The sequence below is a fragment of the Stutzerimonas kirkiae genome (assembly GCF_004327335.1).
Classification (GTDB): domain Bacteria; phylum Pseudomonadota; class Gammaproteobacteria; order Pseudomonadales; family Pseudomonadaceae; genus Stutzerimonas; species Stutzerimonas kirkiae.
The window spans coordinates 1-57,671 of record NZ_QJUO01000009.1; the positions used below are offsets into that span (position 1 = coordinate 1).

Annotated in this window: 22 protein-coding genes and 2 pseudogenes (1 of these 24 running past the window's edge); 17 read left to right on the top strand and 7 right to left on the bottom strand. The window is 62.1% G+C overall.

From position 1 onward, the window contains the following. From DNJ95_RS07105 to DNJ95_RS07115, 3 genes are all read right to left on the bottom strand, one after another. A partial coding sequence (locus DNJ95_RS07105; RefSeq protein ID WP_131184030.1) for an amino acid adenylation domain-containing protein occupies window positions 1-2,803 on the bottom strand: 2,803 nt, incomplete at its 3' end. A gap of 1 nt (window position 2,804) precedes the next feature. Next, window positions 2,805-21,575 (bottom strand): non-ribosomal peptide synthase/polyketide synthase, encoded by an 18,771-nt coding sequence (locus DNJ95_RS07110; RefSeq protein WP_131184031.1) that lies wholly within the window; start codon window positions 21,573-21,575, stop codon window positions 2,805-2,807. Window positions 21,576-21,796: 221 nt separating this feature from the next. After that, window positions 21,797-23,191 carry a nucleotide disphospho-sugar-binding domain-containing protein gene (locus DNJ95_RS07115; RefSeq protein WP_131184032.1) on the bottom strand — a complete coding sequence of 465 codons (1,395 nt, stop codon included), beginning with the start codon at window positions 23,189-23,191 and terminating at the stop codon, window positions 21,797-21,799. A 296-nt stretch (window positions 23,192-23,487) separates the two neighbouring features. On the opposite strand from DNJ95_RS07115, the gene DNJ95_RS07120 reads away from it, so the two are divergent. The 4 genes from DNJ95_RS07120 (at window position 23,488) to DNJ95_RS07135 (ending at window position 26,667) form a co-directional block, all read left to right on the top strand. Next, window positions 23,488-24,453, top strand: coding sequence for a siderophore-interacting protein (locus DNJ95_RS07120; RefSeq protein ID WP_131184033.1), 966 nt, complete (start codon window positions 23,488-23,490; stop codon window positions 24,451-24,453). Window positions 24,454-24,592: 139 nt separating this feature from the next. After that, window positions 24,593-25,003, top strand: coding sequence for a transcriptional regulator (locus tag DNJ95_RS07125; RefSeq protein WP_131184034.1), 411 nt, complete (start codon window positions 24,593-24,595; stop codon window positions 25,001-25,003). Between the two features lie 97 nt (window positions 25,004-25,100). Continuing rightward, entirely contained in the window at window positions 25,101-25,550 is a 450-nt protein-coding gene (locus DNJ95_RS07130; protein ID WP_338069379.1) for a transcriptional regulator, read from the top strand. A gap of 667 nt (window positions 25,551-26,217) precedes the next feature. Continuing rightward, window positions 26,218-26,667: a transcriptional regulator gene (locus DNJ95_RS07135; protein WP_131184035.1), complete on the top strand. Its 450-nt coding sequence runs from the start codon at window positions 26,218-26,220 to the stop codon at window positions 26,665-26,667. Between the two features lie 528 nt (window positions 26,668-27,195). Here the strand turns inward: DNJ95_RS07135 and DNJ95_RS07150 are convergent. Both DNJ95_RS07150 and DNJ95_RS07155 read right to left on the bottom strand, forming a co-directional pair. Beyond that, on the bottom strand, window positions 27,196-27,969 hold the full coding sequence (locus tag DNJ95_RS07150) for a thioesterase II family protein (protein WP_131184036.1): 774 nt from the start codon (window positions 27,967-27,969) through the stop codon (window positions 27,196-27,198). A 4-nt stretch (window positions 27,970-27,973) separates the two neighbouring features. Then, window positions 27,974-28,225: an MbtH family protein gene (locus tag DNJ95_RS07155; protein ID WP_131184037.1), complete on the bottom strand. Its 252-nt coding sequence runs from the start codon at window positions 28,223-28,225 to the stop codon at window positions 27,974-27,976. A gap of 175 nt (window positions 28,226-28,400) precedes the next feature. Between DNJ95_RS07155 and DNJ95_RS07160 the strand changes: the two are divergent. Continuing rightward, window positions 28,401-29,173, top strand: a pseudogene (locus tag DNJ95_RS07160) (Fic family protein); the annotation flags it as partial. Window positions 29,174-29,272: 99 nt separating this feature from the next. Here DNJ95_RS07160 and DNJ95_RS07165 read toward each other — a convergent pair. Both DNJ95_RS07165 and DNJ95_RS07170 read right to left on the bottom strand, forming a co-directional pair. After that, on the bottom strand, window positions 29,273-30,664 hold the full coding sequence (locus DNJ95_RS07165; protein WP_131184038.1) for an aspartate aminotransferase family protein: 1,392 nt from the start codon (window positions 30,662-30,664) through the stop codon (window positions 29,273-29,275). Window positions 30,665-30,897: 233 nt separating this feature from the next. Continuing rightward, window positions 30,898-43,779: a non-ribosomal peptide synthase/polyketide synthase gene (locus tag DNJ95_RS07170; RefSeq protein ID WP_131184039.1), complete on the bottom strand. Its 12,882-nt coding sequence runs from the start codon at window positions 43,777-43,779 to the stop codon at window positions 30,898-30,900. Between the two features lie 324 nt (window positions 43,780-44,103). Between DNJ95_RS07170 and DNJ95_RS07175 the strand changes: the two genes are divergently transcribed. From DNJ95_RS07175 to DNJ95_RS19435, 12 genes and pseudogenes are all read left to right on the top strand, one after another. Then, window positions 44,104-44,658: an RNA polymerase factor sigma-70 gene (locus DNJ95_RS07175; protein WP_131184040.1), complete on the top strand. Its 555-nt coding sequence runs from the start codon at window positions 44,104-44,106 to the stop codon at window positions 44,656-44,658. A 2-nt stretch (window positions 44,659-44,660) separates the two neighbouring features. Beyond that, window positions 44,661-45,377 (top strand): 4'-phosphopantetheinyl transferase family protein, encoded by a 717-nt coding sequence (locus tag DNJ95_RS07180; protein ID WP_131184041.1) that lies wholly within the window; start codon window positions 44,661-44,663, stop codon window positions 45,375-45,377. A gap of 201 nt (window positions 45,378-45,578) precedes the next feature. Beyond that, window positions 45,579-46,334, top strand: coding sequence for a TSUP family transporter (locus DNJ95_RS07185; protein ID WP_131184042.1), 756 nt, complete (start codon window positions 45,579-45,581; stop codon window positions 46,332-46,334). Between the two features lie 147 nt (window positions 46,335-46,481). Then, window positions 46,482-47,069, top strand: coding sequence for an IMPACT family protein (locus DNJ95_RS07190; protein ID WP_131184043.1), 588 nt, complete (start codon window positions 46,482-46,484; stop codon window positions 47,067-47,069). A 537-nt stretch (window positions 47,070-47,606) separates the two neighbouring features. Beyond that, window positions 47,607-50,441, top strand: coding sequence for a valine--tRNA ligase (locus tag DNJ95_RS07195; protein ID WP_131184044.1), 2,835 nt, complete (start codon window positions 47,607-47,609; stop codon window positions 50,439-50,441). A 108-nt stretch (window positions 50,442-50,549) separates the two neighbouring features. Further along, on the top strand, window positions 50,550-51,524 hold the full coding sequence (locus DNJ95_RS07200; protein WP_131184045.1) for an ABC transporter substrate-binding protein: 975 nt from the start codon (window positions 50,550-50,552) through the stop codon (window positions 51,522-51,524). 246 nt (window positions 51,525-51,770) lie between these two features. Next, window positions 51,771-52,661: an ABC transporter permease gene (locus tag DNJ95_RS07205; protein WP_131184046.1), complete on the top strand. Its 891-nt coding sequence runs from the start codon at window positions 51,771-51,773 to the stop codon at window positions 52,659-52,661. Window position 52,662: 1 nt separating this feature from the next. Then, window positions 52,663-53,457, top strand: a complete 795-nt coding sequence (locus DNJ95_RS07210; protein ID WP_131184047.1) for an ABC transporter ATP-binding protein — start codon at window positions 52,663-52,665, stop codon at window positions 53,455-53,457. A 230-nt stretch (window positions 53,458-53,687) separates the two neighbouring features. Next, window positions 53,688-55,667, top strand: coding sequence for a multicopper oxidase family protein (locus DNJ95_RS07215; protein ID WP_131184048.1), 1,980 nt, complete (start codon window positions 53,688-53,690; stop codon window positions 55,665-55,667). Window positions 55,668-55,864: 197 nt separating this feature from the next. Further along, window positions 55,865-56,170, top strand: a complete 306-nt coding sequence (locus DNJ95_RS19660; RefSeq protein WP_276330881.1) for a DUF3375 family protein — start codon at window positions 55,865-55,867, stop codon at window positions 56,168-56,170. Next, a pseudogene (locus tag DNJ95_RS19430) lies at window positions 56,065-56,511 on the top strand (DUF3375 family protein); the annotation flags it as partial. The gene DNJ95_RS19660 and the pseudogene DNJ95_RS19430, both read left to right, overlap by 106 nt. Before the next feature lie 22 nt (window positions 56,512-56,533). Beyond that, window positions 56,534-57,671 carry the 5' portion of an ATP-binding protein gene (locus DNJ95_RS19435; RefSeq protein ID WP_242671949.1) on the top strand. It continues 359 nt past the right edge of the window, so the window shows 1,138 of its 1,497 coding nt (coding positions 1-1,138); its start codon is at window positions 56,534-56,536; its stop codon lies off the right edge, out of view.

Genomic DNA, 57,671 nt, shown 5'->3' on the forward strand with positions numbered 1-57,671 from the left:
CCTCATGCTCTTGCAGGCGGGCCTCGACCTCGCCCAGTTCGATGCGGAAGCCGCGGATCTTTACCTGGTGGTCGATACGGCCGACGTATTCAATCACACCATCGGCACGGTAACGGGCCAGGTCGCCGGTACGGTAGAGTCGTCCACCACCTTGCCCTCTATCGTCGAACGGATCGGGAATAAAGCGCTCAGCGGTCAGCGCTGGCCGTTGGTGATAACCCCGAGCAAGTCCCACGCCGCCCAGGTAAAGCTCCCCGCCTACATGCTGACCAACAAGCGACAAGCTACCCGTCAAGATATGCGTCTTGAGGTTATCGATCGGTTGACCAATCGGCACACTGCTCTGGTCTTCTGGACGACACGTCCAATGTGTCACATCAATCGCAGCCTCGGTTGGACCGTACAGATTGAATAGCCCTACTTCTGGCAGTCGTGCCAAGGTTTGTTGAACAAGGTCCGCTGGCAGTGCTTCACCACTACACACTATGCGCTTGATGCTTGTACAACTCTCCACCTGCTCATTGGTCATGAAGGCTTGAAGCATCGAGGGCACGAAATGCAGTGTGGTCACCTTATGGCGATGAATAGTCTCGATCAGACGCGCTGGATCACGGTGGTCGCCAGGTTGTGCCACTGCCAATCGGGCCCCGGTTATCAGCGGCCAGAAAAACTCCCAGACCGATACATCGAAACTGAAAGGTGTTTTTTGCAGCACGGCATCGACTGCACCCAACTCATAGGCTTTTTGCATCCAGTTCAAGCGATTGACCAACCCCGCATGACTATTAGCCGCACCTTTGGGCCTTCCCGTCGAGCCTGATGTGTAGATCACATAGGCCAGGTTCTCTGGTTGCGTGAAATTGGCCGGATTGGCTTCGCTGTAGCCTTTCAGCCAATCATTCCCCTGGTCCAATTCCAGTCTTTGGACATGGCTTGGAACCGGCAATTGATTTTGCAGATGGCTCTGAGACAGCAGCAGTTGGATGCCGCTGTCCTCGATCATGTAGGCCAGCCGCTCCTGCGGATACTCCGGGTCCAGCGGCACATAGGCACCGCCTGCTTTCAGGATCGCCAGCAGCCCGATCACCATCTCCAAGCTGCGCTCCACCGCGATCCCCACCAGCACGTCCGGGCCTACGCCCAACTCTCTGAGTTTGTGGGCCAATTTGTTGGCTCGTTGGTTCAGTTGCCGGTAGCCCAACTCCTGGTTATCGAAGATCACCGCCACTGCATCCGGGGCTTTCTCGGCCTGGGCTTCGATCAGTTGATGAATGCGCTGGTCGCTCGGGTAGCTTGCCTCGGTACGGTTCCAGTCGTAGAGGATTTGCTGGTGCTCCTCCTGGCTCAGCAACGACAACTCTTCGATACGTTGAGTCGGTGTTTTAGCAATGCCTTCCAGCAAATTGAGCCAGTGCTGGGCTAGCCGCTCTATGGTTGGCTTATCGAACAATGCTGTCGCATAGTTCAGTGAAGCGCCTATACCTTCGCTATGCTCAAAAGTATCCAGTGTCAGGTCGAGCTGGGCGGTATGCTGTTCCCAAGACAGTCCTTCTACCGTCAATCCAGGCAAACGCCGGCTCTCCCCTCTTGCCTGACTTTGATGGTTGTACATCACTTGGAACAACGGGTTATGACTCAGACTACGTTCCGGGTGAAGCGCTTCGACCAGTTGCTCGAAGGGCAAGTCCTGATGGGCCTGGGCCGCCAATGATGTCTGCTGGACCTGCTTGAGCAGGTCGCTGAAGGTTGTATGCAGATCGAACTCAGCCTTGAGCACCTGGGTGTTGACGAAGAAGCCTATCAGCCCTTCTGTCTCCGCCCGGTTACGGTTGGCGATAGGTACACCAACGCGGATATCGTCCTGGCCCGAGTAACGGTGCAGCAAGGTCTGGAAGCTGGCCAACAGCAGCATGAACAGGGTCACTCCCTGTTGCTGGGCCAGTTGCTTGAGAGATTTGGCCAACGCCTCGTTCAGTTCGATGGCCAGCTTGGCGCCGGCATGGCTCCGGATCGCCGGGCGCGGTCGGTCGGTGGGTAGTTCAAGTACCGGCTGTTCTTCGCCCAGTTGCTCTTTCCAGTAGGCCAGTTGCCGCTCCTTCTCACCAGCCTCCATCCAACTACGTTGCCAGATGGCATAGTCTGCGTACTGGATTGGCAACTCCGGCAAGTGCACTTCCCTACCCTGGCTATGGCCTTCGTACAACTGGACCAGCTCATCGACCATGATGGGCATCGACCAGCCGTCGGAGACAATATGGTGCAGGGTCAGGATCAGGACATGGTCATACTCGGTCAGCCGCAACAGCTTGACACGCAAGAGCGGGCCGCGCGCCAGGTCGAAGGGACGCTGGGTTTCGGTTTCGACCATTTCCTTGAGCAGGGCCTCCTGATCGCTACCCGCTGCAACGGCAACCAACTCGGCTTCCAGTGGGAAGGCCGAGGCCGGATGAATGATCTGCAGCGCCTGTTCCCCATCCTGGCGGATGGTGGTGCGTAAGGTTTCGTGGCGAGCGCTCAGGGCCTCGAAGCTCGAACGCAGGGCTTCGATCTCCAGTTCGCCCTTGAGCCGCAATGCTGCTGGGATGTTGTAGGCGGCACTTTCCGGTTCCAGTTGCCAGAGGAACCACTGGCGTTGCTGGGCATAAGACAAGGGAACATGCTCAGTCTCATGCCGACTCGGCACTATGGGTAAGAGTTTGAAGCCCTGACCGGTTTCGGTCATTTTTTCGAGAATCTGTCGGCGCTGCCCCAATGGCAGGCCAAGGAAGCGTTTGGCGATACGTTCCGCTGTTGTCTTGTCCATCTCAAGCCTCTGCCATTTCGTTCATCAGTTTCTCGATATCGCTCAAGCCTGCCTCGCTTAGTACCAAACCGTAGTTCTTCAGGTTCATGGAGAAATCACTCAATGATGGGCTCTCAAAAATCAGTTGCAGGGGCAAGTCGATACCTAACTGTGCGTTGACCTGGGAGATAACTTGAACGGCCAGCAGGGAGTGGCCGCCCAGTTCGAAGAAGTTATCGGTCAGGCCGACTTTCTCGACCTTCAATACATCGGCCCAGATGCTTGCGACCTGCTGTTCCAGCTCACTTCGTGGAGCGACATATTTCTGTTGCAACTGGCTGGTATCCGGTTTCGGCAAAGCCTTTCGGTCCAGCTTGCCGTTAGGGGTCAGCGGCAGTGTTTCGAGGAATACCAGATGGGCCGGGACCATATAGTCCGGCAGGCTGACCTTGAGGTGTTCACGCAAGGTGCCGCGAAGTGCGGCCTGTCGCTCTGGATCGTCTGCCAGATCCGTATCTGTCACGAGATAGGCCGCCAGTTGCTTGCCGCTCGGCCCTTCGATATCGATCACTACCGCCTCGCGAATGGCTTCATGCTCTTGCAACCGGGTTTCGATCTCGCCCAGTTCGATGCGGAAGCCGCGGATCTTCACCTGATGGTCGATACGGCCGGCGTATTCGATTACACCATCGGCGCGGTAACGGGCCAGGTCGCCGGTGCGGTAGAGTCGTCCGCCACCTTGCTCGCTATTGTCGAACGGATCGGGAATAAAGCGCTCGGCGGTCAACGCTGGCCGTTGGTGATAACCCCGGGCAAGTCCCACGCCGCCCAAGTAAAGCTCCCCGCCTACATGCTGGCCGACAGGCGACAAGCTACCGGTCAAGATATGCGTCTTGAGGTTATCGATCGGTTGACCAATCGGAATACTGCTCTGGTCTTCTGGACGACAGGTCCAATGTGTCACATCGATCGCAGCCTCGGTTGGACCGTACAGATTGAATAGCCCTACTTCTGGCAGTCGTGCCAAGGTTTGTTGAACAAGGTCCGCTGGCAGTGCTTCACCACTACACACTATGCGCTTGATGCTTGTACAACTCTCCACCTGCTCATTGGTCATGAAGGCTTGAAGCATCGAGGGCACGAAATGCAGTGTGGTCACCTTATGGCGATGAATAGTCTCGATCAGACGCGCTGGGTCACGGTGGTCACCAGGTTGTGCCACTGCCAATCGGGCCCCAGTTATCAGCGGCCAGAAAAACTCCCAGACCGATACATCGAAACTGAAAGGCGTTTTTTGCAGAACGGTATCGACTGCACCCAACTCATATGCTTTTTGCATCCAGTTCAAGCGATTGACCAAACCCGCATGACTATTGGCCGCACCTTTGGGCCTTCCCGTCGAGCCTGATGTGTAGATCACGTAGGCCAGGTTCTCTGGTTGCGTAAAATTGGCCGGGGTGGCTTCGCTGTAGCCCTGCCAATCGTTACCCTGGTCCAAGTCCAGTCTTTGGACATGGCTTGGAACCGGCAACTGGTTTTGCAGATGGCCCTGAGACAGCAGCAGTTGGATGCCGCTGTCTTCGATCATGTAGGCCAGCCTCTCCCGCGGGTACTCAGGGTCCAGCGGCACATAGGCACCACCTGCCTTGAGGATCGCCAGCAGCCCCACCACCATTTCCAGGCTGCGCTCCATCGCGATACCCACCAGCACGTCCGGGCCAACACCCAGCGCTTGGAGTTTGTACGCCAGTTGATTCGCTTTTCTGTTCAGCTCCCGATAAGTCAGCTCCTGATCGCCAAATATCACGGCTACTGCATCCGGAGTCCTATCGGCCTGGATTTCGATCAACTGGTGGATGCACTGGTCGCTTGGATAGCTCGCCTCGGTACGGTTCCAGTCATGGATGATCTGTTGCTGTTCCTCTTTACTTAGCAGCGGCAGCTCTCCAAGGAGCTGCTGTGGTTGTTGCGTGAGGGCTTCGAACAGGTTGCCGAAGTGTTCGGCAATCTTTTGCACAGTCGCGGTGCTGAAGTGCTCATGATCGTAGCTGTAGTGGATCGACAGTTCGTTACCCAGGCCGATTGCCAGGGTCAGCGGGTAGTTGGTCTGTTCCTGGCTGGCTACCGCTCCGAACTTGAGTCCATCCGGCGCGCCTTGTTGCAGGGCGTCAGAGATCGGGTAGTTTTCGAACACCAGGATATTGTCGAACAGCGCTTCGCCGCCGAAACCGGCCCAGCGCTGGACCTCATACAGCGGCGTATGTTCATGTTCGCGCAAGGCAAGGTTCTGTGCCTGTACCTGTTCGAGCCATTGCGCCACGCTCTGCTCCGGTTTCGGGCTGGCGATGACCGGCAAGGTGTTGATAAACAGGCCCAGTTGCTGTTCCACGCCTTTCAGTTCGGCAGGGCGGCCTGCCACAGTGGCGCCAAAGGTCACGCCGTCCTGCCCGGTGTAGCGCTGCAGCAACAGCAACCAGGTAGCCTGGACCAGGGTGTTGACCGTTACCCGCTGCTGGCGGGCGAACTCGCTGAGTTGCCGGGTTTGTGATTGGCCCAGTACCTGATAGTGCTCACCGTAGCCTGTGCCGAGATCCGCCTTGTCCTGGCGAATGGCCTGGGCCAGGCGAGTGGGCTCCTGCAGTTCGCCGAACTGATTGCGCCAGAAAGCTTCGTCCTGTCCTTTGTCCTGTTTCTGCAACCATTCGATATAGTCGCGGTAGCGGCCTGCTTGGGGATTGGCCTGAACACCGGCATAAGCTTGCAGCACCTCGCCCAGCGACTGCGAGTTGCTCCAGCCGTCCATCAGGATGTGGTGGCTGGTGTAGACCAATTGGTGGCTGTTTTCGCCAGTACGAATTACCGCAAGACGCAACAACGGATCGTTCAGCAGGTCGAAGCCCTGCTGCCGGTCGGCTTCGGCCCAGGTGTCCAGGCTAGACTCCAGATCAGACTGGCTACGCCAGTCAAGACTGACGAAGGGTATTTCGACCTGCTTGCGGATCACTTGCAAGGGTTGTTCGAACTGGGTGATGAAGCTCGCCCGCAACGCGTCGTGACGGTTGACTACGGCCTGCCAGGCCTGCCGGAAGCGCTCGACATCCAGCCCTTCCACGTCCACGCGCATCTGGTTGATATAGTCGCCGTCACCTTGTGCGTACAACGTGTGGAACAGCATGCCCTGTTGCATTGGTGACAGCGGGTAGATGTCCTCGATGTCTTGAGCCGGGATCGGCAAGACCTCCAGTTGCGGTTGGCTCAAACCGGCCAAAGGAACGTCCGATGGTGTGAGGCCAAAGGTGTTCTTGGCCGCACAATGTGCGATCAGTGCCTCCAGCTCTTCGGCGTACTCTTGCGCCAGGCGCTGGATGGTCTCCTCCTTATACATCTCCTGGCTGAAACTCCAATCCAAACGCAGTTCGCCGCCATAGACCTGGCCATTGATCGACAGCCAGTTGCCCAAGGGGGTTTGCGCGCTTTGGCTGGCACCCGAGCTTTCAACCGCTGGTATCAGGAAGGCTGAAGTGTTTTCCCCCTCCCCAAAGCTCCCATCGAACTGGCCGAGGTAGTTGAAGGTGATCCGCGGTTCCGGTAGATCGGACAAAGCCCGCTTGGCAGTCTCGCCTCCCAGATAGCGAAGTGCGCCGAAGCCGATGCCCTTGTTCGGGACCGCCCGCAGTTGTTCCTTGATCGTCTTGATCGAGGTCGGCAGCTCCGCCTGCGGGCTCAATTTCACCGGGAACACGCTGGTGAACCAGCCCAGCGTACGACTCAGGTCAATATCCTCGAACAGGTCTTCGCGGCCATGGCCTTCCAACTGGATCAGTACGTCATCCTGCTGGGTCCAGCGCGCAATCACCCGAGCGAGGGCAGTCAATAGCAGATCGTTGACCTGGGTCCGGTAAGCAGCAGGGGCCTGTTGCAGCAGTTGCCGGGTATAGGCCTGGTCCAGATGGGTGTGGACGCTGGCCGCATAGAGGCCTTGTAGCGAACCCGCCGAATTGTCACAGGGCAGATCGGCATTCGCATCGGCCAGTTGATCTTTCCAGTAACCCAGCTCCTGCTGCAGCACTTCACTATTGGCATAGGTTTGCAGATGCTCGGCCCAAGCCTTGGTCGAACTGGTTTTGGCAGGCAGTTTGATTGCCTGAGCAGAAGTCAACTGGCCATAGGCTGTTTGCAGATCCTCCATCAGGATGCGCCAGGAAACGCCGTCCACCACCAGGTGATGTATTGCCAGCAGCAGCCGCTGGCTGCCGTCGGCCAGGCTCGCCAGCACTGCCCGTATCAGCGGACCATCCTGTAGGTTCAGACTGCCCTGGGCTTCTGTGCACAGGGCCTCCAACTGCGCTTCGTTCTGTACGCTCGACTGCCACAGAATCGGCTGTTGCTCACTAACAGGGCGGTAATGAGCGGTCCAGACCTGGTTGGCGTCCTGGATAAAACTCAGGCGCAGGGCATCGTGGTGAACGACCAGGGCCTGGATCGCCTGTTCGAGGTATTCGGCGTTCAGTGCTCTGCCCGGTTTGAGCAACAGCGCCTGATTCCAGTGGTGCCTCTGCGGAATATCTTCCTCGAAGAAAGATTGGTGGATCGGCAACAACAGCGCTTCGCCCGTCACAGGCCCTTGATCGATCCTCAGCCCACCCTCCTCGCCACGTTTCGCCACCGAGGCCAGCCCCTGAACCGTCTGGTGCTGGAACAGCTCTTTGGGTGTAAAACCAATCCCCATCTGCCGGGCCCGGCTGACCACCTGGATGGAGATAATGGAATCACCGCCCAGCTCGAAGAAGTTGTCGGTCAGGCCAACCCTCTCCACCTTCAGCACATCGGCCCAGATGGCGGCGATCCGTTGTTCCAGTTCGCTTTGCGGCGCCACATATTCCTGCTGCAGTTGGCTGGCATCAGGTTCCGGCAGGGCTTTGCGGTCCAGCTTGCCGTTGGGCGTCAGCGGCAGTTTGTCCAGGAACACCAGATGGGCCGGGACCATATAGTCCGGTAGGCTCTCCTTCAGATAATCGCGCAAGACAGTACGTAATGTGGCTTGCTGTTCTCGATCGTTTGACAGATCCGTATCGGTCACGAGATAGGCCGCCAACTGCTTGCCACTCGGCCCTTCGATATCGATCACCACGGACTCGCGAACAGCTTCATGGTCTTGCAGGCGTGCCTCGATCTCCCCCAACTCAATGCGGAAGCCACGGATCTTCACTTGGTAATCGATGCGCCCCAGATAATCGACTATGCCATCCGCTCGAGTCCGGGTCAGATCCCCACTGCGGTATACACGCTCCCCATCACCAAAGGGATCGGGGACAAACCGCTCTGCCGTAAATCCTGGGCGATCCAGATAGCCACGGGCTACTCCGTGCCCCCCCAGATACAGCTCGCCGGTGAACCCAGCAGGCAGAAGACTGAGATCACTACCCAATACATAGCCACGGCGGCGCCCTACCAACCTACCGATCGGCGCATAGGCCGCGCCGCAGTGTTCGCTCTTACCCGCCTTCCACAACAGTGGCGTCACCACGGTTTCGGTCGGCCCATAGCCATTGACAATATAGTCGGGACGTAGCGCCTTGCGAGCCAGCTCATAACTTGCCTGTGGCACCGCATCGCCACCAAAGCAGTAAATACGGGTGGTCGGTGGATTACCCTCGCGAGCGGCATGTTCGGCCAGTTGCTGCAGGTACACTGGCGGGAATATACCTATCGTCACATTATGCTGGTGCATCTGGGCATAGGTGTACTCGGGCAGCCACAGGCTATCGTCACGGATCAGTACCCGGGCTCCCTTGGCCAGGGCCGGCATCCAGCCTTCGTGAGAACCGTCGAAGGCGAACGACATAAAGTGCAGTTCGCAATCGGCAGGACCGGTTTCATACAGATCGGCAATGGCCTGGATATGGGCGACCAGAGGACCGTGGGAAACAGCCACCCCCTTGGGCTGACCAGTGGAGCCAGAGGTATAGATCACATAGGCCAGGTTGTCTTCGGCAATGGCAACAACAGGAGCACTGTTCGGGTAACCGCTCCAGGCATCGCCCTTATCCACCAATACGGCGGCCAAACCTTGCGGAATCGCCAGGACATCCAGCAAGTCGCTCTGGGTCAGCACCAGGGTAGCCTTACAATCCTCCATCATGTACAGCAGCCGCTCCCGAGGATGGGCCACATCCAGTGGCACATAGGCACCACCCGCTTTCAGCACGGCAAGGAAGGCCACCATGATTTCCGCCGAACGGCGCATGGCGATGGCCACGCGCACTTCCGGCCCGACACCCATCTCGATCAGCTTGTGGGCCAGACGGTTGGCTTGGGCATCCAGCTCGCGATAGGTCAGCGGCTGATCGTTGAAGATCACCGCAACGGCATTCGGCGCCTGACGTACCTGGTCCTCGATCAACTGGTGGACGTAGCGGTTGCCTGGGTAGCCGGCATGGGTATTGTCCCATTGCTCCAGGATGGCACGCCGCTCGACCTCTGCCAGCATCGGTAATTCGGCAATGCGCTGACTTGGAGTTTTTACGATGCCTTGCAACAGGTTGAGCCAGTGCCGGGCCAGACGGGCAATTGTCTGCTCATCGAACAACGCCGTTGCATAGTTCAGCGAGGCACCAATGCCTGCCTCATGTTCGAAAGTATCCAGTGTCAGGTCGAAGTGGCTCGTGTGGCTGCTCCACTCCAGGCTTGCCAGTTTCAGACCTGGTAATACTCGGCTCCCTCCTTTCACCTGGGCCTGGTGGTTGTACATCACCTGGAACAGCGGGCTATGGCTCAGGCTGCGCTCCGGCTGCAAGGCTTCCACCAGTTGTTCGAACGGCAGGTCCTGATGGGCCTGGGCTTCCAACGCAGTGCGCTTCACTTGCCGCAGCAGTTCGCTGAAGCTCATCTGCAGTTCGAACTCTGCCTTGAGCACCTGGGTGTTGACGAAGAAGCCAATCAACCGCTCCGTCTCCACACAGTTGCGATTGGCGATCGGTACACCAACACGGATGTCGTTCTGGCCTGAATAACGGTGCAGCAAGGCCTGGAAGCTGGCCAACAGCAGCATGAACAGGGTGACGCCCTGCTGCTGGGCCAACTGCTTGAGCGATTGTGCGAGTTCGTTGTTCAGCTCAATGCTCAGGCCAGCGCCTTCCTGACTTAGGATTGCCGGACGTGTGCGGTCGGTGGGCAATTCCAACACCGGTTGCTCGTCACCCAACTGGGCCTTCCAGTAGGCCAGTTGCCGTTCCTGTTCGCCGGCTTCCATCCAACTACGCTGCCAGATGGCGTAGTCGGCGTACTGGATCGGCAGTTCTGGCAGTTCCACCTCCCGGCCTTGGCTGTAGCCTTCGTAGAAGCGGACCAGCTCATCGACCATGATCGGGCTGGACCAACCGTCCGAGACGATATGGTGCAGGGTGAGGATCAGCATATGCTCGTCCTCACTCAGGCGCAGCAGCTTCACCCGCAGTAGCGGCCCAGGCTCCAGATCGAATGGCCTGTCCACCTCGGCTTCCACCTTGGTGCGGATCAGAACTTCGTCCGCAGCCTCCAGCCGTTCCTGGGCCAGGGTGAAGGCCATCCGGGGATGGACGACCTGGATGGCTTGCTCCCCCTCCTGGCGGAAGGTGGTGCGCAGGCTTTCATGGCGTTGGATCAAGGATTCGAAGCTGCGCTGCAGCGCCTCGATGTCCAGGGCGCCTTTCAGGCTCACGACCGTGGGGAGATGGTAGGCAGAACTCTCCGGCTCCAGTTGCCAGAGGAACCACTGGCGCTGTTGTGCGTAGGACAGGACCAGGGGTTGGCTGCGATCCATCCGCACAAGGGCCGGTACCTGCACTGCCTTGCCTTGCCCGACCTGGCGGGCGAAGTCGGCAAGATCCCGGGTTTCGAACAGGGTGCGCAGTGGCAACTCGATGTCCAGTGCCTGGCGCAGCCGGGAGATGACCTGGGTGGCCAGCAGCGAGTGACCGCCCAGTTCGAAGAAGTTGTCGCTCAGACCAACCTGCTCGACCTTCAACACTTCCGCCCAGATGGAGGCGATGCGTTGCTCCAGCTCGCTTCGGGGCGCCACATACTCCTGCTGCAACTGGCTGGCATCGGGTTTCGGCAGGGCCTTGCGGTCCAGCTTGCCGTTAGGCGTCAGCGGCATCGCTTCGAGGAACACCAGATGAGCCGGAACCATATAGTCCGGCAGGCTTTCCTTCAGATAATCACGCAAGGTGCTGCGCAGTGTGGCTTGCCAATCTGGATCGTTTGACAGATCCGTATCGGTCACGAGATAGGCAGCCAGTTGCTTGCCGATCGCCTCTTCGATATCGATCACTACCGCTTCGCGTACGGCTTCATGGGCCTGTAGCTGCGCTTCGATTTCGCCCAGTTCGATGCGGAAGCCACGAATCTTCACCTGGTGGTCGATACGGCCAGCGTATTCGATGACACCACCTGTACGGTAACGAGTCAGGTCGCCGGTGCGGTAGAGTCGTCCACCACCTTGCTCGCTGCTATCGAATGGATCGGGGATAAAGCGCTCGGCCGTCAGCGCGGGGCGCTCATGATAACCACGGCCCAGCCCCTCTCCACCCAGATGCAGTTCACCACTCACACTCAGCGGCAGCGGACTCAGTCCCTCATCGAGTACATAGGCGCAGCGTCGACCGACCGGCCGGCCAATCGGTGCATAGCCGTCAAACACCTCGGAATCCGCTTCCCATAGCATTGGCGTGACCACGGCTTCCGTGGGACCGTATGCATTGAAGAGATGGGGCGCCCGGATGGCGCCAGTCAATACGCCCTGCCCCCAGGCCTCACCGCCCAGGATGCACAAGCGGACATCAATGATCTGCGCCCTGTCCTGGCTTTCGACAACATGGACCAGGTAAGCGGGTGGAACGTTGAGGATGGAAACCCCATGCTCCTGGATACGCTCCACCAACTGCTTGGCCGACCATTGTTTCACCTCACCCATGACCAGTCGCAGACCAAAGGCCAAGGACATGAAGATCTGTTCGGCGGCGGCATCGAAACTGATCGAGGCGAATTGCAGCATGCAGTCCTTGCCGGTGATGCCGTAACGTTGTGCAGCGGCCTGGCAATGCATGGCGAAGGCCCCGTGGGGGATGGTCACGCCCTTGGGTTTGCCCGTAGAACCGGAGGTAAAGATCACATAGGCGGCGCTGTCGCACGTCGACTGCCGGGCAGGATCATCCTCACCGTATCCTTCGAGCCAGTCGGCTGCCTGGTCCAGGCCCAGGCAGCGAACGCTTTCCGGGACGGGCAAATGTTCCCGCAGATGCTCTTGGATCAGCAGCAGCCCTATGCCGCTGTCCTCGATCATGTAGGCCAGCCGTTCCCGCGGATACTCAGGGTCCAGCGGCACATAGGCGCCACCGGCCTTGAGGATCGCCAGCAGCCCAATCACCATTTCCGGGCTACGCTCCACGGCGATACCCACCAACACGTCCGTACATACGCCCAGTTCGATCAGCTTGTACGCCAGGCGGTTGGCCTTTTTGTCGAGCTGCTCATATGTGAGTTGCAGATCCTCGAAGACTACCGCCACCGCTTGTGGAGTCCTGCGTACCTGATCTTCGATCAGTTCGTGGATGCAGCGGTCGCTCGGATAATCTGCCTGCGTACGGTTCCACTCATGGACGATCCGCTGGTACTCCTGTTCGTCCAGCAGGCGCAGTTCGCCAAGAGCCTGTTGTGGCTGCTGTGTGATGGCATCGAGCAACTTGCCGAAGTGCTGACCCAGTCGCGCCACACTTTCGGCGCTGAAGTGTTCCCTGTCATAGCTGTAGTGGATCGACAGCTCTTCACCCAGTCCTATGCCCAAGGTCAACGGGTAGTTGGTCTGTTCATGGTTGACTACCGCGCTGAAGCTGAGCCCATCTGGCGCGCCTTGTTGCAAGGCTTCAGAGATCGGGTAGTTCTCGAATACCAGGATGTTGTCGAACAGGCTTTCGCCACCAAAACCGGCCCAGCGCTGGATTTCATACAAGGGCGTGTGTTCGTGTTCGCGCAGAGCCAGGTTCTGGGCCTGTACCTGCTCGATCCACTGCGCGACGCTCTGCTCCTGTTTCGGACTGGCGATCACGGACAGGGTATTGATGAACAGGCCCAGTTGCTGTTCCACGCCTTGCAGTTCACCAGGGCGGCCCGCCACAGTGGCGCCGAAGGTCACGCTGTCCTGGCCGGTGTAGCGTTGCAGCAACAAGAGCCAGGCCGCTTGTACCAGGGTGTTGACCGTAACCCGCTGCTGGCGGGCGAAATCGATGAGTCGTTGGGTTTGCTGTTGGTCCAGCACCTGGTAGTGGTCGCCGTAACCCGTGCCGAGGTCCACCTTGTCCTGGCGGATGGCCTGGGCCAACCGGGTTGGCCCATCCAGGTCCTTGAGCTGTTCCTTCCAGAACGCTTCGCTGCTCGCCTTGTCCTGCTTCTGCAACCAGTCGATGTAGTCGCGATAGCGGCTGGGCTGACGGGTACCTGGCTGGCCCGCATAAACCTGCAGCACCTCACCCAGCAGTTGCGAGCTGCTCCAGCCGTCCATCAGGATATGGTGGCTGGTATAGATCAGGTGATGGCTGTTCTCACCAGTACGGATTACCGCAAGACGCAGCAAGGGATCGTTCAGCAGGTCGAAGCCCTGTTGCCGGTCGGCCTCGGCCCAGGTGTCCAGGCTCTGCTGGATATCCAGTTGGGCGGACCAGTCCAGGCTGGCGAAGGGTATCTCCACCTGCCGGCGAATGACCTGCAGTGGCTGCTCGAACTGGGTGACGAAGCGCGCCCGCAACACGTCGTGACGGTCGACCACGGACTGCCAAGCCTGCCGGAAGCGCTCAACGTCCAGGCCGTCCACGTCCACGCGCATCTGGTTGATATAGTCGCCGCCGCCCTGTGCGTACAGCGTGTGGAACAGCATGCCCTGCTGCATCGGTGACAGCGGGTAGATATCCTCGATGTCGCGGGCCGAGATCGGCAAGGCGTCCAGTTGCGCCTGATCCAGACCGGCCAGCGGGAAGTCCGAGGGCGTCAGGCCGGCACTGCCTTGCGCCGTGCAGTGCTCGATCAGGGCCTTCAGTTCTTCGGTGTACTCATCCGCCAGGCGCTGGACCGTTTCCTCGTCGAACACCTCCCGGCTGAAGGTCCAGCCCAGGCTCAGCTCGCCACCATAGACCTGGCCATTGATGCTGAGCAATCCGTCCAGCGGTGCCTCTCCACTCTGGCTACGACCGCCACTCTCGTCGGCCGGCATGAACAGGCCGGCCCTGACATCGAAGCTCTGGTCGAACTGGCCCAGATAGTTGAAGACGATTTCGCCACGGGGTAAACGCTGAAGGGCCTGCCGCACAGTCTCCTTGCCAAGGTGACGCAACAGGCCGTAGCCGAGGCCCTTGTTCGGCACTGCGCGCAGTTGCTCCTTGACCGTCTTGAGCGAACTTGCTTCGTCTCTGGCAAGGGCCAGCCTGAGCGGATACATGCTGGTGAACCAGCCCAGGGTCCGGGTGGTATCGAGGCCTTCGAACAGGTCTTCGCGGCCATGCCCCTCCAGCCGGATCAATGCGGATGGCTGTCCGGTCCAATGGCAGATGACTCGCGCCAATGCCGTCAGCAGCAGGTCGTTGACCTGGGTGCGATAGGCTGCAGGAGCATCCTGCAGGAGCCGGCGGGTCCAATCGCGATCCAGATGGCTGCTGACAGCGACAGCGTGCCTGTACTGCCGGCCACCATCAGGGTGATCGCAGGGTAAATCGTCGCTGCAATCCTGTAGTTGGTTCTGCCAGTACGCCAGTTCCTGTTCGAGCATGGGGCTGGCCGCAAGGGCAATTAGATGCTCTGCCCAGGTTTGTAGCGAACTGGTCTTGCTCGGCAGTTCAGGCCCCCGCCCCTGCGACAGTTGCTGGTAGGCCGTTTGCAAGTCTTCCAGCACTATTCGCCAGGATATGCCGTCCACCACCAGGTGATGGATCACCAGCAACAAACGCTGCTGGCCCTTCGGCAGGTTCACCAGCAGCGCCCGCAGCAGTGGCCCCTGTTCGAGACTCAGGCTGGCCTGCGCCTCGTTGCACAGCACTTCCAGCCCACCAATATCCGACAGGTCCCTCTGCCACAACAGTTCGCCGTCACTCTTGCCTTCGAAGCGGGCCGTCCAGTTCCTCTCTTTCTCGGTGAATCGCAGGCGCAAGGCGTCGTGATGCTCGACCAGAACATTCAACGCGGCCCCCAGACGCTCTGGGACCAACCGCTCGGCAGGTTTGAGCAGGACGGACTGGTTCCAATGGTAGCGCTCGGGAACCTCCACCTCGAAAAAGGACCGTTGAATAGGGGTCAGTGACATTTCGCCCGTCACCGGCCCCTGGTCGATCTGCTGGCCGACGAACATGCGGGCCACCACAGCCAGTTCCAGTACGGTCTGACGCTGGAACAGGTCCTTGGCGGTGAAGCTGATGCCTGCTTGCCGGGCGCGGCTGACCACCTGGATGGAGATGATCGAGTCCCCGCCGAGTTCGAAGAAGTTGTCGGTCAGACCGACCTGCTCGACCTTCAGTACCTCGGCCCATATGGCTGCGATGCTTTGTTGCAATTCGCTGCGCGGGGCCACGTACTTTTGTTGCAGCAGGCTGATATCCGGCATGGGCAAAGCCTTGCGATCCAGCTTGCCGTTGGGTGTCAGCGGCATCTCTCTGAGGAACAGCAGATATGCAGGAACCATGTAGTCCGGCAGGCTGGCCTTAAGTTGCTCCTTGATGCGGTCGCGCAGAGTGGACTGGGCGTCGAGGTCCTCGAGCACCTCGCCTGCGCTCGGAACGATATGGCCTACCAATTGCTGGCCACCAAGAGCTTCCTGGGCCAGAACCACGGCCTCGAGGACAGCCTCCTGTTCGAGCAGCCGTGCCTCGACCTCGCCCAGCTCGATACGGAAGCCCCGAACCTTTACCTGATGGTCGATACGACCCGCATACTCGATCACACCGTCAGCCCGGTAACGGGCCAGGTCGCCGGTGCGGTACAACCGGCCACCACCTTTTTCGCTGCCATCGTATGGGTTTGGAAGGAATTTCTCGGCGGTCAGGGCCGGACGCCCCAGATAGCCACGCGCCAGGCCCGCGCCAGCCAGGCACAGCTCAGCCACACAACCGATGGCAACCGGTAGCCCTGAGCCATCCAGCAGGTAGGCCGTGCCGTTGGAGATAGGCCGACCAATATTGGCCCGGCCATTTTCGACCCTCAAAGTGCAAGTGGAATAGGTGGTGTCCTCGGAAGGACCATACAGGTCGTAGACCTGCTGGACATGCCCCGCCCGGTACAGTTCGTCAACCAGGGATTGCTTCAGGGCCTCGCCGGCCAGGTTGATGGTGCGAACGGTATCGGGTAACTGGCCGGCCTCGCACAATGCCTGGATCACCGAAGGTACGGTGTTGACCAGACGTACCCGCTCCTTCGCCACCAGCAGAGGCAACTCCAGCGCATTGCTGGCCAGCACCACATAACCCCCAGCCGACAAGGTGACGAAAAGCTCCCAGACCGACAGGTCGAAACAAATGGACGTGGAGGCCAGAACCCCTTGCAACTCCTCCCGGCTGTAGAGCATCCGGGCCCAGCCGATCAGGGCAGCGGCGTTGCGATGCTCGATCAGAACGCCTTTCGGCCTGCCGGTGGAGCCGGAGGTGTAGATGCTGTAGGCCAGGTTTTCCGGGCTTGCCAGGCAGACCGGATTGTCAGAGGGATAACCCTCCAGAGACAGTTGGTCGAGCATCAGGGTGCTTGCCCGGGTCTCCAGGGGCAATCTCGCCTGCAGCGCCGACTGGGACAACAGCAGGATAGCTCCGCTGTCTTCCAGCATGTAGTTCAACCGCTCCTGCGGATACTCTGGATCCAGCGGCACGTAGGCGCCGCCGGCCTTGAGGATGGCCAGCAACCCCACCACCATTTCTGGGCTGCGCTCAACCGCGATGCCCACCAGCACGTCCGGACCTACACCCAGTTCTCCGAGCTTGTGGGCCAACTGGTTGGAGCGTTGGTTCAATTGTTGGTAAGTCAGCTCCTGGTCACCAAAGATTACCGCCACTGAGTGTGGTGTTTTCTCGGATTGGGCCTCGATCAGTTGGTGGATGCATCGGTCGCTTGGGTAGCTGGCTCGCGTACTGTTCCAGCCATGAACGGTGCGTTGGTATTCCTCCTCACTCAGCAGCGGCAATTCCGAAATCCGCTGTTGTGGATTCTGAATAATTGCGCTCAGCAGATTTTTCCAATGCGCCGCCAACCGCTCGACAGTGTCGTGTTCGAATAAATCCGTCGCATAGGTCAAGGCAGCTCGCAGACCGTCCTCGCTCTCGAAGGTATCCAAGGTCAGGTCGAACTGCGCCGCGTGCCTGTCCCATACCAGGCTTTCTACTTTCAGACCGGGCAGGGTGTGGCCCTCGCCCCTAACTTGAGCCTGATGATTGAACATCACCTGGAACAGCGGACTGTGGCTCAGGCTGCGTTGCGGCTGCAGCGCTTCGACCAGTTTTTCGAAAGGCAGATCCTGATGCGCCTGGGCCTCCAATGCGGTGTGCTTAACTTGCTGAAGCAGTTCTCTAAAAGTAGTTCCCAGATCGAACTCGGCTTTCAACACCTGGGTATTGACGAAGAAACCGATCAGCCGCTCTGTTTCAGCACGGGTCCGGTTGGCAATCGGCACACCAACCCGAATATCGCACTGCCCCGAATAACGGTGCAGCAGGGTCTGGAAACTGGCCAGCAGTAGCATGAACAAGGTCACGCCTTGCTGCTGGGCCAATTGCCTGAGGGAACAGACCTGATCACTGTCCAGGCCAATGTTCAAGCTAGAGCCGGAATAACTTTGCATGGCGGGACGAGGATGATCGGTGGGCAGTTCCAGCACCGGCTGCTCATCGCCCAGTTGTGCCTTCCAGTAAGCCAATTGCCGCTCCTGTTCCCCGGCCGCCATCCACTGACGTTGCCAGATCGCATAATCGGCATACTGAGCGGGCAACTCGGGCAACTTCACTTCCCGCCCAGTGCTGTAGCCCTCATAAAGTTGGACCAGCTCGTCCACCATCACCGGCATCGACCAGCCATCGGAGACGATATGGTGCAGGGTCAGAAGCAACACATGATCGTTCTCGGCCAGGCGCAGTAGCCTCACTCGCAGCAGTGGTCCTTGGACAAGATCGAAGGGCTGGTTCGCTTCGGCCTCTACCCAGACCAGAATGTTTTCCTCTGAGGCCTGCGACACCGTCTCCACTTCCAGAGCAAAGGCAATGGATGGATGGATGATCTGAATCGCTTGATCGCCCTCCTGGCGGAAGGTTGTGCGCAGCGTTTCATGGCGGACAATCAGGGATTCAAACCCATGATGCAGAGCCTCGATATCCAGAGTCCCTTTCAAGCGCAACGCCGCAGGAATGTTGTAAGCCGCGCCCTGTGGCTCCAGTTGCCAAAGAAACCACTGGCGTTGCTGGGCATACGAAAGCGCCAAAGGCTGAGAGCGATCGGCCTTCTCGAAAGCCGATCGCTTGCTGCGCTTATTTTTTCCTGCCTGCGCTACAAAACCAGACAGATCCACAGCCTCGAATAGGCTGCGCAGCGGCAACTCGATATCGAGAGTCTGGCGAATCCGGGATATGACCCGGGTTGCCAGCAACGAATGCCCGCCGAGCGCGAAGAAATTATCGGACAGGCCCACCCGTTCGATCCCAAGTACATCCGCCCAGATATCTGCGATATGTTGTTCCAGCTCGCTATGCGGCGCCACATAAGCTTTTTGCAGCAAGTTGGTATCGGGTTTGGGTAACGCCTTGCGATCCAGCTTGCCATTGGGAGTCAACGGCAAGGCATCAAGAAACAGCAAATGCGTTGGAACCATATAATCCGGTAGCACTGCTTTCAGGTGTTCACGCAGAGTGATGAGCAGGATGTTCTGCTGATCCGGTTCTGCCGACTGCCCCGTAGCGAGCACCAAATAAGCGGCCAACTGCTTGCCACCAGGACCGTCGATATCGATCACCACCGCCTCGCGAACGGCCGCATGCTCCTGCAGCTTGGCTTCGATCTCACCCAGCTCAATACGGAAGCCACGAACCTTCACCTGGTGATCGATACGGCCGACGTATTCGATCACCCCATCGGGGCGGTAGCGGGCCAAGTCGCCGGTGCGGTACAGCCGGCCTCCACCCTGTTCGCTTTCGTCGAATGGATTGGGTAGAAATTTCTCGGCGGTTAGCGCTGGCCGTCTCAGATAACCACGGGTCAGCCCGGCACCGCTTAAACATAGTTCTCCAGCACTGCCAATAGGAACCGGATGTACAGATTCATCTATCAGGTAGACAGCACTGTTTGAAATGGGCCGGCCGATATTGGCTTGGCCATCCTTCTCTCTCAGCGTGTAGGTGGAATAAGTAGTGTCTTCAGACGGGCCGTATAAATCATAGACTTTCTGGACATGAGCAGACCGGTATAGATCATCGACCAGAGATTGCTTCAGGGGTTCGCCGGCCAGATTTATAGTGTGTACAGTTTCAGGCAGTTGGCCAGTTTCGTATAGCGCCTTGATCGCCGAGGGCACGGTATTGATCAAATGCACACGCTCTTTCGCAGCAAGTAACGGTAACTCCAGTGCATTATTAGCCAGAACCACATAGCCACCCGCCGCCAGAGTGACAAACAGCTCCCATACCGATAAATCAAAGCAAATTGACGTAGAGGCCAGCACCCCCTGAAAGCTTTCTCGACTGTAGACCGTATGAGCCCAGCCTATCAGAGCAGCGACGTTACGGTGTTCAATAAGAACACCTTTCGGTCTACCCGTTGAGCCCGATGTATAAATGCTATAGGCCAAGCCCTCTGGGGTCACCGTGGCGGCTGTGTTCTCGGATGAATAAGACTCCAACTTCAATTGATCCAACAACAAGATATCGGCTGAGGTATCTTGGGGTAGACGCGGTAACAAGGATGATTGGGAAAGTAGCAAGAGTGCTTGGCTATCCTCCAGCATGTAGGCCAAGCGTTGCTGCGGATACTCCGGGTCCAGAGGCACATATGCACCACCAGTCTTGAGGATGGCCAACAGACCAATCACTATCTCCAGACTGCGCTCCACCGCAATCCCCACCAGTACCTCCGGGCCTACCCCCAACTCGCGCAGCTTGCGCGCCAACTGGTTGGCACGTTGGTTCAACTGCCGGTAGGTCAGTTCCTGATCACCGAATAACACTGCAATCGAATCCGGGGTTTTCGCGGCCTGCTCCTCGATCAACGCATGTATACATTGATCTCTCGGATAATTGGCTTCGATGCGGTTCCAGTGGTAGACGATTTGCCGATGCTCCTCCCAGCTCAGCAGTGGCAGTTCACTGATACTCCGCTGCGGATACTGAACGATACCTTCCAGCAGGTTGCGCCAATGCCCGGCCATGCGCTCGATAGTTGGCTCGTCGAATAGATCCGTTGCATACCCAAACGCAGCGTACAAATGATCGCCCTGCTCATAGGTATCCAATGTCAGGTCGAACTGAGCGATACGGCTTTCGCGCTGCAACGCTGCCAGAGTCAGGCTGGATTGTCCCTTGATCACGCTGGTATCAGCTACGTGGGACTGGTGATTGAACAACACCTGGAACAATGGGCTGTGGCTCAGGCTGCGATCCAGATCCAGCGCCTCGACCAGCCGCTCGAATGGCAGGTCCTGGTGTGCCTGGGCACCCAAGGCGGTTTCCTTCACACGCTGCAGCAACTCGCGCACATCGATCAATGGATCGATCTCGGTGTGCAGCACCTGGGTGTTGATAAAGCAGCCGATCAGGCCTTCCACTTCGGCGCGGTTGCGGTTGGCCACCGGGACGCCGACGCGGATTGCGCTCTGGCCGCTGTAGCGGTACAGCAGCACCTTGAATGCGGCCAACAGCACCATGAACAGGGTGACGCCCTGCTCCCTGGCGAAAATGCGAAGGCACTCAGCCAGTACCGGCTCGACCTCGAACTCATGGCGTGCGCCCCGGTAGCTCGGGGTCAGCGGACGAGGGTGATCGGTAGGCAACTCCAGCGGTACGTGCTCGCCGCCCAGCTTGTCACGCCAGTAGACCAGTTGCCGATCCTGCTCGCCCGCTTCCAGCCAGCTGCGTTGCCATAAAGCATAGTCGCGGTACTGGATCGGCAAGTGCTGCAGAGCGGCTTCAGTAGCACTGCTGGCGGCATCGTAGAACTGGATGAATTCGTCGATCAACACATTGTAGGACCAGCCATCGGCGACGATATGGTGCAATGTCAGCAACAGAACATGCTCCTGAGCGGCCAGTTTCAGCAAGTGCACACGCAGCAGTGGGCCACGGGTCAGGTCAAAAGGCGCCAGGGCCTCGTCATCTGCGAGTATGCGGACCTGATCTTCGCGCTCACTAGCTTCGACGGCACTCAGGTCATGCTGAGCGATGGCCACCGCGAACGGCTCGACAATATGCTGACGGGCAAGGCCATCCTGTTCACTGAACCGGCTACGCAAGGTTTCATGCCGGGCCACCAGACCATCGAAGGCATGCTGCAAGGCAGCTCGGTCCAGCTCGCCCTTCAGACGCACGGCCATAGGCAGGTTGTAAGCGGCACTCTGCGGATCGAGTTGCCAGAGGAACCACATGCGTTGTTGGGCATAGGAGAGCCCATCGCGCTCCTCACAAGCCACATTGGCGGGTATCGGGAACAGCGAAAAGTCGACGCCTTCCTCACACAGGCCCTCCAGGAAAAGACGACGTTTCTCCGAGGGCAACTCAATGAAACGGCGGGCGAGTTTCTGTGCGTTTTCGGCGTTCATGTATTCGTTCCTTGCTGATCGGCGCATGGCCCTGGAGCCTGTCGTATCAGCAAGAACGAAATTCATGCGGTGTTATTTAGACGTCTCAGCCACTTCCGCAGCAAGCATTTCTCTTTGCGAAAAAACAGTCGCGGCACAAATACAGGCACAAAGGAAAACCCTACAAAAACGTGCTGATTGCCACAGCCCCTGGCCGAGCAATCAGCGTGATATCCAGGGACTCAGACGGAATGCTTCTGGTGAAAATGCGTACCCCAGACCTTTCGCTCTACGGAACCCAGATTGCATTCAGCAGAGAGGAAACGCTCGATAAATTCAAGCCCAGCCAGGCAATCGGCTTGCTGTCGGAAATGGACTTGCATGCGTTTAGCTGCAGCACTGTATTGCTCTCCTTGTACCTCTTTCAATAAATCCAGAACCATTGCCGAAGTGACCTTGGTAAAATCTCCGCGTACCCCCATACCGTGGTGGACCAACCGTGCCGCATTGCCCAAACCGTCGTTACAGTACGGAAAAGCAATAACTGGCACACCGAAATAGCACGCCTCTCGAGTAGAACTGAACCCGGCATGGGTGATGAATATATCCGCCCGCTCCAACACTTCCAATTGGGGAACCTTTTTGACCAGGCGGATTCTTTCGGGCAGTTCCCCAAAACTCTCAATATCGGCGACATTACCAACCTGGACGATAGCCTGCAGATTTTCATGCTGTCGCAATGCCTCAATCACGGATACGAAAAGACCGCGGCCATTCCGGAACCATTCACTGTAAGTTCCCAGGGAGCAATAAACCAACGGCTTGCTCCGATCGAGATCACTCCAGTCGAATTCACCATCGCTGCGGGCTGTATCCACACAAGCACCGATATACGTCCGGTCATTGGACGCGACGAGTTGGGGAAAATCCAACTCCCTGGGAGCCACTACCAGTTCAGGCACGATCAGACGCGGCCCATATTCACCCCAGCGCAGGATCCCGCCCAACTGGCGTATCCGCTTAACGCCACTGGCTTGTGGCGGTAATGCATAAAATAGGGGAAATAACTTTTCATACATGAACAGATTGAAACGCGCCTTCAGGATGCAACGGCTCCAGGCGAACAGGTTGCGCAGGCGCACTTGCCAGCGCTCAGGATCTCCAGCGGGGATATCGGAAAATACCGGAGGCACCTGAAGGTTGAAGTAAGCCGCCAGGGTCGTACTAAAGGAAATCATGGGGACACCACTGCGCAGAGGCAGCTCGGCATAAGGCCAGATCAGAGGATCGAAGAGCACTAGTGCCGGATCGATCTCCGCAAATCTGGCCACACTGCGCTCCAGCAGAGCGCGCAATTCTCGTCGGTAGTAGCGAATGACCTTGCGGGTACGCCGCCAACGGCCAATAGCTCCAGGCTCAGGCTGCCCCTCCGGTGTTTTGATGAACTCCGGTTCAGGGACTTCTAGGCGTTCATAGTCGAACCCCTGAGCCTGCACATGTTCCTCGAAACGCTCCGGTCCACCATAAAGAATTCTATATCCCTGCTCCCGCAGACGGCGTGCCAGGGTGAAACTGGCGTTGTAGGCACTCGTTTCAGGCAGCAGCATAAAGAGGATCAGTGGGTTGTTCTGGCTCATGCGACGCTCCTAGGGATGTCCTGGACCAGAAACGAAAATCACTGATCAGTCTTTAGACAGATGGGGGAAAAAGCGCAATGTCACTATGTGATAGAGAGCGATCATCAGAGAAAACCCCACAAATCTTTCCGGTTTCATACATTCAGCAGTTAAATCACTAGAGCTATCATTCCGTATACGGCCGTAGCCGAGGGCAGAATGGCTTCTTGCAGCATTCCCTGAATACCCAGGCTAAATCCCGCAGCCTCCCCTGCGTATTCAAAATGTCATCCACCCTGACCACGGCAGGTTTTTCCATGGCATTCACGACTTCGCTCAGGCAGCGGCTGCAATCGCTTATCCATCGCACACTTCCCGCCAGGCCTCGCAGTTATCGGGTCTTCGATCTTCGGTTGAAGGAGCGCATCCTGCTCAGCCCTTCCCTGGCGCGTTTCGTCTTCACCGGCCCGGAAGTGGCGCGGATGCGCACGCTGGCGGCGGACCAGCGGGTCAAGCTGTTCTTCCCAGTCAGCGAAGGCACACCCCCCTCCCTGCCCCTCAATGGGGACTGGCACAAGGCGTTGCGTGCCCTGGAGCCGGGACAGCGGCCGGCCATGCGTACCTATACCATCCGCGCCTTGCGCAACGAGGCGGCCGAGGTGGATGTGGAGTTCGTGCTGCACGGCGACAACGGTCCAGCCTCGCGCTGGGCGGAGCATGCGGTGCCCGGCGACAGGTTGCAGATGGTCGCGCCCGATGCAGCCTTCGCTGGCGACCCCGGCGGCTATGAGTGGCAACCACCCGCAGGGGCCCGGCATATCCTGCTGATCGGCGACGAGACCGCGCTGCCGGCGATTGCCGGGATTCTCGAGAACCTCGCGGATGCCGGACATACGGCAGTGGTGCAAACCTTTATCGAAGTGCCCGAGCAGGCGGACCGGCGCGAGTTGGTGCGGCCAGCCAGCGCCCAGGTGGTCTGGCTGCCACGCAATGCGCACGGGCTTGGCCATGGCGAAGGCATGCAGAAGGCCGCGCGCGAGTTGGCGGTGCTACCGCTGTCGACCGCCCAGGTGGGCAAGCCCCAGCCCCTCGGCGAGGTGGATATAGAAACCCAGGTGCTCTGGGAACTGGCGCAACCGAATGACAGCGAGTTCTACGCCTGGATCGCCGGGGAGTCGGCGGCGGTGATGTCGATCCGGCGCTACCTGGTCGGCGAGCGCGGACTGGAGCGCAAGGCGATGTCTTTCATGGGCTATTGGCGCCTCGGCAGGGCTCTGGAATAGGGGCCTCGGCGCGTCTCGGAGAGAAAACCAGAAAAAAAGCACTTTGGGTCTGGATATTTTCTCAATTGAAAGCAATAATTCCAGACATCAAGGACCTAAAAGTTGAAATGCAATGGAAGCGGAATGCAGTGATGTTTCCATGAACGATAAAACCGAGTTTTCCGAACGCTTGCGTAGCGCCATGGCTGCTTCAGGCTATGCGCCCCGCCCCGCAGTCCTCAGGCGCGAATTCAACTCACGCTATTGGGGTAACCCCGTGACCTGCCAGGGCGCTTCACGCTGGCTGCGAGGGCTGTCCATTCCGTCCCAGGACAAACTGGTCGTTCTGGCGGAATGGCTATCCATAGAGCCGCAAATACTGCGTTTTGGCGGTGAAGTGACCGAACACACAGGAGAACAAAGCAACGACTGGGGCATTGATCTCCCACCGCAGGAGAAAGAAACGCTCGGTGCCTACCTTGGCCTTCCCGAGTCCAAGCGCCAGCTTGCACATGAACTCATCACATCGCTCGCAAAGCTTAGCCGCCACTGCGACCTTGATGACAAATGACCAATTAACGTATCGCTTCGGATATTTAACGTTCCGGATTAAAAATCCGGAACGTTAAATGGATGATACAACACCTGATTTCATGAAGAGGCTGTCAATGACTACCGAAACTACAGAGCCCAATGTCAATAGCAGTTCCGTGACGGAAAAGCTCGAATTCTCACAACGATTGCACGATGCCATGGAGGCTTCAGGCTATGCCTGCCGCCCAGGAGTTCTCGAACGCGAGTTCAATGCCCGCTACTGGGGCAAGCCGGTCACCTTCCAGGCGGTTTCCCGCTGGTTGCGCGGGCAATCGATTCCCGCCCAGGACAAGCTGCAGGTATTGTCCGAATGGCTGAATGTCGAACCCCAGGCCCTGCGCTTCGGCGACAAGGCGGTCAGCCGTATTCGTGAAAATCGTTCCCGTTGGGAAAAAGGCGAGCCGGCACATGAGCGCGCCACCATCGACGCTTATCTGAGCCTGCCACTGGAGCAGCGCAAGATCGCGCGCGAGGTGATCATGGCGCTGTCCAAACTGCACAAATTCGAGAGCAGCGTCAGGTAAGTGGAAGAATGCGGGAGGATCCTTGTGCATGACCTGTCGCCCGAGCCCCATATCCATCCACGGGAAGGTAAAGATGTGATCGGTCTCACAGGGCCGAACATCTCCACTTGCCCGGCGCCAGGGCACGGCTATTCTGCCGTCGTATGACTACCGATAGGCTATACCCCCGAAAGCGACCGGGCCCCTGGATGACGTATATCAGCATGCCCTGCCCAATGCCGCTTCCGACGGCAACCGCAGGTTAATGAGTGAAGCTGACCGGCGACATGGCAAGCCTGCCGATAATCGGCACCTCGGCAGGCGCCCCGGAATTGAGTGGCACAACGCACTTCGGAGAGCACTTCATTGAAAGATTCCGGAGCTGGCTACCCTTGACTGAAACAGTTAATTCCATAATATTAGAGCGTTGATATTCCATAACGGTGGAGGCATAACTCAATAAAGGCCGAATTTTCCGAGGCCTGCCTTGAGGCCATGGTGTGGTGTCAGGTTATGAGCCTCTCCCGCGATCCGCGAACGCGGTGTCATCGCAAGCCTTGCCAATCTGGCGGGCTCGCGCCCCCGGCAAGGAACAGGCAGGGCGTGCATCGATCTCCATTCAGCATTCCGGATAAAGACCAGAACGTTAAATGGAAAATCCAACACCAGATTCATGAAGGAGCAGTAAATGACCACTCAAGCTACAGAGCCCGACATCAATAGCAGTTCCAAAAACGAGAAGCTCGAGTTCTCCGAGCGTCTGCACAATGCCATGGAAGCTTCGGGCTATGCCTGCCGCCCGGGAATTCTCGAGCGAGAGTTCAACGCGCGCTACTGGGGCAAGCCGGTCACTTTCCAGGCGGTTTCCCGCTGGTTGCGCGGGCAATCGATTCCCGCCCAGGACAAGTTGCAGGTATTGTCCGAATGGCTGAATGTCGAGCCACAGACTCTGCGTTTCGGCGACAAGGCGGTCAGCCGTATTCGTGAAAATCGTTCCCGTTGGGAAAAAGGCGAGCCGGCACATGAGCGCGCCACCATCGACGCTTATCTGAGCCTGCCGCTGGAGCAGCGCAAGATCGCGCGCGAGGTGATCATGGCGCTCTCGAAATTGCACAAATTCGAGAGCAATGTCCGGTAAACACATTGCCGCGGATAAGTGTATTGAGCGGTACCGAGCTGACCCGTGCCAGCAGCGCGACGATACGTGCCAGGCTGCTGAAGGTCGGTGCGGCCGTCATCCGCAATCGCGGCGGGTGCACGCTCACCCAGTCCTGATTCCGCTCCCCAGCGCAGGCCTTTTTGTGGGGCCGATCTGACGTAACAAGCTCGCATAGGCCAAGGCAAGAGATACCGACTAACGTGGGATCGTCACGTGAACGCGAGCTTGCCTACCTGCTGCAAATCAACATGCTGGCGGGCAATCCACAAATCGTAGGTACTCTGCATAGCTAGCAGTGATCTCTCAGTAGGTTGCTCATCCGGGGCCGACCCGGAACACAGTGAAGTGCGACCAGCAGAGCCTTCCATGAGCCCCGAATGAGCAGCCATCAGAATGCTCGTTTAACACCTCATGGTCGAGGTTTGCTCGTACGCCGCATCCTCGACGGATAATGCGCGGAAGAAGCCGCATCGCACATTCACTGAACAATGTGGTTGGTTTATACAGCTAGATCCCTATAGGCAAGGCCGGTTGGGAGTGCCGCCGGGAGAGATGGTGCTTATGCCGGCGCAGGTCGACTTCCAGGTTAGCCCGGATGATACGTAGCACCTTGGATTCGTGCTCGTGGATAAAGAAATGCGCGCCGGCCAGCATATCCAGGGAAAAACTGCTGCCGCCCTCCAACTGCCAGGCGAGCAGTTGTTCCTGGGTAGCCTTGTCGTCGCGCCCGCCAAGGACATGGATAGGCACCTCCAGCTCGGGCCGTACCCGGTACTGGTACAGGCCGCACATGAGGAAATCGGCGCGCAGGATGGGCAGGGTCAGCGCCATCAACTCGGGGTTGTCCAGTACCTCTTCCGGCGTGCCTTGCAGGTCCCGCAGTTCGCTTTTCAGTTCATCGTCGCTCTTCGGGTCGGCGAAGCCCCGATCGTAATCTTCACGCCGGGTCGGCGCGGAGGTACCCGAGGCGATCAACGCCACCGGATCGGCCACGCCCCGTTCACGCAGCTCATGGGCCAGCTCGAAGGCCAGCAGCGCCCCCAGGCTATGGCCGAACAAGGCGTAGGGGCCATCCAGGCTAACAGCGACCTCCCTGGCCAGTTGCCTGGCCAGGGCGGACATATCCGTTTGCAACGGCTCGCCCAGGCGCGCCCCGCGCCCGGGCAACTCCACCGGATGAATATCAAGCCACTCCGGCACCTTGCGCCGCCAGCGGCTGTAGATCATGGCGCTGGCCCCCGAGTACGGCAGGCAGAACAGTTGCAGGCGTGGCGTGCTCATGGCGTCAGTGCACCGCCTCGGCTTCCTGCTCCTGTTTCTTGCGGGCCTGTTCTTCCATGTGCTTACGCAGGCTCAGCGGCCGCATATCGGTCCAGACCTCCTCGATGTATGCCAGGCACTCCTTCTTGAAGCCGCTCTTGCCGGCCTTGCGCCAGCCACGCGGAATCTCCTTGTAGTCGGGCCAGATGGAATACTGTTCTTCGTGGTTCACCACGACCTGGAACAGGATGTCTTCGCGATCGAATACCGATGTCATGCTATCTACTCCGTGGTTGCCAAACCCTGATGGGCGATCAACCTTGAGAACGAATCGGCTTGCGGAAAAATTAGAGTGTCCCGGACATTGGCGAGCGAGCGCAAATAATGCGCACAATCAGCCCAATCAATGAGCTGAATAAGGTTCTGAATCGGCTCGATAGGCGAGAAAACCGATGAACGCTCCCTATTGGATCTGTCAGCCCCCCGATGGTCACGTTTTGCCTGGCAGGATGCCTCGCCTTCCGCCCTGCTGCGCGCCGGCCCCGAGCCCGGGGATACCTGCTCGGCAGGCTCGGTGCGGTCAGTGGCGATATCGAGGCGCAGAGCAACCTGGACACCCTGCAACAGAATGTCATCGCATCATCAGCCATTGAAGGCGAACGGCTCAATGTCGGCTCGGTTTGTTCTTCCCCTGTCGACCTTGGGCTGGCAGAGGAAACTCGCCCTACGGCTCGCAGTGAAGGCTTGGCCAGGCTGTCATTCGATACCATCGACAGCACCAGGCGCCGCTTGTCCTGAAACGCTCTTTCCCGACGACAGCGGCCTGCTTGGCCACTTCCAGGTTGGCAGGCTACCTGGGGAGGATCCCATGCAAGAGGTTTCCGGTCGCCTGGAACGCCCCAGCGTGCATTTCCAAACGCAGCCACGTGCTGGAGTGGAAGAACACCTGGAGGCATTCCTCGCCTGGTTCGAGAACAGTCGCACGATGCCAGCCTCGACCCCTTGCTGCGTGCCGGCATCGCCCATTTCTGGTTAGTCACGCTCCACCCTTTCAACGACGGTAACATTCGTCTTAGCCGCGCCCTCACCCGACCTGGCGCTGGCCCAGAGCGAGCAGCAGGCTCGCCCGCTTCCATGCCATGTCAGCCAGTATCCTCGAGGACCGTGCCGGCTTTACCGTATCCTCGAAAGCAGCCAGAAAGGCACGCTGGACATCAGCCTGTGGGAGAAACTGGTGCGCAGTGGCGCCCTGGCGGGCACTACCCCCTCTTCCCCAGCCCTTCTCCCGAGGGGGAGAAGGGCGCTATAAAACAGCGCCAGGGTGTCAGCTCACCGCAGCCTGCACGGCCTTGGCGAAAATGCGGCTGACCTGGTCCACCTGCTCCACCGTGATGATCAGCGGCGGCAGGAAGCGTACGACGCAGCCATGGCGCCCGCCCAACTCCAGGATCAACCCGCGCTTGAGGCATTCGCGCTGGATACGGCTGGCCCGCTCGCCATCGGCGGGCGGATGGCCCAGGGCGTCCCGCTGCCCCTGCGGGTTCACCACCTCGACACCAAGCATCAGGCCACGCCCACGCACGTCGCCCAGTTGCGGGAATTGCGCCTGCAGCGCCAGCAGGCGCTCACGCAAGCGCCGCCCCATGGCCTCGGCGTGTTCGAGCAGGTTGTGTTCTTCTATATAGCGCATTACCGCCGAGCCAGCCGCCATCGCCATCTGGTTGCCACGGAAGGTGCCGGCATGCGCCCCCGGCTGCCAGGTGTCCAGCCAGTCGCGGTAGACCATCACCGACAACGGCAGGCTGCCGCCGATGGCCTTCGACAGCACCACCACATCCGGCATGATGCCGGCATGTTCGAAGGCGAACAGCTTGCCGGTACGGCCGAAGCCGGTCTGGATTTCGTCGACGATCAGCGGGATGCCCGCGCGGCTGGTGATTTCCCGCACACCGCGCAGCCAGGTGTCGCTGGCCGGGATCACGCCGCCCTCGCCCTGCACCACTTCCAGGATGACCCCGGCCGGCGGCTGCACACCGCTTTCCGGATCGCCGAGCAGGTTCTCCAGATAGCGCAGGTTGATCTCGACGCCCGCTTCGCCGCCCTGGCCGAATGGGCAGCGATAGTCATAGGGGAATGGCATGAACTGCACGCCATGGTCGAGCAAGGCCCCCAGCGGGATCTTCGCCTTGAGGTTGCCCATCAGGCTCAGCGCGCCCTGGCTCATGCCATGGTAGCCGCCCTGGAAGGCCAGCACGGTGCTGCGCCCAGTGGCGGTGCGCACCAGTTTCAACGCTGCCTCGACGGCATCGGTACCGGTCGGGCCGGTGAACTGGATTTTCGCCTGGCTGGCGAAGGCCGGCGGCAGTACCGCGAACAGGTCCTGGACGAAGCGGTCCTTGACCGGCGTGCTCAGGTCCAGGGTATGCAGCGGCAACTCGTCATTGAGCACCTGGCGGATCGCCGCGATCACCACCGGATGGTTGTGCCCCAGCGCCAGGGTGCCGGCACCGGCCAGGCAGTCGATGAACACTCGCCCCTCGACATCCTCGACATGGATGCCACGGGCGCGCTTGAGCGCCAGGGGAATGCGCCGGGGGTAGCTGCGGGCGTTGGACTCCTGCAGCTTCTGCCGCACCAGGATCGGGTTGTCTTCGAACTGGTAATGACGTTCCTCGTCTTCTACCAGCGGTTCGCTTTCCAGTATCGCGCTGCTCATGTCTGCATGTCTCCAGGGGAAGGGTCCATTCCTACGGGATTGAATCGGGGCATAAGGCCCATGCTGTCGAAGTCAGTGCTCACTCAAACCCTGAGCGGATTCGTAGGATGGGTTGAGCGCAGCGATACCCATCGAGTGCACGCCCTGGGTATCGCTGCGCTCAACCCAGGCTACGGAGAAGACCTCGGGACAAGGACGTTGAATCGGCGCAGTAGAGAGAGCAAAAGCATTCATCACAGGGCCTCCAGGCGCGCCATCAGGTCGTCGATGCGGCTGACCTTCTGTTCGGTCAGTTCGGCGCCTTCCAGCGTGTCGATATAGCGGGCCAGTTCCTCCACCGTCGCGCACTCGAACATCGCCCGCAGCGGTACCGCCCGTTGCAGGGTCTTCTGCACTCGCGAGGCGATCTGCGTCGCCAGCAGGGAATGCCCGCCGAGGTCGAAGAAGTTGTCCGTCACGCCCACCGCCTCGACACCGAGCACCTCGGCCCAGATCGTCGCCAGGCTGCGCTCCAGTTCGTTGCGTGGCGCCACATGGGCCTGCCCCGCAGCGAACTCGAAGGCCGGCAGGGCCTTGCGGTCCAGCTTGCCGTTGGCGTTGCGTGGCAGGCGCTGCAGGCGCTGCCAGTGGCGCGGCAGCATATATTCCGGCAGGCGTTGCAACAGGTGCCGCTTGAGCGACTCGCCATCCGGTTCATCCACGGCGACCAGGTAGCCGACCAGGTATTGCCCGCCAGCGCTGTTCTGCACCGCTACCGCCACGTCGTCGATATCCGGCAGTTCGCGCAGGCGTGCCTCGATCTCGCCCAACTCGATCCGGTAGCCACGGATCTTCACCTGGTGGTCGACACGCCCAATGTATTCGAGCACCCCGTCCAGGCGCCGCCGCGCCAGGTCGCCGCTGCGGTACAGGCGGCTGCCATCGGCGGCGAACGGATCGGGCAGGAAGCTCGCCGCCGTCCGTTGCGGATCGCCCAGGTAGCCGCGCCCGACGCCGGTGCCCGCGATGAACAGCTCGCTCTGCGCCAGCAGGGCGACTGGCAGCAATTCGTCGTCGAGCAGGTACAGGCGGTTGTTGTCGGTGGCGGTACCGATCGGCAGATAGGCGCCGCGGGTGGAGACTTCGTCGACGGCGAACAACGCGACGTCGTCCGAGCATTCCGCCGGCCCGTAGGCGTTCACCAGGGGCACCTGCGGATAACGCTGCAACCATTGCCGGGCCAGGTTCGGCGGCATCGCCTCGCCGGTGGGCAGCAGCCAGCGCAGGCTGCCCAGGTTCTCCACGCCCTCGCCCAGCAGGCCCTGGATCAGTGCGGGAACGCTTTCCAACACACTGATGCCAGTTGCCGCCACATGCCGCAGCAAGGCGGCGGGGTCCTGGGCGATTTCATCGGGAACGATATCCACCCTGGCCCCGCACAAGGCCGCGGTAAGGAATTGCCAGACGGAAATATCGAAGCTCTGGGAGGCGGTCTGGGCGATCACATCGCTCGCCTCCAGCCCCAGGCAGGGAATCTTGCTCAACTGGTTGTTGAGCATGCCCGCCTGCTGCACCATCACGCCCTTCGGCTCGCCGGTGGAGCCCGAGGTATAGATGACATAGGCCAGGTGCTCGCCACCGACCTCGATGGCCGGCGCCCGCGAATCCTCTTCGCCATCCCAGACCAACAGAGTCGGCGCGTCCTCCCAATCGGCCAGCAGCGCCTCGGCCTGCGCCTGGCACGCCAGGCTGCACACCAGCAACGGCGCATGGCTGGCGCGCAGGATATGCCCGAGCCGCCGGGCCGGATGGGCCGGATCCAGCGGCAGGTAGCCGGCACCGGCCTTGAGGCTGCCGACGATCATGCCCAGCAGCGGCAGGCCACGCTCGGCCAGCAGTGCCACCGGCACGTCCTCGCCGACGCCAGCCTGGTGCAGGCGTTTGGCAAGATGGTTGGCCTTGTGGCTGAGTTGCCGGTAGGTCCACTGTTCGCCCTGGCAGGACGCCGCGATGGCCTGTGCGTGACGCGCCGCCTGCTCTTCGAACAGATGGGCATAGCCTTGCTGCAACGGGTAGTCCCGCGCCGTACGGTTGCAGCTCTCCAACAATTGCCGGCGCTCTTCCTCGGCCAGCAGCGGGATATCGGCGAAACGCCCATCGAAATGCTCGCCCAGCGCCAGCAGCAAGCGCTGGAAGTCCGCCAGCAGGCGGGCGATGGTCGGTTCGTCGAAGAAGCGCCGGTCATAGGACAGGTGCAGCCCCAGTTCGTCGCCCGGATAGCAGACCACGGTCAGCGGGTAGTTGGTGTGGGTCCGCCCGGACTCGGAGCGGGCATTCAGGCTTTGCGCGCCGTCCAGCACGGAGGCGTCCACCGGCGCGTTCTCGAACACGAACAGGCTGTCGAACAGCGGCTGGCCCTTGGGCAGTTCGCTGCACTGCTGGATATCCACCAGGGGCAGGTGCTCGTGCTCGCGCAGCTCCAGGTTGCGCTCGAACAGTCGTTGCAGCCACTGGCCCACGCCCAGCTCCTCGCCGGCCTCGGGCATGGCGACCCGCACCGGGATGCTGTTGATGAACAGCCCGACGCACTGCTGCATCTGCGGCAGGCTCGCCGGGCGCCCGGCCACGGTCACGCCGAACAACACGTCGCGCTCGCCGCCGTAACGCCGCAGCACCAGGGCCCAGGCCGCCTGGGCGAAGGTGTTGAGCGTCAGCCGGTGGCGCTGCGCCAGCTCGCGCAGGTGCGCGCCCTGCTTGCGGCTAAGGCGGCTGTGCAGGTCGCCCACCAGCATGCCGCCGTTGTCGTGCAGGATCGGCCGGTCGCTGGGGATATGGCTCGGCCGCTCGAAGCCGGCCAGCAGCTTGCGCCAGTAGTCCCGCGTCGGCTCCAGACCCTGGCGTTGCAGCCAGGCGATGAAGTCACGGTAGCGCGGCGGGTTGTCCAGGCTCGCTACGCGCCCCTCGCCCAGGGCCTGGTAGATGGCCAGGAAGTCCCCCATCAGGATCGAGCGGCACCAGGCGTCGATCAGGATGTGGTGGTTGCTCATGATGAACCAGTGGCGCCCCGCCCCCAGGCGGATCAGCCGCAGGCGCAGCGGCGGACGCTGCAGCAGGTCGAAGCCAGACAGACGTTCCTCCTCCAGCAGCGCCTGCAGGCGCGACTCGTGCCCATCCTCCGGCAGGCCGCTCCAGTCGAGGAACTCGACGCCGTCGCCAGCGCCGCGATGGATCACCTGCAGCATCTGTTCGCCGGCATTCCAGCAGAAGGACGCGCGCAGGGCTTCATGACGCGCCACCACTGCTCGCCAGGCTTGCTCGAAGCGAGCAACGTCGATGGCGCTGTCGATCCGGTAGCGGTCCTGCATGAAATAGATGCCGGTGCCCGGTTCCAGCAGGGTGTGCAGCAGCAGGCCTTCCTGCATCGGCGTCAGCGGGTAGATATCCTCGATCTGCCGGTAAGGCAGCGGCAAGGCGTCGAGTTGTGTCTGTTGCAGATGCGCCAGGGGGAAGTCGGAAGGCGTGATACCGCCGTTGCCCGACACCAGGCAGTGCTCGATCAGCCCGCGCAGTTCGATCTGGTAGCTCTCTGCCAGGCGCTGGACGGTCTCGGCCCGGTACAGGCGCTCGCTGTAGGTCCAGCGCAGCGACAGTTGCCCGCCCAGCACCTGGCCGTCGATGGTCAGCCAGGCGTTCAATGGCGCCTCGCCATCGTGCTGGCTGCCGGCCGGCTCCAGCGACGGCGCGAACAGAGCCGCGTCGCCGAAGCCCTGGTCGAGCTGCCCCAGGTAATTGAAGGTGACCCGCGCCTCGGGCAGGCGCGCCATGGCGGCGCGGCACTCGTCGTCCGCCAGGTAGCGCAGCACGCCGTGGCCAAGGCCCTTGTGCGGCACCTCGCGCAGTTGCTCCTTGATCGCCTTGAGGCTGGAGCCAGGCTCCGCCGCCGGCGTCAATCGTAGCGGATAGGCGCTGGTGAACCAGCCGACGCTGCGGCTGAGGTCGATGTCCTCGAACAATTCCTCGCGGCCATGCCCTTCCAGTTGCAGCAGGGCACTGGCCTGCCCGCTCCAGGCGCACAAGGTACGCGCCAGGGCGGTCAGCAGCAGGTCCTCGACACGGGCGCGGTAGCTTTGTGGCGCCTGTTGCAGCAAGTTGCGGGTGGTCTCGATATCCAGCGTCAAGGTCAGGCTGCGGGCATGCCGCTGCAGATTTTCCCCAGCGCGGAAATCGCAGGGCAGATCGCTGCACGCGTCCTCCAGATGCTGCTGCCACCAGCCCAGTTCCTCGCGCAGCGACTCGCTGCCGGCATAGGCGCGCAGGCGTCCGGCCCATTCGCCGAGAGCGCTGGTACGGGCCGGCAGTTGCGCCGGCTCGCCGCGTTCGAACTGCCGGTAGAGCCGCTGCAGGTCTTCCAGCAGCACCCGCCAGGACACCCCGTCGACGGCCAGATGGTGGATCACCAGCAGCAGCCGGTCCGGGGTACCCGGCACCAGTAGTGCCCGCAGCAGTGGCCCGTGCTGCAGGTCGAGGCTGCGCTGGAGTTCCTCGAACAGCTCTGGCCGCGCCTCGTCGGCCAGCCGCAGCAGGCCCGCTTGTTCCTCCGGCGCCCGGTATTCGGCGCGCCATTCGCCTACCTCGTCGCGACGGAAGCCCAGGCGTAGCGCATCGTGGTGTTCCAGCAAGGCTTGCAGGGCCTGCTCCAACCATTCCGGTTGCAGGGTTTCCCGGCTTTGCAGCAGCAGCGACTGGTTCCAGTGCTGGCGGTAAGGCATGGGCTGCTGGAAGAACCAGTGCTGGATCGGCGTCAATTCGCTCGGGCCAGTGACGGGCCCACGCGCCACTGCCATCACCGCGTCCAGCCGTGCCGCCGCGGCCAGGGTGCGCACGCTCTGGTGCTGGAACAGGTCCTTGGCGCTGAACTGGATACCGGCCTGGCGCGCCCGGCTGACCACCTGGATCGACAGGATGGAGTCGCCACCCAGGGCGAAGAAGTTGTCGTCGATACCCACGGCGGCGACACCCAGCACGCCCTGCCAGATCTCCGCCAGGGCCTGTTCGGCGGCATTGCGCGGCGCCTGGTAGTGCTGCCGCGCCACGCTCAGGTCCGGCGCGGGCAGGGCCTTGCGGTCCAGCTTGCCGTTGCTGCTCAAGGGGAATTGCGGCAGGACCAGCAGGTGCGCCGGCACCATATACTCGGGCAAGCGCTGTGCCAGGTGCTGGCGGAGGGATTCGCGCAGCGCGTCCTCGTCGAGGCCATCGCCTTCAGCGCTCACATAGCCCACCAGTTGCTTGCCCGACGGCCCGTCCAGCGCCAGTACCGCCGCCTCGCGCACCCGCTCGTGCTGCAACAGGCTGGCCTCGATCTCGCCCAGTTCGATACGGAACCCCCTCACCTTGACCTGCTGGTCGATGCGACCCTGGTATTCCAGTTGCCCATCGGCCCGCTGGCGCACCAGGTCGCCGGTGCGGTACATGCGCCCGCCCTCGGCCACACTGAAGGGGTCGGCGAATGGATCGGCAAGAAAGCGTTCGGCGCTCAAGCCCGGACGCTCGTGGTAGCCACGGGCCAACCCGTAGCCGCCAACGTACAACTCGCCGGTGGCTCCGGCCGGCAACAGCGCCAGGTCCTCGTCCAGGACATAGAACCGGCGTGCGCCGACCACCCGCCCGATGGGAATGCCGCTGCGGCCATCGCCCTCGACGACAGAGGCCAGCGGCATCACCACGGTTTCCGTCGGGCCATAGGCATTGAACACCTGTTGCGGCGCGAAGGCCTCGCGCAGGCCTTGCAGGTGCTCGGGCGTCAGCGCCTCGCCACCGGTGATGCACAGGCGCACCGGCAGCGAAGTACCCTGCCCGGCCAGCCACTGCGCCAACTGGTTGCCGTAGCTCGGCGTAAAGCCCAGTACATTGATCCGCCGCTCGTGGATCAGCCCGCAGATTTCCTCGGCATCCCATTGCCCCGGCTCGCGCAGTACCACTTCGGCGCCGAACAGCAGCGGTACCAGCAGGCGCTCGCTGGCGGCATCGAAGTTGATCGAATAGAAATGCAGTTCGCGGTCCGCGCCCGTGGTACCGAACAAGTGGCCCACCGCCTGGCAGTGCATCGCCAGCGCCCCCTGCTGCACCGCCACGCCCTTGGGCAGGCCGGTCGAGCCGGAGGTGTAGATCAGGTAGGCCAGGTGCCCGGGCTGGCCGAGCCGTGGCGGGTTTTCCTGTGGATAGGCGAGCAGTTGCCGGCCTTCGCTTTCCAGGCTCCAGGGGATGACCGCCGCCGGCAGCGGCGCCAGGGTTGCCAGCAGATCGTCATGGCCGAGCAACAGGGCGATGCCGCTGTCCTCGATCATGTAGCGCAGGCGCTCCAGTGGGTATTCCGGGTCCAGCGGCACATAGGCGCCACCGGCCTTGAGCACCGCCAGCAGGCCGACCACCATGTCCAGCGAGCGGCGCAGCGCCAGCCCTACCCGCACCTCCGGGCCGACGCCCAGTTCGCGCAGGCGATGGGCCAGGCGGTTGGCGTGCCGGTTCAACTCGCCATAGCCCAGGGACTGCCCGGCGCAGGTCAGCGCCAAGGCATCCGGGCTGGCCTCGGCCTGGCGCTCGAACAGTTCCGCCACGCTCGTCTGCGCCGCGTCCAGCGCCTCGCCCTGGCCATTATCCAGCAAGCGCTGGCGCTCCGCGTCATCCAACAGCGGCAGATCGCACAGGCGCGCCTGCGGATCGTCGAGCATGCCCCGCAGCAATCGTTGCCAGTGATCGGCCATGCGCTGGATACGCTCGGCATCAAACAGGTCCTGGCTGTAGGTCAGGCAGCAGCGCAGTTGCTCATCGAAATCCGTGACTTCCAGGTTGAGGTCGAACTTGGTCGCCCGCGCATCGTTGACCAGGTAGTCCACCTGCAGGCCGCCCGCCAGGGTCCGGCGTTGCTGGAATTCCCAACGCTGCACGTTGCACATCACCTGGAACAACGGGTTCCAGGCGGCACTGCGCTGCGGTTGCAGGGCCTCGACCAGGTGGTCGAAGGGCACGTCCTGGTGCGCCTGGGCCTCGAGGGCGACCTGGCGCACCTGCTCCAGCAGTTCCGCGACGCGCATCTGCCCGTGGGGGCGGATACGCAGCACCTGGGTATTGAGGAAAGCACCGATCAGCCCTTCGCTTTCCGGGCGGATGCGGTTGGCCTGGGGCACGCCGATACGCAGGTCGTCCTGCCCCGAGTAGCGATAGAGCAGCACCGCCAGAGCGGCGCTCATGGTCATGAACAGGGTCAGGCCACGGCTGTTGTTGAAGCCGATGACCCGCCGAGCCAGCGCCGGGTCCAGGTCGAAGCGATGCAATTCGCCGGCATGGCTCTGCACCGCCGGCCGTGGCCGGTCGCTCGGCAGCGCCAGCAACGGCTGCTCACCGCCCAGTTGCCCGCGCCAGTAGTCCAGTTGCCGCCGCATCTCGCCCGCTTCCAGCCACTGGCGATGCCAGGCGCTGTAGTCGAGGTATTGCACCGGCAAGGGCGCCAGGGGCGACTCGCGCCCTTCCAGGAAGGCGCCATAGAGCGCGGCCAGTTCGCGGGCGAAGATGTCCATGGCCCAGCCTTCGGTGACGATATGGTGCAGCGTCACCAGCAGGTGGTGCTCCTGCTCGCCACTGCGTACCAGGCAGGCGCGCAGCAACGGGCCTGTCTCCAGGTCGAACGGCTGATGCGCCTGCTCCTCGGCCAGGGCCTGGATACGCGCCTGGCGCTGCGCCTGCGGCAGCTCGCCGAGGTCCAGTCGTTGCAGTGTTACATCACTGTCCGCCCGCACCCGTTGCCAGGGTTTGCCATCCTCCGCCGGGAAGGTGGTGCGCAGGCTTTCATGGCGCTGGATCAACCCCTGCAACGCGCGTTCGAAGGCTTCCACATCCAGTGGGCCGCTCATGCGCGCCATGCCGCCGACGTTATAGGCCGGGCTGTGCGGGTCGAGCTGCCAGAGGAACCACATGCGCTGCTGGGAGTAGGACAACGGCAACCGCTGGCTACGATCCACCCGTGGGATCGTAGCCCAGCCATCGGCCTGGCCCTCCGCTTGCGCGCGGGCCACCCGCTGCGCGAAGTCCTCCAGACGCCGTGCCTCGAACAGGCTGCCCAGCGGCAGGTCGACGGCGAACGCCTGGCGCGCCCGCGAGACGATGCGGGTGGCCAGCAGCGAATGCCCGCCCAGCTCGAAGAAATCATCGTCCAGGCCGATCGCCGGCACATTCAGCACTTCGCTCCAGATCGCCGCCAGGCTGCGCGCCGGCTCCTCGAGCGCCTCGCGGAAGGCTCGCCGCACCAGCTCCGGGCGCGGCAAGGCACGCCGGTCCAGCTTGCCCGCCGAGGTCACCGGCAGCGCTTCCAGGCAGAGGATATGCGCCGGTCGCATATAATCCGGCAGGCTGTGACCGAGTGCCTGGCGCACCTGTTCGACCAGCGCATCGGCATCCAGCGCAGCACCGACCAGATAAGCCAGCAGGCGTGCGTCACCATTTCCTTCGTCGAGGATTACCGCTGCCTGGCGCACTCCCGGCTGCTTCAGCAACTCGGCGCGGATTTCTTCCAGTTCGATACGGAAGCCGCGCAACTTCACCTGTTCATCGAGGCGACCGAGGTACTCCAGCACACCGTCGCCACGCCAGCGCGCCAGATCGCCGCTGCGGTAAATCCGCCGGCCATCGGCCGTCGGCAGGAAACGCTCGGCGGTCAGCCCCGGTTTGCCCAGGTAGCCCCGCGCCAGCCCCTGGCCGCCAATGTTCAGTTCGGCCACCGCGCCGATGGGCGCCAGTTGCCCGCTGCCGTCATGCACTTCGCACGAAACATTGGCCAGCGGGCGACCGATCGGCATCCGCGCGCCCGGCTCGCCACCGCAGGGCCAATGGGTCACGTTGATGGTGCTTTCCGTCGGCCCGTAGCGGTTGTGCAATACCGCCTGCGGCAGACGTTCCGAGGCGCGCCGGGCCAGCGCCGGCGGCAGCGCCTCGCCCCCGGCGAACAGCAGGCGCAAGTCGTGGCACGCGCCAACCTCCGGTTCATCGAGGAACAGTTGCAGCAACGGCGGCACGAAATGCACCGCAGTCACCCCATGCTCGCGGATCAGCCGCACCAGGCTGCGCGGGTCGCGGTGCTGGCCGGCACCCGCCAGGACCAGGCGAGCGCCACAGAGCAGCGGCAGCAGGCATTCCCACAGCGAAACGTCGAAGCCCAGCGGCGCCTTCTGCAGGAATACGTCGCCAGGACCGAAGGCATATTCCCGCTGCATCCAGTCCAGCCGGCTGGCCAGCCCGCCATGGGTCAGGCCGACGCCCTTGGGCTGACCGCTGGAGCCGGAGGTGTAGATCACATAGGCGAGGTTGCCAGGGTGCAGCACCAGTTCCGGCGACGTGTCCGGCCAGTCGTCGAGCGCCAGTTCGTCGATGGCGACAGCCGGCACCCCGCCCGGCAGGCCTTCGAGGCTGGCACGCTGGCCAAGCAGCAGCGCCGCGCCGCTGTCCTCGATCATGTAGTGCAGGCGCTCGCGGGGATAGTCCGGGTCCAGCGGCAGGTATACGCCACCGGCCTTGACGATGCCCAGCAGCGCCACCATCAGTTCGATGGAGCGCTCGGCGAATAGCCCTACGCGCACTTCGGCGCCCACACCGAGGCTGCGCAGGTAATGGGCCATGCGGTTGCTGCGGCGCTCCAGGGTGGCGTAGTCCAGTGTCGTCTCCGCCGCGACCAGGGCGATGGCCTGCGGAGTGGCCTGGGCCTGTTCCAGCAGCCGCTGGGGCAACAGGCTTGGGGATTGTTCGAGGGGGTGGAAGGACCAGCCCTGCAATTGCTTGCGCTCCTGCGCGGGCAGCAGCGGCAGGTCGTCCAGTGCCTGTTGCGGCTGTTCGCAGACCTGCTCCAGCAACCGCCGCAGGTGTTCGGCCAGGCGCTCGATGGTGGCGCTTCCGAACAGCTCGACGGCGTAGTCGAAGGACAACCGTATGGTTCCCTGGGTGTTTTCCTCGCTGTGCAGTTGCAGATCGTACTTGGCTTCGCGGCTGTGCCAGGGCAGTTCCTCGGCGAGCAATCCCGGTAGCCGGCGCAGGGCGCCGTTGTCACGCTGCAAGTGGTTGAACATCACGCTGAACGGCTCGCCATCCAGTTCGGCGGCCACCCGCTCGAAGTCGATATCCTGGTTGGCCTGGGCCTCGACGACCCGCTCGTGCAACGCCTCCAGCAGGCTGGCGAAGCTCTGCCGGCCATCAAGGCGACTGCGCAGCACCTGGGTGTTGATAAAGAAGCCGACCAGCCCCTGGGTCTGCCGTTGCCGACGGTTGGCGTTGGGCACACCGACGCGGATGTCGGTCTGCCCGCCATAGCGGTACAGCAGGGTCTGAAAGGCGGCCAGCAGCAGGGTGAAGGTGGTCGTCCCCTGTGCCTCGGCCAGTTGCCGCAGGCGGCCGCAGAGTGGCTTGTCCAGGCGCAGGCTGAAGCGCTCGGCGGCGGATTGTTCGTGCTTGCGCGGATAGTCGGAAGGCAGGTTCAAGGGCTGCGCCTCACCGTCCAGCGCTTGCCGCCAATACTCCAGTTGCCGCGCCAGATGCGGATCGTCGCTATTGCGCTGCCAACAGGCATAGTCGGCGTACTGGATCGGCAGGGCCGGCAACTGCGCCACCTGCCCCTGGCTGAACGCGGCGTACAACTGCGCGAACTCATCCAGCAGGATGCCCAGGGACCAGCCGTCGGCGATGATATGGTGCAGGGTCACCAGCAGCAGATGGTCCTGCTCGTCCAGGCTCACCAGCTTGATACGCAGCAATGGCCCATGCTCGAGGTCGAAACGGGTCCTGGCCTCTTCTTCCTGGATCACCCGGGCCCGCCGTTCGCGCTGCTCCAGCGGCCATTCCTCCAGGCTTTCGTAGAGCAGCGGGCAATCGCCCTGCTCCAGCACGCACTGCAAGCCATTGCCATCGGCATCCCGGGCAAAGTGCGTACGCAGGGACTCATGCCGTTCGATCAGTGTTTCGAAGGCTTGCTGTACCGCCTCGACATCCAGCTCGCCGCGCAAGCGCAGACCACCCGGAATGTTGTAGGCGACGCTGTCCGGTTGCCGTTGCCAGAGGAACCACAGGCGATTCTGCGCCGGGGATTGCGGCAGTGACTGCCGGCGGTCGGCCAGGGGAATGCGCTCGGCGGACAGTGCGCCCTCACGACGCTGCTCGACGCAGGCGCTGAACGCGGCCAGGGTCGGGTTCTCGTAGAGATCGCGCAGTTCCACGGAGGCGGCCAGTTCGTCACGGACTTCCGCCAGCATCTGCACCGCCAGGATCGAGTTGCCGCCGCAGGCGAAGAAGCTGGCCTGCTCGTCGATAGACTCGAGCTTGAGGAACTGGCGCCAGTAACCCGCAACCCGCTCGCCGATACTCAGCCGCGCTTCCGCTGCCTGCGCAGGCAGCAGCGGGGTTTCGCCAAACTCCCCGAGCGCCACCGGCACCAGTTCGCCGCTCTGCAACAGCTTGCGGCAGGCACTGCGCTGCAGCTTGCCGCTGGAAGTCTTCGGCAGAGTGCCGGGGTCGAGCAGCGCCACCAGCGCCGGCGACTCATGGTGGACATCCGCCACCGTGTCACGAATCTGCGCCAGCAATTGCTCCAGTGGCTGCTGCTTCTGCACCCGGCGGCCGATCTCGGCGGCCACGGCGAAGCCTTCCTCGCCCTCCTGCTGCATCGCGAAAACCGCCACCCGCCCCTTGCGTACAGCCTCGACCTGTTGCTCGACGGTACGCTCGATATCCTGCGGGTAGAGGTTCTGCCCACGGATGATCAGCATGTCCTTCAGTCGGCCGCTGACATACAACTCGCCCCGGTGCATGAAACCCAGGTCGCCGGTCCTCAGCCAGGTACGCCCGTCACGCAGCGGGAAGCTTTCCGCGCTGGCCTGGGGGTTGCGCCAGTAACCCTGGGCAATGCTCGGCCCGCTGCTCCAGACTTCACCAACGCGGTCATCGGACAGCACCTCGCCGCTCTGCGGGTCGACGATCATCAACGGGTGCCCCGGCTGCAGCCAACCACAGCTCATCAGCACCGTTCCGGTACCCGCGGCGGCACGATTTTCCGCCAGTGCCGCGCCATCCAGGCCCAGGCTGCCGATGCCCTGCCCCGGGCGCCCGCCAGTGACGAACAGAGTCGCTTCCGCCAACCCGTAGCTGGCCAGGTAGGATGCCGAACGGAAACCACAGGCGGCGAAACGCTCGGCAAAGTCTTGCAGGCTGTCCTGGCGAATCGGCTCGGAACCGGAAAAGGCCACTCGCCAGTGCGACAGCTCGAGCCCGCCCAGCTTGCTCTCGGCAATCCGCTCATGGCACAGCCGGTAGGCGAAATCAGGACCGCCGCTGATGGTGCCGCGGTAGCGGCTGATCGCTTCCAGCCAGCGCAGTGGCCGTTCGAGGAAATACTGGGGCGACATCAGCACCACCGGGATGGCGCTGTAGATACCCTGTAGCAGCCCGCCGATCAGCCCCATGTCGTGGTACAGCGGCAGCCAACTGACGATCACATCGTCCTCGCCGATCTCATACCCCTGGCGGATCAGCCACTCGTTGGCTTCCAGGTTGCCCTGGCTGACCTGCACGCCCTTGGGGGTCGCGGTCGAGCCCGAGGTGTACTGCAGGAAAGCGATACTGTCGGCGGCCACCGGCTCGCCCTGCCAGCCATGGCCCAGTTCGTCCGCCAGCAGGTCCACGGCCAGCAGTGCGGGCAAGGGCGTCGGCAGGCTTTGCAGCGGTGCTTGCAGTTCGGTGATGGTCAGGATCAGCGCCGGCTCGGCATCCTCGATGATCGACAGCAACCGCCCCAGGTGCTGTGGTCGCGAAGACTCCGGCGGATAGGCCGGCACCGCGATGACCCCGGCGTACAGGCAGGCGAAGAATGCGGCGACGTATTCCGGGCCGCTGGGGAACAGCAGCAGCGCCCGGTCGCCGGGCGCCGCCCGCTCGCACAGGGCCGCGGCGATGGCCCGTGCCCGCTGGTCCAGTTGCCGGTAGCTCAGCACCAGCTCGCCCTCCTCTGCACCGCCCAGGAAACGCAGTGCCGTGTGGTCCGGCCGGGAATGCGCATGGCGCATCAAGGCATCGGCCATGGAAAGCGGGCGTACGAAGGTGTTCGTCATGGGCTGTACCTGTCCCTGAAATCGGTGCAAGAGCGGTCGACAGGCGAGCCGTCGACCCGAGTCGTTGATGCAGGGAAAACGAAGCAGGGGGGAAGGAAATTAACTTCGTAGGCGTTTCGTCATGATCGCTATGCAAGCTGGTTCATGCGGCCCCCGGCAGTGATTGTCGGAGCGAACTGCCAGCATTGGTGGCCTTGCAATAGCAGTCTGATACCACCCACTAAAGATAATGATTATTACTTGACTCTTGTTTGGGGAATGCCTACTTTTTCTGGCGTTTATGGGAAACAGACTTTTGCAACCTCTTGCCGCATAGGTACTGCCATGCAGGAATTCGGAAGCGTAGAGTGCAACGCGGAAGGCGATGAAGAATCTTCGGATTTGCTGAAAACCCTGGTCGACAACCGGCACAACCTGGTCAAGGCGGCGACCCGCATCACCGGTTGCCCCAGCCGTGCCGAGGATGTCGTCCAGGATGCTTTCTTCAGGCTGGCCAACGGACCTGCGCAGGGATTGCCGCTCAAGGCCCGGGCCAGCTATGTCTTCCGCATCGTCCACAACCTCGCCATCGACAGTTATCGCAAGCAGGCGCTGGAGCAGCGCTACACGACTTGCGAAGAGGAAGGCACCAACGCCGCCCTCGATAGCTGCACCCCCGAGACGGAGAGCCTCAACCAGGAAACACTGGATCTCGTCGAACTGGCCCTCAAGCAACTGCCCGAGCGAACGCGCTACGCCTTCGTCATGTATCGCGTACACGGTAAACAGCAAAAAGACATCGCCAAGGAACTCGGCGTCTCGCCGACCCTGGTCAATTTCATGATCCGCGATGCGCTGATTCACTGCCGGCACTGCGTGAAATACGAACCGGCTCGCTGAGCATGTGGATATCCCCGCACCACTGGACCGTCGACCCGGTCCCGGTGCCTGGCTGCCGGCTGGTTACGGCTCGCTTCGCCCCTGGCTGCCTGACCCGGATGCATATCGAAGGGTCCGGTATCGCATTGCCGGCTTCCATCGCCCGCTCGGTCCCACGCAGGCAGGCCGAATTCATCGCCGGCCGCCTGTGTGCACGCGACGCGCTGCTGGCACTGACCGGGCATGCGCAAACGCCCTCGATCAGCAGCGACCGCGCGCCACAATGGCCCCCCGGGGTATGCGGGTCCATCAGCCATTGCAGCGATATCGCCCTGGCGGCGGTCGCCTCCCTGGAGCGTACTGCCTGTATCGGCGTCGATATCGAGCATATCTTCGATGAACGCAAGGCCGATGAACTGCATGAGCAGATCCTGCTGCCGTGCGAACGCGAGCGCTGGTTCACCCTGGATTCCGAGCGGCGTTGCCGATTGCTCAGCCTGACCTTCTCCATCAAGGAAAGCCTGTACAAGGCGCTCTACCCGCTTACGCGCCGGCACTTCTATTTCGAGGACGCCGAATTGCTGGAATGGTCCGACGCCGGCCAGGCGCGGCTGCTCCTGCATATCGACCTGAACGATGAATTCACCAGTGGCCGCCTGCTCGAAGGCGGCTTTTATGAGCAGGATGGCTATATGCTGACCTGGGTCAGCCTGCCAGCGGCGCGCAACCGCAAGCAATGAGCGCAGAGGGTCTGTTGCAACCTGGCTTGCCAAGGGTGTGCCGTGCGCACCGGGAGTGGCGGAGCCTGTCGTCCAGATGCGCGCGCCCCGCGCCAGGGACAGTCCGTGACCAGCCCTCTACGGAAATGGCCGTGAAACCCCTTGCGATCGCCCAGCCCCCTCCATAGGCTTGCACGCCATCGACTCGCCAGGGGCATCATCGTGGAATTCAGCGCCGAACTTCTTCTGCTGTTCTTTCTGATCGCGATGCTCGCCGGTTGTATCGACGCCATCGCCGGCGGCGGTGGCCTGATCACCTTGCCGGCACTGCTCGCCCTGGGTATTCCACCCGCCGCCGCGATCGCCACCAACAAGCTTGGCGCCGCAGCCGGCTCGTTCTCCTCGGCCCTGTACTTCGTGCGCATCCGCGAAGTTCACCTGGGCCGGGTGTGGCCGATGATGCTGACCACCTTCATCGGTTCGCTGACAGGCGCGCTGGTGCTGACGCGGATCGACAACTCGCTGCTGAAAAGCGTCATTCCCATCCTGCTGATCGCTTTTTCCATCTATTTCCTGCTTTCGCCCAGGCTCGGCGAGGCCGACAAGAAGCAACTGTTGTCGCCCGCCTACTACCTGCTGCTGATCGCTCCCGCCATCGGCTTCTACGATGGATTCTTCGGGCCGGGCACCGGGGCCTTTCTTTCCATAGGCTTCGTGCTGCTGCTCGGCTACAACATGATCAAGGCCACCGCCCATGCCAAGGTACTGAATTTCTGCAGCAACCTGGCCGCGCTGTTGTTCTTCATCCTGCATGGCGGCATCCTCTGGTCCATCGGGCTGGCGATGCTGGCCGGGCAACTGCTCGGCGGCAACCTCGGTGCCAGGATGGCGGTGCGCAGCGGGCACCGGCTGATCCGTGTAGTGATGATCAGCGTGTCCCTGAGCATCTCCATCAAGATCCTGTTTTTCGATAGCTGACGGACCGCCACTTCCCGCGGGACGCATGAGCGAGGTGCCTCGACAAAAGCGCAGAAGGCTGGAAAGCTGGATAAAGAACAGGGGCCGTCACGCTCTTGCGTCCAGCTTCCAGCGCTCCTTTCAGCTCTATCCACGACGCGACATACCATGCCCTTCACCCTCGCCAGCCCCTGTGAATACCAGGAAATCATCCGCAAGAGCCGTTTCCTGACCCACGCGGCACAGGTGGATACACCCGAACAGGCCCTGGCGTTTATCCAGCGCATCAGCGACCCGAGCGCCAGCCATAACTGCTGGGCCTGGAAAATCGGCAACCTGTACCGTTTCAGCGATGATGGCGAGCCCGGTGGCACGGCTGGCCGCCCCATGCTCACGGCCATCGAAGGCCAGGACTGCGACCGGCTCGTGGTGGTCACCACGCGCTGGTTCGGTGGCATACAGCTCGGTACCGGCGGGCTGGCCCGGGCCTATGGCGGTTCGGTGGCCAAGTGCTTGCAGGCCTCCGTATTGCAACCGCTGGTCACCCGCGTGCACTGCAGTTGCCACTGCCGTTTCAACGAACTGCCCATTCTCAAGTCGCGCCTGCAAGAACTTGAAGCCCTGCTGGAAGCCGAGCACTTCGATGCCGAGGGCGCCACCCTGGAGCTGGCCCTGCCCGGGGAGAAGCTGCAGGACCTGCAAGTACTTCTCAGTGATATCAGCCGTGGCCGCAGCCGCTTGCAGGTCGCCGAATGAAGGCCATCTTGCCCACAGTTCCTGTGGATCGAATTGTGGATAAGCCCTGAGTGAATTCATGCATCGATGAATTGGCGCACCCTGCGGGAAACTGTTCACTTAGTGAGCAAAGCTCTTCATATTTCCCATAAAGTCCGCATAACACATTGATTTGTTGAATTTTTATCCAAAAACAAGAGCTGTCGACGTTTTGTCACAAGCCCTGTAAAGCAAACAATGACTTATGCCCGATTCCCGTGGAGAAAACTGTGGATAAGACTGGGAATAAGCGCCGCAACCCCGATGGTTCCTGAGCCCGGAAGGACTGTTCATTTATTGACCAAGCACTTTCGAAAAAGCGCTGGAGGCTGGAAAGCCGGACGAAAAACACCGGCTGCCACGCTCTTTCGTCCAGCCAAGCCTTCCAGCGCTGTTTTCGGCTGTTTGCTGTGCAAGCGCGATTGCCCTGGAGATATCCCTTGCCGTTATCGGCTTTTCGCCCCTACCTCGCTATACTGCCCGGCTTTACCGTTCATCCTGATGCAAGGGTCCCGCCGCATGGACAAGACCTACCAGCCACACGCCATTGAATCCCGTTGGTACGCCGAGTGGGAATCGCAGAATTATTTCGCCCCGCAAGGCAGCGGCGATCCCTACACCATCATGATCCCGCCGCCGAATGTCACCGGCAGCCTGCATATGGGCCATGGTTTCAATAACGCCATCATGGATGCGCTGATCCGCTGGCGCCGCATGCAGGGGCGCAACACCCTGTGGCAGCCGGGCACCGACCACGCGGGGATCGCCACGCAGATGGTGGTGGAGCGCCAACTGGGCGCCCAGGGCGTCAGCCGCCATGACCTTGGCCGGGCGAAGTTCCTCGACAAGGTCTGGGAGTGGAAGGAAGAGTCCGGCGGCAACATCACCCGGCAGATTCGTCGGCTCGGTTCCTCGGTGGACTGGTCGCGCGAGCGCTTCACCATGGACGACGGCATGTCCAACGCGGTCAAGGAAGCTTTCGTGCGCCTGCATGAGGACGGCCTGATCTACCGTGGCAAGCGCCTGGTCAACTGGGACACCAAGCTGCACACCGCCATTTCCGACCTGGAGGTGGAGAACCACGACGAGAAGGGCCACCTCTGGCACCTGCGCTTCCCGCTGGCCGATGGCGTGAAGACCGCCGAGGGCAAGGACCACCTGGTGGTCGCCACCACCCGCCCGGAAACCGTGCTGGGCGACGCCGCCGTCGCCGTCCACCCGGAGGACGAGCGCTACCGCCAGTTGATCGGCCGCCATGTGCTGCTGCCGCTGGTCAACCGCCTGATCCCGATCGTCGCCGACGAATACGTCGACCGCGAGTTCGGCACCGGCTGTGTGAAGATCACCCCGGCCCACGACTTCAACGACTATGAAGTCGGCAAGCGCCACAACCTGCCACTGATCAATATCTTCGACCAGAACGCCGCCGTGCTGGCCAAGGCCCAGGTGTTCAACATCGACGGTACGCACAACGACAAGGTCGACCCGAGCCTGCCGGACGGCTATGCGCACATGGACCGCTTCGATGCGCGCAAGGCCATCGTTGCCGAGTTCGAGGCCATGGGCCTGCTGGAGAAGATCGACGAACACGCGCTGAAAGTGCCGCGTGGCGACCGTTCCGGCACCATCATCGAGCCCTGGCTGACCGACCAGTGGTACGTTTCCACCAAGCCCCTGGCGAAGAAAGCCATCGAGGTGGTGGAAAACGGCGATATCCAGTTTGTGCCCAAGCAGTACGAAAACATGTACTTCTCCTGGATGCGCGATATCCAGGACTGGTGCATCAGCCGCCAGTTGTGGTGGGGCCACCGCATCCCGGCCTGGTACGACGAGGCCGGCAACGTCTATGTCGGCCGCGACGAAGTCGATGTGCGCAAGAAGTACGCCATCCGCAACGACGAACCGCTGCGCCAGGACAACGACGTGCTCGACACCTGGTTCAGCGCCGGGCTGTGGACCTTCTCCACCCTCGGCTGGCCCGAGCAGACCGACTTCCTCAAGACCTTTCACCCCACCGACGTGCTGGTGACCGGCTTCGACATCATCTTCTTCTGGGTCGCGCGGATGATCATGCTGTCCACCCACCTGACCGGGCAGATCCCGTTCAGAACCGTCTACGTCCACGGCCTGGTGCGCGACGGCCAGGGGCAGAAGATGTCCAAGTCCAAGGGCAACGTGCTCGACCCGCTGGACATCGTCGATGGCATCACCCTCGAAAGACTGCTGGAAAAGCGCACCAGCGGCATGATGCAGCCCAAGCTGGCGGAGAAGATCGTCAAGCAGACGCGCAACGAGTTCCCTGAAGGCATCGCCAGCTACGGCACCGATGCCCTGCGCTTCACCTTCTGCTCGCTGGCGTCCACCGGTCGCGACATCAAGTTCGACATGGGGCGCGTCGAGGGCTACCGCAACTTCTGCAACAAGCTGTGGAACGCCGCCAACTTCGTCTTCGAGAACACCGAGGGCAAGGACACCGGCGTGGCCAACGAGCCGGTCGAACTGTCCTCGGTCGACCGCTGGATCATTTCCTCGCTGCAACGCACCGAGATGGAAGTGAACCGCCAGTTGGAAGCCTTCCGTTTCGACCTGGCCACCCAGGCGCTCTACGAGTTCATCTGGGACGAGTACTGCGCCTGGTACCTGGAACTGGTCAAGCCTGTGCTCTGGGATGAACAGGCCTCCCCTGAACGCCAGCGCGGCACCCGCCGCACCCTGGTGCGGGTGCTGGAGGCGATCCTGCGCCTGGCCCACCCGTTCATGCCGTTCATCACCGAGGAAATCTGGCAGCGCGTCGCCCCGCTGGCCGGCAAGGGCGGCCCGACGCTGATGCTGCAGCCCTGGCCGGAACTCAATCCCGAGCGGCTGGACAGCGCCGCCGAAGGCGATATCGAGTGGGTCAAGGCGTTCATGCTGGGCATCCGCCAGATCCGTGCGGAGATGAACATCTCCATGGCCAGGCGCATCGACGTGGTGCTGGACAATGCCAGCACCGAGGACCTCCGCCGCCTGCGCGAGAACGAGCCGCTGCTGAACAAGCTGGCCAAGCTCGACAGCGTGCGGGTACTCGCCGAGGGCGAGCAGGCACCGCTGGCGGCGACCGCGCTGGTCGGCGACCTGCAGGTGCTGGTGCCGATGGCCGGGCTGATCGACAAGGACGCCGAGCTGGCGCGCCTGGACAAGGAGATCGCCCGTTTCGACGGCGAGATCAAGCGCGTCGGCGGCAAACTGGGCAATGCCGGTTTCGTCGACAAGGCGCCCGCCGAGGTGATCGACAAGGAACGCGCCAAGCTGGCCGAGGCGCAGCAGGCCAGGGCCCGCCTGCTCGAACAGCGCGAACGTATCGCCAGCCTGTGACGGGCTGGCGTGCATAGACTGCACGCAGTATCACGAAGGATGCCGGGTTGTGCATTACCGCCAACCCCGGGCAAGACAACAAACGCTGACCTTTTCCAGGAGATACCCATGCTGCTAGCCAAGAACAAATGGCTGTCCCTCGGCGCTCTGGCCCTGGCCATTGCCGCCCCGCTCCACGGTTTCGCCACCGAGCAGAAATCCGTCGCGGTGACCGCCATCGTCGAGCACCCGGCGCTGGATGCGGTGCGCGACGGCGTGCGCGCGGTGCTGGCGGAAGCCGGCTACGAGGAAGGCAGGAATCTCAAGTGGCAGTACCAGAGTGCCCAGGGCAACACCGGTACCGCCGCGCAGATCGCCCGCAAGTACATCGGTGACCGCCCGGACGCCATCGTCGCCATCGGTACGCCCTCGGCCCAGGCCGTGGTCGCCGCCAGCAAGAGCGTTCCCCTGGTGTTCTCCGCCGTCACCGACCCGGTCGGCGCACAATTGACACCCAGTTGGGAGGCCTCCGGCACCAATGTCACCGGCGCCTCGGACAAGCTGGAGCTGGAGCGCCAGATCGACCTGATCAAACGCATCCTGCCCGAGGCCAAGCGTGTCGGTATCGTCTACAACCCCGGCGAAGCCAACTCGGCGGTGGTGGTCAAGGAACTCAAGGAACTGCTGCCCAGGCACGGCCTGACCCTGGTCGAAGCCGCCGCGCCGCGCTCGGTGGATGTCGGCAGCGCCGCGCGCAGCCTGGTCGGCAAGGTCGACGTGATCTACAGCAACACCGATAACAACGTGGTTTCCGCCTACGAGGCGCTGGTCAAGGTCGGCAACGACACCAGGACCCCGTTGATCGCTTCCGACACCGGCAGCGTCGAACGTGGCGCCATCGCCGCCCTCGGCGTGGACTACCTGGACCTCGGCAAGCAGACCGGGCGCATCGTCGTGCGCATCCTCGAAGGCGAGCAGCCGGGCAGCATCGCGCCGCAGACCAGCGAGAACCTGGAACTGTTCCTGAATGCCGGCGCCGCCCGCAAACAGGGTGTGACGTTGTCCAGCGAACTGCTCGAATCGGCCACCAAAGTCATCGAGTAAGCCAACGGCGGCGGGGCCCATGGCCCGCCGCCACGATCGTCGAACAGTGCCACCCCGCCCGGCAGGCGGGTCGGTTCACCTGGAACCTGTTCACGATCTCGCGAGCTAGAACCCTGCAAGGCAAGAACAGGCGAGGAAGCGAAGTTTACGAGTGGTAAATGAGCATTCCGAGCCTGTTTTCAACGCAACAGGGCCGACGCGCAGCAGATCGTGAACAGGTTCTTACCCAGCCTGGTCAAATAACCCATGTCTTTGTTTTCCTTTCTCGGTGCCCTGGAAATCGGCCTGATCTTCAGCCTGGTCGCCCTGGGCGTGTTCATTTCCTTTCGCCTGCTGCGCTTCCCCGACCTGACCGTTGACGGCAGCTTCCCGCTGGGCGGCGCCGTCTGCGCGATCCTTATCGCCAATGGCAGCGACCCGTTCCTGGCCACCCTGCTCGCCACCTTCGCCGGCGCCGCGGCCGGGCTGGTCACCGGGTGGCTGAACGTCAAGCTGAAGATCATGGACCTACTGGCCAGCATCCTGATCATGATCGCCCTGTACTCGATCAACCTGCGCATCATGGGTGGCCCGAATGTACCGCTGATCACCTCGCCGACACTGTTCAGCGTATTGCAACCGGAATGGCTGGACGACTATATCGCCCGCCCGCTGATCCTGCTGCTGGTGATCGTCGCGGCCAAGTTGGCGCTGGACTGGTTCTTCTCCACCCAGACCGGCCTGGCGATCCGCGCCACCGGTTCCAACGGGCGCATGGCACGCGCCCAGGGCATCAACTCAGGGGCCATGGTGCTGCTCGGCATGGCCGTCTCCAATGCCCTGGTGGCGCTGGCCGGCGCGCTGTTCGCGCAGTCCCAGGGCGGCGCCGACATTTCCATGGGGGTCGGCACCATCGTCATCGGCCTGGCGGCAGTGATCGTCGGCGAGAGCATCCTGCCGGCGCGCCGGCTGTTCTACCTGACCCTGGCGGTAATCCTCGGCGCCATCGTCTACCGCTTCTTCATCGCCCTGGCGCTGAACAGCGACTTCATCGGCCTGCAGGCCCAGGACCTGAACCTGGTCACAGCGGTACTGGTCACCGTCGCCCTGGTCATCCCGCTCTTGAAGAAACGCCTGACCAGCGGCCGGAGGAACTGACATGCTCAGCGCGAACAACCTGCACATCACCTTCAACGCCGGCACGCCGATCGAGACCCGGGCGCTGCAAGGGCTGTCCCTGGACATCCCCACCGGGCAGTTCGTCACGGTGATCGGCACCAACGGCGCCGGCAAATCGACCTTCCTCAACGCGGTGTCCGGCGACCTGCCGGTGGACAGCGGCGCGATCCTCATCGACGGCGCCGATGTCACCCGGCAACCGGTCTGGGAGCGTGCCAACCGCGTCGCCCGCGTGTTCCAGGACCCCATGGCGGGCACCTGCGAGGACCTGAGCATCGAGGAAAACATGGCCCTGGCGCAGGAGCGCGGCCATCGCCGCGGCCTCGGCCGGGCCGTGAAGGCGGCCATGCGCGACGACTTCCGCGCCAGCCTGGCGACCCTCGGCCTGGGCCTGGAGAACCGCCTGGGCGACCGTATCGGCCTGCTCTCCGGCGGCCAGCGCCAGGCGGTCAGCCTGCTGATGGCGGCCCTGCAGCCCTCGCGCATCCTGCTGCTGGACGAACACACCGCCGCCCTCGACCCGCGCACCGCCGACTTCGTGCTGCAACTGACCGCGCGCATCGTCGCCGAGAAACGCCTGACCACCATGATGGTCACCCACAGCATGCGCCAGGCGCTGGATGTCGGCGACCGCACGGTGATGCTGCACCAGGGCCAGGTGGTACTGGACGTCAGCGGCGACGAGCGCCAGGGCCTGGACGTGCCGGACCTGTTGCAGATGTTCGAGAAGGTGCGTGGCGAGCAGGTCAGCGACGATGCCTTGCTGCTGAGCTGAGCCCTGGCCGCTCTTTCGTCCAGCCTCAAGCCTTCCAGCGCTGTTTTCGGCTGTTTGCCGCGCATGGCGCGCTTGCCCTGCGAGCCTTGGTGCCATGAGCCTGAAAAATGATAGCGGTGTGCCATACTGGCAAAAGCGGTATGACAGGGACGTCATCGGGCGCCTGTCTATCTGCTGATTGCCGGCCAGACTCTGGCCACCACTTCAAGGCCTATGCAAGGAGCTTCACCATGGCGCTGATGGACTCACCCCGGCGTACCCCGGCACTTGGTATTTCCCTCGGTATTTTCGCACTCACCCTATCGCCGAACGGCTGGGCCGAAGAGCTGGCCCTGGCTACCGTCAGCGATCCGCCCAAGCTGGAATCGCGTGATCGGCAGGCGTCCAGCCCCAACCTCCTGTCGCAGCCCGGCGGCGCCCACCTGCAACTGCGCGTGCAGCAGACCCCGGGCGAACTCTACAACCCGGCCAGCGGTCGCAGGGAACAGGTCAACCTGCGCAGCTACCAAGGCCCCCAGGTGGACCCAAGCACGCCGTTCATTTCACCGACCATCGAAGTGCAGCCAGGCGAAACCGCCCGCATCAGCCTGAGCAACGAGCTGGCCGCCGATGCCACCTGCAACCGCGAAGGCGGCGACATCAACCAGCCGCACTGTTTCAACGGCACCAACCTGCACGCCCACGGATTATGGGTGAGCCCCGCGGGCAACAGTGACAATGTCCTGCTGAGCATCAACCCTGGCGTTCAATTCGAGTACGAATACAACATCCCCAGCGACCATCCCGCCGGCACCTTCTGGTATCACACCCACCTGCACGGCTCCACCGCCCTGCAGGTCTCCAGCGGGATGGCCGGCGCATTGATCGTACGCGGCAATCGCCTGCCCGACGGAAACAGCAACGGCGACCTGGACACCCTGCTCAAGCCAACCGCCACGCAACCCTTTCGCGAGCGCCTGGTGGTGCTGCAGCAAATCCAGTACGCCTGCCGCGACCAGGACAACAGCATCAAGCGCAACCCTGACAAAACCTACCGTTGCGACCCGGGCGACGTTGGCACGATTGACGACTATGACCTGTTCGGCCCCGGTGAGTGGGCCACCTCGGGCCGCTATACCAGTATCAATGGCCGGGTCTTGCCGCTATTCACGGAGGCCACCAGCGGCCAGGTCGAACGCTGGCGGGTCATCCATGGTGGCGTTCGCGACACCATCAGCCTGCAATTCCGCAAGCTGCAAAGCAATGAACTGCCCGCCACGCTCGACCTGGCCACACAGCGGTCCCTGCTGCAGCAGCAATGCGCCGGCAAACCCTTGCCCCAGCACCGGGTGGCCGCCGATGGCCTGACCCTGGCGGAGGTGCAGACCAGCGAGCAAACGGTCTATCAACCGGGCTATCGCTGGGACACCCTGATGGTGTTCCCCGAACCCGGTATCTACTGCGTGATCGATGCCGCCACGCCAGCCGCCGCCTCGGTCGACCGCAACGGCCTGTCCCCCGCCCTGCTCGGCTTCGTGCAGGTGGCCCAGGGCGGCAGCGTGCAAGGCGACAGCCGGCGCTACCTGACCAACGCACTGCTGGAGGCCGCCAAGGCAAACATCCCCGGGCAGGTGGCGGCAAGCGTTGCCAAGGACCTGGAAAATGGGCTGAAACTCACTCGTTTCGTTCCTCATCCCACTATCCAGGACGATGAACTGACTGGCAGCCAGACCCTGACCTTCAACATCGTCAATGACCCCGATGGGAACGGCTTTCGTTTCGAGGTAAACGATCAGTCCTTCCAGCCTGGACGGATAGACCGCTCGCTGACCTTGGGCGACGTGGAGGAATGGACCCTGAACTCCAGGACGGTGGGCCACCCTTTCCATATTCACGTCAACCCCTTCCAGATCGTCAAGATCCTCGACCCGGACGGCAAGGATGTGAGCGCTCCCGGGGCCGTCGACCGCCAGGGCGAGGACATCGACACCCAGTATGCGGGCCTCAAGGGCGTATGGAAGGACACCCTGTGGGTGAAGAACCTGGGAGGGGAATTGAAGGTCGATCCACCCCTGCCGCCCTCCCGCCCCTATACGCTGGTGGTCAGAACCCGTTACCAACGCTACATCGGTGATTTCGTCCTGCACTGCCACATCCTCGACCACGAGGACCAGGGCATGATGCAACTGGTACGCATCGGACTGCCCGGCGGCGACGCCCACGGCCACTAGACCGATAAGGGGCTTCGATAAAAGCGCTGGAGGCTGGAAAGCTGGACGAAAACAGCGGCTATCACGCTCTTTCCTCCAGCCTTCCAGCGCTCTTTTTGGCGCGTTGCCATGCATCGCGCGAACCGCCGAGAACGCCTACTGCCCAATGGGCGCATTCCAGCTAGAATCGCGTCTTCTGTTTCAATCCAAGAGTTGCCATGGACCACGCCCAACTCATTGCCCTGCGCCAACAGCACCCGGCCTGGAGGCTGTTGCGGGCGGATAACGCGCCGCTGGTCGTCGCCTTTCTCGAACGGACCTTCGTCACCCCCAACCTGCGCAGCCTGGCTCAGCCAAGCCTGCCTCCAGGCTCGACGATATGCTCTACGACCTGCAACGCAGCCTCGGCGAGAACCGCTATCCGCGCGAGGCCGGCGCCTACCTGGACGAATGGGCGGACAACCCCAACGGCTGGCTGCGCAAGTACTACCCGCCGGGCAGCGACCAGGCGCATTTCGAGCTGACCGCCGCCAGCGAAAAGGCCATCGAGTGGCTGGCCAGCCTCGGCAAGCGCCAGTTCGTCGGCACCGAGTCGCGGCTGCTGGCGATCTTCGAGTTGCTCAAGCAGATGGTCGAGGGCAGCGAAAGCGACCCCGAGGCGCGCATCCGCGAGCTGCAAAAGCGCAAGGCCGGGCTGGACGAGGAAATCGCCCGGATCAGGGCCGGCCAGGTCGGATTGATGGACAAAACCCGAGTGCGCGAGCGCTTCCTCGAGGTCAGCGCCACGGCACGCAGCCTGCTGGCGGACTTTCGCGAGGTGGAACAGAACTTTCGCGACCTCGACCGCCAGGTGCGCGAGCGCATCGCCACCTTCGAAGGCGGCAAGGGTGAGCTGCTGGTACAAGTCCGAGCGCAGCGAGGCCGGGCTCAACGCCAAGCCCGTGGCGCTGCGCGACCACAACGGCTATTCGGTGATCCTCGGCCACTTCTACAACGCCGGCTACGACCAGCACGTCACCCTGGCCCAGGTGTTCTATATCACCGAAAGCCGTGGCCAGCCGGAGCACTTCTATGTGGTGGCCGACGCCGCGCTGTCGATCACCGAGCACTTCGCCCATTTCGGCAGCGACCTGGGCAACCTGCGCAAGCGCCTGCGCGAGTTGCCCGGGGTGGCCCTGGAAAGCAGCTTCGCCGCCTATGGCGCGGCCTTCCGCCGGCGCTTCGGCATCGCCGACGAGCAGGCACTGGAGCTGTTCAGCCAGACCGTGTCGATGAAATCGGTGGGCAACCTCACCGATTTCGTGCGCGAACACATGCTCGAAGAGTTCCCGGTGGAGGAACGCATCCAGGCGCGGATCCAGCACTTCGACGACCTCAACCGCGCCCACGAGGCGGTGCTCAAGGCCAAGCAGCAGATCGCCCTGCTCGGCCCGCTGGTGGCCAACTGCGACCGGCATGCGCTGGAAAGCGCCGAGGCCGCCTGCCTGGCCGCCTGCCGCGAAGCGCTGACACCCTGGTTCGCCGGGCTCAAGGCCGAACTGCTGGACAGGCGCCTGGGCAACCTCGCCCAGGACCTCGAACGCCAGCGCGAACAGCAACGCGGCCTGCAGGAACGCCAGCAACAGGGCCAGGCGCGGCGCGACGAACTCAACCGCGCCATCGCCCGCAACGGCGGCGATCGCCTGGCCGGCATCAAGGAAGAAATCGCCCGCCTGGACAGCGACCTGCAGCGCCGCCAACGCGCCGCCGAGCCGTTCCTGGCCAACCGCCAGGCCCTGCCGGCGTTGAGCGAAGACTGTCGCGAACAGCGCGATGCGACACAGAACCAGCAGACTGAAAGCGCCGTCGAACTGCGCGGTTTGCGCCAGCAGCACGATCAGCTCGACGCCGAGCTGGCCTCGCTACGCAGCCGCCGCTCTAACCTGCCGGCGCGCATCCTCGATATCCGCGCACGGCTGTGCCAGGCGCTGGAGCTGGACGAAGGCGAACTACCCTTCGTCGGCGAACTGCTGCAAGTGCGCGACG

Coding starts and splice junctions, on each gene's coding strand:
- DNJ95_RS07110 (WP_131184031.1), bottom strand. CDS start 21,575: ATGAACGCCGAAAACGCACAGAAACTCGCCCGCCGTTTCATTGAGTTG.
- DNJ95_RS07115 (WP_131184032.1), bottom strand. CDS start 23,191: ATGAGCCAGAACAACCCACTGATCCTCTTTATGCTGCTGCCTGAAACG.
- DNJ95_RS07120 (WP_131184033.1), top strand. CDS start 23,488: ATGGCATTCACGACTTCGCTCAGGCAGCGGCTGCAATCGCTTATCCAT.
- DNJ95_RS07125 (WP_131184034.1), top strand. CDS start 24,593: ATGAACGATAAAACCGAGTTTTCCGAACGCTTGCGTAGCGCCATGGCT.
- DNJ95_RS07130 (WP_338069379.1), top strand. CDS start 25,101: ATGACTACCGAAACTACAGAGCCCAATGTCAATAGCAGTTCCGTGACG.
- DNJ95_RS07135 (WP_131184035.1), top strand. CDS start 26,218: ATGACCACTCAAGCTACAGAGCCCGACATCAATAGCAGTTCCAAAAAC.
- DNJ95_RS07150 (WP_131184036.1), bottom strand. CDS start 27,969: ATGAGCACGCCACGCCTGCAACTGTTCTGCCTGCCGTACTCGGGGGCC.
- DNJ95_RS07155 (WP_131184037.1), bottom strand. CDS start 28,225: ATGACATCGGTATTCGATCGCGAAGACATCCTGTTCCAGGTCGTGGTG.
- DNJ95_RS07165 (WP_131184038.1), bottom strand. CDS start 30,664: ATGAGCAGCGCGATACTGGAAAGCGAACCGCTGGTAGAAGACGAGGAA.
- DNJ95_RS07170 (WP_131184039.1), bottom strand. CDS start 43,779: ATGACGAACACCTTCGTACGCCCGCTTTCCATGGCCGATGCCTTGATG.
- DNJ95_RS07175 (WP_131184040.1), top strand. CDS start 44,104: ATGCAGGAATTCGGAAGCGTAGAGTGCAACGCGGAAGGCGATGAAGAA.
- DNJ95_RS07180 (WP_131184041.1), top strand. CDS start 44,661: ATGTGGATATCCCCGCACCACTGGACCGTCGACCCGGTCCCGGTGCCT.
- DNJ95_RS07190 (WP_131184043.1), top strand. CDS start 46,482: ATGCCCTTCACCCTCGCCAGCCCCTGTGAATACCAGGAAATCATCCGC.
- DNJ95_RS07195 (WP_131184044.1), top strand. CDS start 47,607: ATGGACAAGACCTACCAGCCACACGCCATTGAATCCCGTTGGTACGCC.
- DNJ95_RS07200 (WP_131184045.1), top strand. CDS start 50,550: ATGCTGCTAGCCAAGAACAAATGGCTGTCCCTCGGCGCTCTGGCCCTG.
- DNJ95_RS07205 (WP_131184046.1), top strand. CDS start 51,771: ATGTCTTTGTTTTCCTTTCTCGGTGCCCTGGAAATCGGCCTGATCTTC.
- DNJ95_RS07210 (WP_131184047.1), top strand. CDS start 52,663: ATGCTCAGCGCGAACAACCTGCACATCACCTTCAACGCCGGCACGCCG.
- DNJ95_RS07215 (WP_131184048.1), top strand. CDS start 53,688: ATGGCGCTGATGGACTCACCCCGGCGTACCCCGGCACTTGGTATTTCC.
- DNJ95_RS19660 (WP_276330881.1), top strand. CDS start 55,865: ATGGACCACGCCCAACTCATTGCCCTGCGCCAACAGCACCCGGCCTGG.